Origin of the sequence: Paenibacillus sp. 598K (genome assembly GCF_003851045.1) — a bacterium.
GTDB lineage: Bacteria > Bacillota > Bacilli > Paenibacillales > Paenibacillaceae > Paenibacillus_D.
Window position 1 is genome coordinate 552 of sequence record NZ_BFBX01000067.1, and the last position, 53,186, is coordinate 53,737.

At 52.6% G+C, this 53,186-nt stretch carries 43 protein-coding genes; 9 read left to right on the top strand and 34 right to left on the bottom strand.

Annotation, left to right across the window (positions count from 1 at the left end; genetic code table 11):
- Window positions 1-112: 112 nt before the first annotated feature.
- The gene (locus PA598K_RS19355) at window positions 113-1,003 is read right to left on the bottom strand and encodes a LysR family transcriptional regulator (RefSeq protein WP_128658541.1); all 891 of its coding nucleotides are present in this window, start codon (window positions 1,001-1,003) and stop codon (window positions 113-115) included.
- Window positions 1,004-1,117: 114 nt separating this feature from the next.
- Here PA598K_RS19355 and PA598K_RS19360 point away from each other — a divergent pair, with 114 nt between their 5' ends.
- The 3 genes from PA598K_RS19360 to PA598K_RS19370 are packed head-to-tail and all read left to right on the top strand — an operon-like array spanning window position 1,118 to window position 4,426.
- Window positions 1,118-2,746, top strand: a complete 1,629-nt coding sequence (locus PA598K_RS19360) for a carboxylesterase family protein (RefSeq protein WP_185602103.1) — start codon at window positions 1,118-1,120, stop codon at window positions 2,744-2,746.
- A 30-nt stretch (window positions 2,747-2,776) separates the two neighbouring features.
- Window positions 2,777-3,577 (top strand): sulfite exporter TauE/SafE family protein, encoded by an 801-nt coding sequence (locus PA598K_RS19365; RefSeq protein ID WP_128658543.1) that lies wholly within the window; start codon window positions 2,777-2,779, stop codon window positions 3,575-3,577.
- 3 nt (window positions 3,578-3,580) lie between these two features.
- A complete protein-coding gene (locus PA598K_RS19370; RefSeq protein ID WP_128658544.1) occupies window positions 3,581-4,426 on the top strand; it encodes a helix-turn-helix transcriptional regulator in 846 nt (281 codons plus the stop codon).
- Here PA598K_RS19370 and PA598K_RS19375 read toward each other — a convergent pair.
- Window positions 4,390-4,593: a hypothetical protein gene (locus PA598K_RS19375; protein ID WP_128658545.1), complete on the bottom strand. Its 204-nt coding sequence runs from the start codon at window positions 4,591-4,593 to the stop codon at window positions 4,390-4,392. The genes PA598K_RS19370 and PA598K_RS19375 overlap by 37 nt on opposite strands.
- Window positions 4,590-5,756: a glycoside hydrolase family 27 protein gene (locus PA598K_RS19380; protein WP_128658546.1), complete on the bottom strand. Its 1,167-nt coding sequence runs from the start codon at window positions 5,754-5,756 to the stop codon at window positions 4,590-4,592. Before PA598K_RS19380 ends, PA598K_RS19375 begins: the two co-directional genes overlap by 4 nt.
- Window positions 5,757-6,116: 360 nt before the next feature.
- On the opposite strand from PA598K_RS19380, the gene PA598K_RS19385 reads away from it, so the two are divergent.
- Both PA598K_RS19385 and PA598K_RS19390 read left to right on the top strand, forming a co-directional pair.
- On the top strand, window positions 6,117-8,219 hold the full coding sequence (locus PA598K_RS19385) for a methyl-accepting chemotaxis protein (protein ID WP_185602104.1): 2,103 nt from the start codon (window positions 6,117-6,119) through the stop codon (window positions 8,217-8,219).
- Window positions 8,220-8,768: 549 nt separating this feature from the next.
- The gene (locus tag PA598K_RS19390; RefSeq protein WP_128658548.1) at window positions 8,769-9,842 is read left to right on the top strand and encodes an ankyrin repeat domain-containing protein; all 1,074 of its coding nucleotides are present in this window, start codon (window positions 8,769-8,771) and stop codon (window positions 9,840-9,842) included.
- Window positions 9,843-9,961: 119 nt separating this feature from the next.
- On the opposite strand, the gene PA598K_RS19395 is transcribed toward PA598K_RS19390, so the two are convergent.
- Window positions 9,962-10,384 (bottom strand): hypothetical protein, encoded by a 423-nt coding sequence (locus PA598K_RS19395; protein ID WP_128658549.1) that lies wholly within the window; start codon window positions 10,382-10,384, stop codon window positions 9,962-9,964.
- A 120-nt stretch (window positions 10,385-10,504) separates the two neighbouring features.
- Window positions 10,505-11,407 (bottom strand): helix-turn-helix transcriptional regulator, encoded by a 903-nt coding sequence (locus tag PA598K_RS19400; protein ID WP_128658550.1) that lies wholly within the window; start codon window positions 11,405-11,407, stop codon window positions 10,505-10,507.
- A 135-nt stretch (window positions 11,408-11,542) separates the two neighbouring features.
- Between PA598K_RS19400 and PA598K_RS19405 the strand changes: the two genes are divergently transcribed.
- A complete protein-coding gene (locus PA598K_RS19405; RefSeq protein WP_128658594.1) occupies window positions 11,543-12,892 on the top strand; it encodes a glycoside hydrolase family 30 protein in 1,350 nt (449 codons plus the stop codon).
- On the opposite strand, the gene PA598K_RS19410 is transcribed toward PA598K_RS19405, so the two are convergent.
- Together PA598K_RS19410 and PA598K_RS19415 are read right to left on the bottom strand one after the other, a co-directional pair.
- Window positions 12,876-13,055, bottom strand: a complete 180-nt coding sequence (locus PA598K_RS19410; protein WP_128658551.1) for a hypothetical protein — start codon at window positions 13,053-13,055, stop codon at window positions 12,876-12,878. The two genes, PA598K_RS19405 and PA598K_RS19410, sit on opposite strands and share 17 nt — an antisense overlap.
- A 29-nt stretch (window positions 13,056-13,084) precedes the next feature.
- A complete protein-coding gene (locus PA598K_RS19415; RefSeq protein ID WP_128658552.1) occupies window positions 13,085-14,068 on the bottom strand; it encodes a hypothetical protein in 984 nt (327 codons plus the stop codon).
- A 224-nt stretch (window positions 14,069-14,292) separates the two neighbouring features.
- Between PA598K_RS19415 and PA598K_RS19420 the strand changes: the two genes are divergently transcribed.
- On the top strand, window positions 14,293-14,943 hold the full coding sequence (locus PA598K_RS19420; RefSeq protein WP_128658553.1) for a hypothetical protein: 651 nt from the start codon (window positions 14,293-14,295) through the stop codon (window positions 14,941-14,943).
- A gap of 80 nt (window positions 14,944-15,023) precedes the next feature.
- Here the strand turns inward: PA598K_RS19420 and PA598K_RS19425 are convergent, their stop codons facing one another.
- The 3 genes from PA598K_RS19425 to PA598K_RS19435 form a co-directional block, all read right to left on the bottom strand.
- Entirely contained in the window at window positions 15,024-16,730 is a 1,707-nt protein-coding gene (locus PA598K_RS19425; RefSeq protein WP_128658554.1) for an ABC transporter ATP-binding protein, read from the bottom strand.
- Window positions 16,723-18,471: an ABC transporter ATP-binding protein gene (locus PA598K_RS19430; protein WP_128658555.1), complete on the bottom strand. Its 1,749-nt coding sequence runs from the start codon at window positions 18,469-18,471 to the stop codon at window positions 16,723-16,725. Before PA598K_RS19430 ends, PA598K_RS19425 begins: the two co-directional genes overlap by 8 nt.
- A 110-nt stretch (window positions 18,472-18,581) precedes the next feature.
- Window positions 18,582-19,484 (bottom strand): ArsR/SmtB family transcription factor, encoded by a 903-nt coding sequence (locus tag PA598K_RS19435; protein WP_128658556.1) that lies wholly within the window; start codon window positions 19,482-19,484, stop codon window positions 18,582-18,584.
- A 140-nt stretch (window positions 19,485-19,624) separates the two neighbouring features.
- On the opposite strand from PA598K_RS19435, the gene arfA reads away from it, so the two are divergent.
- Window positions 19,625-21,136 carry an arabinosylfuranosidase ArfA gene (gene arfA / locus PA598K_RS19440; protein ID WP_128658557.1) on the top strand — a complete coding sequence of 504 codons (1,512 nt, stop codon included), beginning with the start codon at window positions 19,625-19,627 and terminating at the stop codon, window positions 21,134-21,136.
- 119 nt (window positions 21,137-21,255) lie between these two features.
- Here arfA and PA598K_RS19445 read toward each other — a convergent pair whose 3' ends face one another.
- From PA598K_RS19445 to PA598K_RS19530, 18 genes are all read right to left on the bottom strand, one after another.
- On the bottom strand, window positions 21,256-22,293 hold the full coding sequence (locus PA598K_RS19445; protein ID WP_128658558.1) for a hypothetical protein: 1,038 nt from the start codon (window positions 22,291-22,293) through the stop codon (window positions 21,256-21,258).
- Window positions 22,294-22,419: 126 nt separating this feature from the next.
- Window positions 22,420-23,700 carry an ATP-grasp domain-containing protein gene (locus PA598K_RS19450; protein WP_128658559.1) on the bottom strand — a complete coding sequence of 427 codons (1,281 nt, stop codon included), beginning with the start codon at window positions 23,698-23,700 and terminating at the stop codon, window positions 22,420-22,422.
- Window positions 23,697-23,951, bottom strand: coding sequence for an acyl carrier protein (locus PA598K_RS19455; RefSeq protein WP_128658560.1), 255 nt, complete (start codon window positions 23,949-23,951; stop codon window positions 23,697-23,699). The genes PA598K_RS19450 and PA598K_RS19455 overlap by 4 nt, the downstream gene beginning before the upstream one ends.
- Before the next feature lie 18 nt (window positions 23,952-23,969).
- Window positions 23,970-24,758 carry a helix-turn-helix transcriptional regulator gene (locus tag PA598K_RS19460; protein ID WP_128658561.1) on the bottom strand — a complete coding sequence of 263 codons (789 nt, stop codon included), beginning with the start codon at window positions 24,756-24,758 and terminating at the stop codon, window positions 23,970-23,972.
- Window positions 24,759-24,903: 145 nt separating this feature from the next.
- Entirely contained in the window at window positions 24,904-25,803 is a 900-nt protein-coding gene (locus PA598K_RS19465; RefSeq protein ID WP_128658562.1) for a hypothetical protein, read from the bottom strand.
- 117 nt (window positions 25,804-25,920) lie between these two features.
- Window positions 25,921-27,102: a hypothetical protein gene (locus PA598K_RS19470; protein ID WP_128658563.1), complete on the bottom strand. Its 1,182-nt coding sequence runs from the start codon at window positions 27,100-27,102 to the stop codon at window positions 25,921-25,923.
- Window positions 27,099-27,968, bottom strand: a complete 870-nt coding sequence (locus PA598K_RS19475) for a protein kinase domain-containing protein (RefSeq protein ID WP_128658564.1) — start codon at window positions 27,966-27,968, stop codon at window positions 27,099-27,101. Before PA598K_RS19475 ends, PA598K_RS19470 begins: the two co-directional genes overlap by 4 nt.
- The gene (locus PA598K_RS19480) at window positions 27,946-29,316 is read right to left on the bottom strand and encodes a hypothetical protein (protein ID WP_128658565.1); all 1,371 of its coding nucleotides are present in this window, start codon (window positions 29,314-29,316) and stop codon (window positions 27,946-27,948) included. Before PA598K_RS19480 ends, PA598K_RS19475 begins: the two co-directional genes overlap by 23 nt.
- On the bottom strand, window positions 29,309-30,154 hold the full coding sequence (locus PA598K_RS19485; RefSeq protein WP_128658566.1) for an HAD hydrolase family protein: 846 nt from the start codon (window positions 30,152-30,154) through the stop codon (window positions 29,309-29,311). The genes PA598K_RS19480 and PA598K_RS19485 overlap by 8 nt, the downstream gene beginning before the upstream one ends.
- Window positions 30,151-30,960 (bottom strand): HAD-IIB family hydrolase, encoded by an 810-nt coding sequence (locus tag PA598K_RS19490; protein WP_128658567.1) that lies wholly within the window; start codon window positions 30,958-30,960, stop codon window positions 30,151-30,153. The genes PA598K_RS19485 and PA598K_RS19490 overlap by 4 nt, the downstream gene beginning before the upstream one ends.
- Window positions 30,957-32,189 carry an aminotransferase class III-fold pyridoxal phosphate-dependent enzyme gene (locus PA598K_RS19495; RefSeq protein ID WP_128658568.1) on the bottom strand — a complete coding sequence of 411 codons (1,233 nt, stop codon included), beginning with the start codon at window positions 32,187-32,189 and terminating at the stop codon, window positions 30,957-30,959. Before PA598K_RS19495 ends, PA598K_RS19490 begins: the two co-directional genes overlap by 4 nt.
- Window positions 32,190-32,203: 14 nt before the next feature.
- A complete protein-coding gene (locus tag PA598K_RS19500) occupies window positions 32,204-32,611 on the bottom strand; it encodes a VOC family protein (RefSeq protein ID WP_185602105.1) in 408 nt (135 codons plus the stop codon).
- 13 nt (window positions 32,612-32,624) lie between these two features.
- Window positions 32,625-33,503, bottom strand: coding sequence for a radical SAM protein (locus tag PA598K_RS19505; RefSeq protein ID WP_128658570.1), 879 nt, complete (start codon window positions 33,501-33,503; stop codon window positions 32,625-32,627).
- A gap of 23 nt (window positions 33,504-33,526) precedes the next feature.
- Window positions 33,527-34,681, bottom strand: a complete 1,155-nt coding sequence (locus PA598K_RS19510) for a nucleotidyltransferase family protein (protein WP_128658571.1) — start codon at window positions 34,679-34,681, stop codon at window positions 33,527-33,529.
- Between the two features lie 312 nt (window positions 34,682-34,993).
- A complete protein-coding gene (locus tag PA598K_RS19515) occupies window positions 34,994-35,614 on the bottom strand; it encodes an MSMEG_1061 family FMN-dependent PPOX-type flavoprotein (protein ID WP_128658572.1) in 621 nt (206 codons plus the stop codon).
- The gene (locus tag PA598K_RS19520) at window positions 35,614-36,813 is read right to left on the bottom strand and encodes an acyl-CoA dehydrogenase family protein (protein WP_128658573.1); all 1,200 of its coding nucleotides are present in this window, start codon (window positions 36,811-36,813) and stop codon (window positions 35,614-35,616) included. The genes PA598K_RS19515 and PA598K_RS19520 overlap by 1 nt, the downstream gene beginning before the upstream one ends.
- Before the next feature lie 131 nt (window positions 36,814-36,944).
- Window positions 36,945-38,567 (bottom strand): hypothetical protein, encoded by a 1,623-nt coding sequence (locus PA598K_RS19525; protein WP_128658574.1) that lies wholly within the window; start codon window positions 38,565-38,567, stop codon window positions 36,945-36,947.
- 408 nt (window positions 38,568-38,975) lie between these two features.
- Window positions 38,976-39,434 (bottom strand): NUDIX domain-containing protein, encoded by a 459-nt coding sequence (locus PA598K_RS19530; protein ID WP_128658575.1) that lies wholly within the window; start codon window positions 39,432-39,434, stop codon window positions 38,976-38,978.
- A 156-nt stretch (window positions 39,435-39,590) separates the two neighbouring features.
- On the opposite strand from PA598K_RS19530, the gene spoVB reads away from it, so the two are divergent.
- Window positions 39,591-41,144, top strand: coding sequence for a stage V sporulation protein B (spoVB, locus tag PA598K_RS19535; protein ID WP_128658576.1), 1,554 nt, complete (start codon window positions 39,591-39,593; stop codon window positions 41,142-41,144).
- A 21-nt stretch (window positions 41,145-41,165) separates the two neighbouring features.
- Here spoVB and PA598K_RS19540 read toward each other — a convergent pair whose 3' ends face one another.
- The 6 genes from PA598K_RS19540 to PA598K_RS19565 all read right to left on the bottom strand — a co-directional run.
- Window positions 41,166-41,801 carry an HAD family hydrolase gene (locus PA598K_RS19540; RefSeq protein ID WP_128658577.1) on the bottom strand — a complete coding sequence of 212 codons (636 nt, stop codon included), beginning with the start codon at window positions 41,799-41,801 and terminating at the stop codon, window positions 41,166-41,168.
- A 53-nt stretch (window positions 41,802-41,854) separates the two neighbouring features.
- Entirely contained in the window at window positions 41,855-43,069 is a 1,215-nt protein-coding gene (locus tag PA598K_RS19545; RefSeq protein WP_128658578.1) for a stalk domain-containing protein, read from the bottom strand.
- Window positions 43,070-43,231: 162 nt separating this feature from the next.
- Entirely contained in the window at window positions 43,232-46,609 is a 3,378-nt protein-coding gene (locus tag PA598K_RS19550; RefSeq protein WP_128658579.1) for a glycoside hydrolase family 2 TIM barrel-domain containing protein, read from the bottom strand.
- Entirely contained in the window at window positions 46,603-48,333 is a 1,731-nt protein-coding gene (locus PA598K_RS19555; protein WP_128658580.1) for a hypothetical protein, read from the bottom strand. The genes PA598K_RS19550 and PA598K_RS19555 overlap by 7 nt, the downstream gene beginning before the upstream one ends.
- A 117-nt stretch (window positions 48,334-48,450) precedes the next feature.
- Window positions 48,451-50,235 (bottom strand): sensor histidine kinase, encoded by a 1,785-nt coding sequence (locus PA598K_RS19560; RefSeq protein WP_128658581.1) that lies wholly within the window; start codon window positions 50,233-50,235, stop codon window positions 48,451-48,453.
- 476 nt (window positions 50,236-50,711) lie between these two features.
- A partial coding sequence (locus PA598K_RS19565) for a glycoside hydrolase family 95 protein (protein WP_148091969.1) occupies window positions 50,712-53,186 on the bottom strand: 2,475 nt, incomplete at its 5' end.

A 53,186-nucleotide genomic window follows, 5' to 3' on the forward strand; every position in this document is an offset into this window, starting at 1 on the left:
CGGAGCGGCGGTTCGGCCCGGCAAGGGAACAAAGGTGCACTACAGCAGCACCAGAGCCGTGCAATGCACGGGCTAGGAAGCAACTGCGCACGGCTGCCTCGGCCGCATCGCTTCACCTCGCGCCTGCGGCATCCGCAAGTTCGCCATAGTACGATTGCACATATGCCTTGAACGTCTCGGCGGCCTTGGTCATGTAGCGGTCAGGGTACCAGGAGATCTCCAGCGTGCGGGTGATCGCCGGGTCCTCCAGCGGCAGGAGCGCCACCGCCGCGCCCTGCGAGCCGCCCCAGGTCACTGCCGGGATGAAGGCGATGCCGAGTCCGGCGCGGATCAGGCTGCGCACCATCGATGGATCGTCGCATTCATAGCTGATCTGGGGCGTGAAGCCAGCCGCCTGGCAGAGCGCATCGGTCGCGTCGCGCAGCAGCTTGCCGCGCTTCAAGCTGATGAAGCCGTCCTCCGCCAGCTCGCTCAACCGGACGCTGGCCCGCCCGGCCAATCGGTGATCGCCTGGCACCGCTAGCCGCACCTCCTCCGTCAGCAGCGTACTCGCTGCCGTGCCCGGGATACGAAACGGCGCCGAGGCGATGCACAGGTCAAACGCCGGGGCGGACGGCAGATCCTCGCTATGCTGCACCACCTTGAACTGCGTGTCCGGGTAACGCTTGCGGAAGCCAGCGATGATGTCCGGCAGCAGATAGGAGCCGACATGATTGAGGATCGTCACCGTACCCGTCGGACGCTCGGCCAAGTCGAGCAGCTCCAGCCGGCCATCCTCCAGGCTGCGCAGCGCCTCATCCACTCTGGCGAGGAATCGCTCGCCATAGCCATTCAACCGGATGTACTTGCCCCGTCGGTCGAACAATCGCACCGTCAGCTCCTTCTCCAGATTACCGATCATCTTGCTGAGCGCCGGTTGGGAGATCTGGAGCCGCGCGGCCGCCTGAGTCATGCTCTCCAGCCGGGCCACCGTCTGAAAGTATCGAAGCGACAGCAAATCCACCGTATCCCCTCCTATATATAACCCTCAGGTTATGAATAATATAAACAATAATATATTTTTCATTATCTTAGCAGAGGTTTATACTGGAAGGAAGACATGGAAGGTGGCGTCGCGATGAATCCGCGTCAGACAACAACCGACACGGTCGTCCTCCCGCACGGAACAATCCGGGGAATAGCGCTAACAGAGGAAGGCGCGCTGGCATGGCTCGGCGTCCCCTACGCCCGCCCCCCTGTGGGCGAGCTGCGGTGGAAGGCGCCGCGCGAGCCCGAGCCATGGATCGGAGTCCGGGAGGCGGGAGATTACGGGCCGCCGAGCATCCAGGGCGGGCCAAACGGCATCATCGGCAGCGAGGACTGCCTCTACTTGAATATATGGCGGCCGGATCACGCAGCGACAGGACTGCCCGTCTTCGTCTATCTGCACGGCGGCGGCAATATCGGCGGGTCCGGGCGCGACTTCCCTGGCGGCGGTCTGGCCGTCGCGACCAATAGCATTATCGTCACGGTCAATTATCGGCTCGGAGCGATGGGCTTCCTCCGTCACCCTGCGCTGCGCACTGGCGATCCGCTCGACGACTCCGGCAACTACGGGCTGCTCGATGCGATCCAGGCGCTGCGCTGGGTGCAGGCGCAGATCGCCTGCTTTGGCGGCGATCCCGCCAAGGTGACGCTCGCAGGTCAGTCCGCTGGCGCCCGCAACGCCCTCGCCGCCTACCTGTCGCCGCTCGGACGGGGACTGTTCCAACAGCTGTTCGTGCTAAGCGGCGGCATGACGACCGCCCCGTGCGAGCTCGGCGAGCAGAGAGCGGGCGAGGTGCTGGCCGAGCTGCTCCAGGCCGAGGGTATCGCCGCAGATCGAGCGGCGGCGCGCGACTGGGCGGCGCGCCAGTCGACGGAGACGATCGCCGACTTCCTGCGCGGGCTGGAGGCAGCCCGGTTCGTCCCCTCATTCAGCGATACCGGGCTGCGGATGCGCGTCTTCCCTCATCTGTTCGAGGATGGCGTCGTCCTCCCGCTGGGCGGCTTCGCCGCGCTCGATGAGCGGACGCATCCGCCGCTGCCCGTCATCCTCGGCAGTACGGCCACCGAGTTCTCCGGCTTCGCCCTTGGCGATCCCGTCTTCCAGCCGTTGACGCAGCCAGACTCCGAGGCGGCCGACGAGGAGCTGCGGACCTCGTATGCACTCGCCAGCGCCTATGGCAGCGAGCTGTATGCCGCCTTCAACGTAGAGGCCGTCGCCGACCGACTCTCGCAGCTGCATCCCGAGATGCCGATCTACGGCTACCGCTTCCGCTGGGGGCTGCGAGAGGGCGTCATCCCGCCGGCGATCCGATGGCTGCTGGGGGCGCCGCATGGCGCGGACGTCCCGTTCTACACCGGCGACTATACGGATATGCTGCGCCATATGCCCAGAGGCGTAATCACGGAGCGCAACCTCCCCGGGCGGATAGCTCTCGCTTCACAGATGCGCGGCTACCTGCGCCGCTTCCTCCATACCGGCGATCCGAACGGCGACGATTGGACCGCGACGGCATGGCCGCGCTGGGGGAGCGATGCCTGCTCATCCGTCCTACAGTTGGACGGGACCGCGCACGAGGCCGTCATTGGACTTGAGCCACGATACGCGCATGAGGATACGCTGGCCCGACTGGCCGCAGACGAGCGTCTGACCCCGGTGCAGCGGCGCTGGTTGCAGGAGCGTCTGTTTGCCGGACGCTTCTTCTGGATAGACAGAGAATAATCGCAACGACGAGAAGAAAGGAACGGTACTGTGCTCACTTACTTGCTCTTGATCGGCATCGGCATGCTCGCGGGGCTATCCGGCTCCCTGGTCGGACTCGGCGGCGGCTTCATCGTCGTCCCTGCGCTCGCCTTCCTGTTCCCGGAGCTGTCGCCCGCGCAGCTGGCCGGCACCTCGATGACGATGCTGCTCTTCAACTCGATCTCCAGCACCTATGTCTACAGCCGCCAGAAGCGGATCGACTACTCCGCCGCCCTGCGGTTCGCCGCTGCCGCAATTCCCGGCTCGATCATCGGCGCGCTGCTCTCCACGATGGTGACGGGCCGCCTGTTCTTCATCAGCTTCGGCATCTTCCTTATCCTGGTCTCGCTGCTGCTCCTGTTTAAGCCGACCCGGCCCATCGCCTGGCCGCTCCGGCCGACGGCGCAGCGCAGCTTCATCGATCGGAGCGGCGTACAGTTCGACTACGCCTATCATATGCCGACCGGGATCGTCATCAGCTTCCTCGTCGGCTTCCTGGCGAGTCTGTTCGGCGTAGGCGGCGGCAGCCTGATGATCCCGACGATGACGCTGCTGCTCGCCTTCCCGCCGCATATCGCCGTCGCGACGTCGATGCTGCAGATCTTTCTGTCGGCGATCGTCAGCACCGGGACGCATGCCGTACTCGGCAATATCGACTGGATGATGGTGCTCTTCCTCGCGCCGGGCGCGCTGATCGGCGGGCAGCTCGGCGCGCGGCTGGCGCGGCGGCTGCCTGGCCCGCTCCTGCTGAAGATTCTGGCCGTCTTCCTGATCGTCGTCGCGGTGCGGCTGATGACGAATGGAGGTTGAGCCATGACACCCTACCAATCGGATCGGATCGTCTGCACGCTAGGCGGGCACAAAGAGCCCAATCTCCATCGCTGGGGACCGGGCATCCGGGATATCTATGCGCTCCATTACATCGTCAGCGGTCGGGGCACGCTCGTCACCCGGGGCGTCTCGCACCCCGTCGGACCGGGCGAAAGCTTCGTCATCTTCCCACATACCGAGGTGTACTATTACCCGGATCGCGACGATCCGTGGGCCTATGTATGGATCGAGTACAAGGGCGAGGAGGCGGAGCGGCTCATGGCCGCCACCTGCCTGACGCCCGATGCGCCCGTGACCGGTCCGGCGGACCGGGATCTGAGCCCGCTCTTCGACATTATGGAGAATGGCAATGTGCTGCCGCATGAGAAGCTGCGGTCGGTCGCCCGTCTGCAGCTCTTGCTCTCTTATTACATCGAGCAGTTCCCCAACGCCTCGCTGGCCCGACAGACAGACTACGTATGGGCGGCCAAGGAATATATCCATCACAACTATTGGCGGTCGGGGGTGAAAGTCGCCGATGTTGTTCGCTCCGTGGCGATCGAACGCAGCTATCTGTTCCGCCTGTTTCGCGAGGCGACCGGGATGTCGGTGTCCGCATATCTGACGTCCTACCGGATGAGCCGCGCCGCCAGCCTGCTGGCGGAGAGCGGGCTCGCCATCCAGGCCGTCGCTTACTCGGTCGGCTACCAGGACCCGCTCTACTTTTCCAGGGCATTCAAAAAAACAACCTCCCATACTCCAACGGAGTACAGAAGGTTGCATCGTACGAACGACCGTGCCAGCGCTGACCGTTATCTGAACAACACGCAGTTGCCCGACTCTCTGTAGTAGCGGATCAACTGCTCGATCGGCTCGCGGCCACACTTCAGCTTCTCCCCCAGACAGCCGATGCACTGGTACTCCCGGGCCGCCCGGGAGACGAGCTTCAGATAGATCGCCACGTCATCGGTCCGCAGCAACTCCCCGCAGGTGAAGCAGACGCGCCGATCGCTCATCGCCGGGCAAGCTTGGCGCGTACGACATGACTGCCGCGGCCCGGCACGGTCGGCGCGTAGCGCTCCGTGAACACGCCGAGCTCGCGCTGCTCCCAGCAGTCGTAGAGGGAGAGCGAGAAGCCGGAGGCATACGGCAAGCCGAGGTCCCAGAACTGGAGCGAGATCTCGCGCTGGTCGTCGCTCAGGTTGAAGAAGCCGATCGCCAGATCGCCGTCCGTCAGCACCTTGACCAGGATGAACACCTCGTCGGTATGGAACCATTGCGGCTCCGGCTTGATGCGGTAGGCGCCGCGTCCCTCGAGGTCCTGGTTGATGGCGATCAGCGCCGGATTGAGCAGGATGTCCCGGGTCGACGGCTCGGCCGTGCGGATGTCGCAGCCGATCATAAGCGGCGAGCCCATCAGACTCCAGAGGGCAAAGTGGGTGCGGTACTCCAGCTCGGTGCAGCCGCCGATCTTGCTGCCGATGAAGCCGTTGTTGCTGCCGCCGTACATGCCGACGACGAGCATGTCCAGATCGTTGTGACAGAACGAGCCGGTGTAGCATTCCTGACCGAGCTGCGACAGCGCCAGCCGCTTAATCGACTCCCAATGGTCCTGGATATCATGGGTCGAGCGATACATATGCGCGCCCGATTCGCGGATCCACTGGTAGACCCCGTCCTCGCCCCAGTTGCACGCCGAGAACAGGATGTCGCGGCCGCTGTTTTTGAGCGCCAGGCTCATCCGCTTGTAGAGCAGCTCGCCCGACATCTGACGCGGCTTGAAGCAATAGTCGTACTTGAGGAAGTCGACGCCCCACTCGGCAAGCTGCTGCGCATCCTGGAACTCATGCTCGAAGCTGCCGGGATACCCTCCGCACGTATGGGTGCCGACACAGGAGTACATCCCGAACTTCAGCCCCTTGCTGTGAATGTAGTCGGCCAGCGCCTTCATGCCGCTCGGGAACTTGGCCGGGTCCGGCACGAGCCTCCCCTCGGCATCGCGTTCCTTCAAGCTCCAGCAGTCGTCGATGACGATATACTCGTAGCCCGCCTCCTTGTAGCCATCGGCCACGAAGCGGTCGGCTACATCGCGGATCAACTGCTCGTTAATGTCCCATGTAAACGTGTTCCACGAATTCCAGCCCATTGCGGGTCTCAGTCCCAGCGGCAACGTACTCATCTTGTTTCATCATCCCTTCGCGTTAGTCTCTTCTCGTATTACATCACGAGCAAGACGGACAGGACTATGGCGAAAGGTTGCTTTTGCATGGACAAATGTTGTATTAGAGCCCGGTACGGTGACAAACTACCCTGCTTCTTGTTCCAGCAAATTTCCCTCTATAAAATAACTGTCCTCTTACCGATATATTACTATGGCGTAATAACCGTACGGAGCGCTGGCCGCCCATGCCGCCCCGTCGCTTTTCCTCCTCTCCCGCCGACCCTCTCTGCTTTTCCGTTACTGCAATCTGCATCGATTCATTCATTTATGTATGTACACCTGTTCATCATCGTAGACGACACAAAGGGGAATAACATCATGAGATGGTTTATGGACTTAAGTGTTAAAACCAAGCTGGCCGCCGTCATTTTCCTGTTGCTCCTGCTGCTCTTCGGACCCTTGCTCACGTACACGATCACCAAGCTTCAAAGCACCAGTCTGGAAAAGGGCGAGCTGCTCGCTGCCCAAAACGTCGAAAAAGCCGCCGATTCTCTGCAACTGAACATTAACCGTATCGAAGCCACTCTGCTCTCGCTGAGCGGCGTCTTCCTCGACGCGAGCAACAACGGCACTTTCACCCGCGAGGACGGCGTCCGGCTATTAGGCTCGGAGCTGCAAAAGCAGCCGGATCTGATTGCAATGTATACGTCGTGGGAGCCGCAAGCCTTCGACGGGCAGGACGAGCAGCATCGCAGCAAAACAAGCTACGACGATGAGAGCGGCCGCTACATTCCGTATGTAGTGCGAGCAGGCGATCAGCTCCGCACGGAGGCGCTGCAGGGCTACGAGACGCCCGGCACGGGCGACTATTACCTCGTCCCCAAGTCGACAAAGCGCGTATTCTGGTCCGAGCCGTACCTGTATCCCATCAATGGCACAGAGATACTCATCAGCAGCCTGGTCGTGCCGATACTCGACGCGAACGGCAACTTTGTCGGCATCGTCGGCGCAGACTTCAGTCTGGAGCAGCTGAAGACATTGACGGATGCGATTCAGGACTACAACGGATACGGAGCGATTATTTCCCAGCAAGGCACCTACGTGGCCAATAGTCGCTATCCGGACGAGACCAACCAGCCGTTCGCCAATCGGCCTGAGCTTCAGACCGTCTGGGATGGCGTGCAGAAGGGCGAGTACACGCATTACACAGACGATCGCGACGGCCAGACGGTACTGCGGATCTTCAAGCCGATCCAGCCGCAATCTTCATCGAACCATATGTTCCTCCAGGTTGTCGCCAATAAGGGCGCCGTCTTGGCGGAATATACGGCGATGATGCGCAACACGCTCGTGTTGGCGGCAAGTGTTGTCCTCGCCCTCTGCCTCCTGATGTATATGATCGTCCATCTGACGGTACGGGAGATCGCCAAGGTGAATGCGATGGCGCTCAAGCTGTCGGAGGGGGATTTTACGGAGCGGCTGGTCGTGAAGGGACAAGATGAATTCGGCCATCTGAACGAAAGACTCAATCATATGATGGATACGCTGCGTCATGCGATCCAGAGCGTCTCCAACCACTCGCACTCGATCGGCGCCACCTCGCAGGAGCTGACGGCAAGCGCAGAGCAGACCGGACGAGCCGCCGAGCTGATCACGGCCTCGATCCAGAGCGTCGCCGCCGGCTCCGAGACGCAGCGCACCGACGCACAGGAGATGTCCCGCAGCATGGACGAGCTCGCCGCCGGCATCTCGCGGATCGCCGACTCGGCCATGACGCTATCGGATGTATCCAGCCATATCGATACACAGACGCAGGAGGGCAACGGTCATATCCAGTCGGCCGTCGGCCAGATGGCCGTCGTCTCGCAGACCGTCGAGCAGAGCCGTCAGGTGATCGAGCAGCTGCAGCTGAAGTCGGAGGCGATCGCCCGCTTCGTCGGCACGATCACCGCGCTGAGCGGACAGACCAACATCCTCGCGCTCAATGCCGCGATCGAGGCCTCGCGCGCCGGCGAGCATGGCCGAGGCTTCGCCGTCGTCGCCCAAGAGGTGCGCAAGCTCGCCGAGCAGTCCCGCCATGCCGCCGAGCAGATCGCCGGGCTGACCGAGGAGATCCACTCGCAGGCGCAAGCGGCCGTCGCGTCGATGGCGCTCGGCGTCGCCGAGACCGGTCGCGGCACCGAGGCTGTGCAGCATAGCGGCCGAATCTTCTCCTCGATCATGCAGGAGATGCACGAGGTGAATACGCAGCTCGGCGAGCTGTCCGCCTCGGCCGAGCAGATGGCCGCCAGCGTCGAGGAGGTTACCGCCACCTCGGCGCAGATGCAGCACATCGCCGAGCAGTCGGCCTCCAACGCGCATCAGGTCGCCTCGGCCTCGCAGCAGCAGCTCGTCTCGATGAATGAAGTGACAGCCGCTGCCGAGCATCTCGCCCGCATGGTCGAGGAGCTCGTCGAGCTGATGGGCAAGTTCAAGACCTGATCCAGCTGACCCGCACATCTCCGCCTATAGTGGCAGGAGCGCGAGCCGCCTGCGCAGTTCGATCTCCAGCGCGACGCCCTCCGGGGCGTCCGCACGGAGCGCGAGCTGCCCAGCGGCTATTTGCCATGCGATGCGGACGATACCATGACGCGTCAATAGGACTGCCAGCCGTAGAGGCTGCAGCACGGGGCACGGTATAATATACAGTAAATGCAAAACTACATTTATTTGCAGCGAAACAGAGTGGGAACAGGTTAATAAATGCAAATGCGCACTTAAATGAGGCTGGATTCGCCTGAATGTGTGCCTTTGCGCAAAACAACTGCACTTTTGCATTAAAATCCCGATTGCACGCGCTTTGGAGCATAATTAGAGGTAATATTGCAGTTAAGCTAAGCGAGGAAGAAGCGAGACCGTACAACGCCCATAGGAACGCTATATGAGATCAGGGTCGTGCTACTAGCAGCTCGAACATATTCAACGCACGAAGTAACGCACGAAGAATGTTATCGCAAAAGAGAACGACTGCACACCGAATGGAGGGATCAGATGTACAAGATCGGAACGATGGGAACGTTCGCCACGCTGCCCGAGCTGGCCATGGCGATCTATGAAGGCGATACAGCGAAGGTCGAAGCCTTGCTCGGGCAGGAGCGTAATGTCGATGCGGAGCTGGAGCTGAGCAAGCACACGTCGCTGACGCCGCTCGATCTGGCGCTGATCCTCGGTCGACGGACCATCGTGGAGCTGCTCGTGGCACGCGGGGCCGAGCTGAATGCCAAGGACAACCCGGCGATGCTGTTGGCAGTCCGCTACGGCAACGCCGAGCTGGTGACGTACCTGCATAGTCAGGGAGCGCGGCTCGATGGCCGCAACCGCGTCAAGAGCAACGCCTATGACGAGGCGTACTACGGCAACAAAAAAAATATCCCGCTCCTGCACGAGCTGGGGCTGGATATCAAGTCGCATGCCGGCGGCGTGCTGCGCAAGGCGGTCGCTGCCCGCGACCGCAAGACTGTGGACGATCTCCTCGAGCAAGACGCCGATATTAACTATCACGCGGCAGATATGGTCTACCCCTATGAGCCGACGCCGCTAACGGTCGCCGCGCGCAACAATGACCTGGCGATGGTACGCTATCTGATCGAGCGCGGCGCCGATGTGACCGCGCAGGAAAAGGACGGCGAGCGCGCCTACACAATCGCCGTCAGCCAGCGCAATGAAGCGATGGCCGACTACCTGAAGGAGTTGGAGCCGGAGGACTTCCATAGCCTGAGCAACCGGCTCCACGCCCTGCGGCCGTACAAGCTGCCGCAGCCGCTGCTCGAGTATCTGAGCGAGGGCGCGCGCCGCATCGAGCTGCCGGCCAACGAACCGGGCGTCGGCTATGTCGAGCTGTTCCAGCTCACCGATACGGTCGAAATGAAGCTCGGACGCACCAAGCTGCTGCGGCTGTCCGCCGAGCTCGACGTCTATTCTCATCTGCTGCTCGTCTGGCATCCCGCCAAGCGACGGCTCGGACTAGCCGACATCGAGCATCGTGAATATATAGAGTTGGCGACCGCGGACGCCTTCCTCGCCGATCCCGGCGGCGTGCTTGCTCGCCATCTGGAGGCTATGTGAAACAGCGCATCGCGCTGCGATGCGCCGCGGCAGCGCCGCCTCCAGGCGGCCTGCAAGATTCATTATGCACGCCATCGAAATTGGTATATTCGCGCTGCATGTGTATAGGGGGCGGCAGTTCAGCCCTCTATCATAGCCAGGTAGCGAATCTGCTCCTCGCCGACGACAGCAATCAAGATATCGCTCTTCTCCTTAGGCTTGAACAGCTCCGTCCCTTCCGGCAGCCTGGTTGCGGTTAAGTCCGCGTACGGCAGCTCGCTGCTCTGACGCTTGATTTCCCCTACGCGCTCGCCAGCCTCCAACGCCTGCTCCTGTACCCAATCGATACCCTTTGCATTGACGTATACGATACCTTGGTATTGCAGAAGGTCCGTTTGCGGATTGCGCTCCAGCATCGCCTCGGCGGTCGGATTGCCAATCGTTGTTTGCACCGATTGTCCTGATGGCTGGCCCGACCTACCCGACTGTCCAGGCGGCTCCGTGCCACACCCTGCCAGCGCCAAGAGCACGGCCAGACCTGCCAATGTCATCTTCAGTCTCATCGCTCATCCCCCCCCCCCTTGCCATTACTGACGCAAGCGAGATCCATTATGTTACACCTCAGCCAACCGACCGGGAACGCGGCGCTGGCCTAGGGGGTGTTTGGGGTGTGCAGACACGCCCTAACGGTGACTCTGACGATAGTGCTGCGGGCTCAGCCCCGTCCATCGCTTGAACTGCCGGCTGAAGTGCGACAGCTCGGCATACCCCAGTCGTGCGGCGATCTCCTTGAGCCCCAGATGCGACTGCTGGAGCAGCGTTTTGGATTCGCGCATCTTCAGGTCGGATAGATACTGACGCGGCGACATGCCGTACAGCTTGCGGAACGCCTCGAGCGCATAGCCCGGCGAGATGCCGAGCGAGGCCGCGATCTGCTCGATCCGCAGCGCACGCTGACCGTCCAGCTCTACCCTCTCATGCGGGTCGAAATGACGCTTGATCGCCTCCGCGATCGCTCGCGCATAGCGGACATAGGACGCCGACGCGTCGTCCCCCGCAGCCTCATCCTCTGGCGGCGCAGCCAGCGTCGCCAGTCGGGCGAGCAGCTCGAACAACTGGATCTGGATGCGGAACCGCTCGCCAGTCGAGGGTGCCGGATCGTCGCGCAGCATCGTCAGCCACGGCTCGATCAGCGCGCGGATCGTCCGACTCTCCTCGCTCTCCGCTCGCAGCAGCCGCTGCTCGAGGTGCAGCATACGCTGTCTAAACTCCGGATCATCGACGTTGAAGTGGACGCAAAAGTAATGCATCCCCTCCGCCGACACGCAGCGATGGGCATGCCGGAAGCTAGGCGGGATCAATAGCATATCGCCCGCTCTCAGCAGATAGCGATTGCCCTCCATCACCGTCTCCTGCTCGCCTGCCAGGATCAGATTCAGCTCAAAGCCGACATGCGTCTCCATCGGCATCGTCCAATCGGCAGCAACCTGCCGCTCGTGCCCGCCGTAGAACTTCACATTCCAATCCAGCGACGGCAGCCATCTCACCTGATGACGCCACGTCTGGAAGGCCTCCTGCTCGCTCATCTGCGCCGCCTCCTTGGATTTGGGTAACTCTGACCCGGATCGGACCCTCTACAGCCCTCAGCTCCTCCCATTATACTAGAAGAGCAAGCTAGTATGGGAATCGACCACTAACTACCCACCAGGAGGAGATAGATGATGACACAGCAGGTAATACGATGGGTGACGAGTACGCCGGAGGCTGCATGGCAGGAGCAAGCGGCTGTGCAGGAGATCGCGAAGACCGGGCGGGCCGACCTAAGCTGGAATGGCGAGACGAAGCAGACCGTCGAAGGGTTCGGCGGCTGCTTTAATGAGCTGGGTTATGTCGCCCTGCAGAAGCTGTCTGAGGCAGATCGGGCAGCCGTCATGCACGACCTGTTCCACCCGGAGGGCGCGCAGCGCTTCGCGATCTGCCGTCTGCCGATCGGCGCCAGCGACTATGCGCTGGAATGGTACAGCCACAATGAGGTGGACGGCGACTACGAGATGGCGCATTTCTCCATCGCGCGCGACACGCAGTATCTCATCCCTTACATCAAGGAGGCGCTGCGCCTCAATCCCGATCTGAAGCTGTTTGCCACGCCGTGGAGTCCGCCTGCCTGGATGAAGTCGCCCAAGGCCTACAACTACGGCACGCTCCGCTGGGAGCCTGAGGTGCTGCAGGCGTACGCGCTCTACTTTGTCAAGTTCGTCCAGGCCTATGCCGCCGAGGGGATCACGATCCACCAGGTGCATGTCCAGAATGAGGTCGTCGCCGACCAGAAGTTCCCTTCCTGCGTCTGGACTGGCGCGCAGCTGCGCGACTTCATCCGCGACTACCTCGGCCCTGCCTTCGAGCAGCATGGGCTGACGACCGAGATCTGGCTCGGTACGATCAACGCCCCGGAGCCGTGGGACGAGTGGATGAAGAAGAAGGTGCAGGATCATAGCGCCTACACGCATACCGTGCTGAGCGATCCCGAGGCGTATAAGTACGTCAAGGGCGTCGGCTACCAGTGGGCTGGCAAATACGGCATCCAGCGCACGGTCATGAGCTACCCCGAGCTGCGCTACATGCAGACGGAAAATGAATGCGGCGATGGCGAGAATACGTGGTTCTATGCCAAGTACGTATTCACGCTGTACCAGCACTACTTCACCAATGGCGTCAACGCCTACATCTACTGGAACATGGCGCTTGAGCCCAAGGGCCGCAGCACCTGGGGCTGGGAGCAAAATGCGATGGTGACGGTCGATCCGGCGACGTCCCACGCCCAGTACAATCCCGAGTATTACGTCATGAAGCATTTCGCCCATGCCGTCATGCCCGGCTCGCGGCGGCTCGGTCTGCAGGGCCCTTGGACGGGCAATGCCGTCGCCTTCGAGACGGTGGATGGCGATCATGTCTTCGTCATCGGCAACCCGTTCTCCGAGCCGCGCACGATCACAGTGGCGCATGGCGAGCGCATGTATGCGCTGGAGCTGCCTGCCGACTCGTTCAACACCGTGATTATGCCTCGCGTATAGAGTAGCATCCGGTCTGCGCGGAGGTCTTCGGGAGGAGAAGGCCTCTGCGCTTAGCTTGGCGAGCAGCGTTCTTGTAGCTAGGATGCTGCTGGATAATCGCGATCAGATTGGCGTACTTGGGATAGGAAGTAATAATCGGCTTTGCGATCGGCAGCTTTTTCATCAAATACCCCCCCTCTCCAAAACTTCTCCTTATCTCCGGGACAACATACTTTCGTACACCTCCGCTTCCTTCTCCCTCAGCTCGCCTGTACGCCTGATAATCTTGGCGTAGAGACCCTGGTCCGGCGAGAAGAAGCTCCTCAGATGCAAGGCTCTCAGCTTGAAGGCGTCGCCCTCCAGCTCCTCGAGCCGATGCACCGTATCCGCTCCGGGATCGAGCAGCCCTGCCTCCTGCAGGAACTTTATCTTGTACCGCATACTCTGCTTGTGCTCCCACAACGAATGAAGCACGCGAATATCCGACTCTGCCCTTCCCTCTTGGAGCAGCCCGAAATACTCGATTACCTTGTCATAAATATCCAAACCGAACACATACATCTTGTTATCCCGATAACAGCTCCTCGACTTAACATAATCGCTCAAAAAGCCGTAAAATCTCGTCGAATCAAAGGTAATCGGGTTATGAAGCCGGGTATACACCTTGGAATGATTGACCCACACGGCCTGTCCATTCGTTCGCGCATAAGCCTCCTGCAGTGCCTCAAACAAGATTTGCGCTTCGGTAAACACACCGTCCTTGACGAACTTCCCATAGAATACCGATGCTTCCTGATCGTAGCCGTAAATAAATATATTATGGGTGAAATCATCCTTCATGTAGGTGGATGTGCCTGGAATATAGGACTCGTTGACCATCAATTCCGTATATCCGTCGGCCTCCAGCGTATCGATCAAAAAACGGATCACGCCGCCGTTGTAATGGGCAATGACATTTTTGTGAATGGTCTGAATGGTGAACTGATCGTCGTAAGCAGCATAAAACGTCTCGTGGTAAAAATCGAGGGTGCTGTGGCGATTGGAGGGCAAATCGTGGGGACAACGGAGCTGAATAAAATTACTGGCAAACCAATGGTTATCGCTCTCACTGCTCAGGTCGATGATCGAGAAAGCGATCGCATGATGGACATATCCGCGAAGGAACGGCTTCGCGACGGGCAAAATTCGGCTTGCCATGAATATACACCTCGACTATGGGAGATTCCGAGGAAGGATCAGGACGTCAAGTATGCAAGCGCCTCAGAACCATAATATACCATCCATATGGAAGCGTTGTAAATAATTCAAAGCAAGGTCTAAAGTTATTTCATTTTCTTTTATGACCTAGTATGGGAAAATGAGGTAGTGAGCTCAGATACTGTTGCAGCTTGATCATTTCTGCGGAGGGGGGCGCCAATATTTTGCTTAGCAAACCGATCGCAATTACCTTGTTGGCACTAATCGCTTGTTTATCTATTGGTATCGTCTACTTGTCAAGCCAAACAAAAGCGGACGACTATCTCTCCGCCCAAAAAATCGAAGCGTTGCGAGCGGACTATCCCATCTACGATAAAGACCCGGATTTCCTATCGACCGTACCACTATCCTTCCAAGACGTCTTTGAAGGCGTCGACTCGGTCGTCATCGGGTCCGTGGTTGAAGCGCTGCCCGAATACAGCATCACGCTGCCGCTGGAGAGCGAAGCGGACAAGGCAGTGGACGAGAAAAATAAAGAGCTGGGCTTTGACCCCAGGCGGGAATTTGTCCAGTACAAACTCAAGGTGGAGAAGCTGATCGCAGGCGAAGCCGTCGACGACGAGATCATCCTCTCCCATAACGCCATGTTTGTAGGCATTGAGCCGGAGTTAAAGCCTGGCATGGAGCTATTGCTCGGGTTATCCAAAGGGATGGATATGCACGAGGGCAAATACTTTTTTAGCCGCTATGGCACCTACTATATCGTGGAGGACGATTATGTCCTGCCCGCCTATGAAGATCAAGTATCCAAAACGTTAACCGGCGCGTCGCTAACACAATTGATCGATACAATCAAGTCGTATCGGAATGACTAACCAGGACTCCCCCTGCATGCATGCCATGCAAGGGGAGTTTTTTATAAAAGAAAAACGGTAAGAGCTGCAGTACGACAGCCTTAACTACCCGCGCTGTACACCAGCTCCCGATATACCTCCGCACCGTGCAGCAGCTCGCGGTGGCTGCCTTGCTCGACCACGCGGCCTTGCTGCATCACATAGATGCAATCGGCATCCTCCACCGTCGATAACCGATGGGCGATGACGATCGTCGTCCGGCCAGCGCGCAGGCGGTCGAGATTACGCTGGACGCGACGCTCCGTCTCCAGATCGAGCGCCGAGGTCGCCTCGTCGAGCAGCAGGATCTCCGGATCGCTGAGCAGCGCCCGCGCGATCGCCAGCCGCTGCCGCTGGCCGCCGGACAGCGTGATGCCCCGCTCGCCCAGCAACGTCTCGTACCCCTCCGGCAACGTCTCGATGTAGTCCGCGATCTCCGCCGCCTCGCAAGCGGCTCGCACCTCGTCATCCGTCGCCGGCTTGCCGAGCGTCAGGTTATGGCGGATCGTATCGGGGAACAGGTGCGGCTCCTGCGGCACCAGCACGATCCGGCTGCGCCAGTCGGCCAGCGACAGCTCCCGCAGCGGCACGCCATTGACGAGGATTTCCCCTGCCGTCGGCTCGTAGAACCCCTCCAGCAGCTGCGCGATCGTCGACTTGCCGCCGCCGCTCGCGCCGACGAAGGCGATCTTGCCGCCGATTGGCACGGACAGATCGAGCCGCTGGAGCACCTCTCCCCCTTGCTCGCTGTATCGGAACGACACCTCCCGGAAGACGAGGCTGCGGATCGGCCCTGTCAGCGTCCTGCCGTCCTCCGGCTCGCCCATCGTCATGAAGCCTTGCAGCCGCTCGACCGCGCCGAGCTTGGCAGACCATTGGAGCGCGGCGCCGAGGAGCTGCTGCATGCCCGAGAGCAGCTGGCTGGCGAACTGGTAGACGACGATGAACGTGCCGATCGTCAGACTGCCCTGGATCGTCAGATACGCCCCGAGCCCCAGCACCGCGAGGTTGATGCCCCAGCGGAACGGCTCGCTCCAGGCGAGCTGGCGGTTCGCCAGCTTGCCCTCTTGCATCACCTTGGCAAAGTAACGCTTGAACTTGTCCTGGTACCGCTCCAGCTCCCAGGCCTCGCGATGGAAGGCGATCACCTCTCGGGTCGAGGACAGCCCCTCCTCCAGTTGGACCGCCACCTCAGCCCGCGCGCCGTGGATCTCCTTACTCGTCGCGCGCTGCAATGGGCTGAACTTGCGGCCGATGACGATATAGATCGCGCCGAGCCCGACGATCAGCGCCAGCAGCCACGGGTTCGCCCAGCCGATAAACGCCGCCAGCACGACGACCCGGGCAACGCCGGTCAGCGTCTCCGGCACCATGTGGGAGACGAAGTGGCTCGTCTCGTTGACCTCGCCGTGGAACCGCTGGGCCAGTCCGCCGATCCGCTCATTGTGGTAGCGCGACGCCTTCATCCGATACATCACCTGCATCAGCCGAACGGCGAAGGTCCGCTGCAGCGCGTATTCGTTGCGCCGGTTCAGCATGAAGGAGACGAGGTGAACGGCATTGTAACCGATAATAAATGCGGCGAATAATAGCAAGTACCCGGTCAGCTTGTCGTATTGGCTGTGGACGAAGATGTCGTCGATGATCCACTTCTGCACGCCGGTAATCGCCAGCAGCGACAGCATATCGAGCAAGCATAGCAGCACCGCCAGCAGCAGGCTGCCCCGGATCGCTCTAGTGTAGCCGGCCAGCCATCTCCATTCAGACATGCGCGCCCGCCTCCTCTCCCGAGACTAGCCGGTATAGCGCCTCCCGGCGAGCCATCAACGCCTCATAGCTGCCTTGCTCGACGATGGCGCCGTCCGCCAGGACGACGATCCGATCATAATGCTGCACCGTCGACAGCCGGTGCGCGACCGCGATAGTCGTCCGGCCTTGCAAGAGACGGTCCAGCGCCTCTTGCACCTCGCGCTCGCTCTGGTTATCCAGCGCCGAGGTCGCCTCGTCGAGCAGGACGATTGCCGGGTCCCGCAGGATCATCCGGGCGATCGCGATCCGCTGGCGCTGCCCGCCCGACAGCTTGACGCCGCGCTCGCCGACGAGCGTATCGTAGCCGAGCGGCATCGCCTCGATAAACGCCGCCGCGTTGGCCGCGCTCGCAGCCGCCTCGACCTCCTCGTCGCTCGCCTCCGGCCTGCCGAATCGGATATTCTCCCGCACGCTGTCGCCGAACAGATACGTCTCTTGGAACACATACCCGAGCGCCCCCCGCAGGTCGCGCGTCGCCAGCCTCGGCAGCGGCACGCCGGCCAGCCGGATCAGTCCGGCGTCCGGGTCGTAGAAGCGGCCGAGCAGCTTCAGCAGCGTCGTCTTGCCGCCGCCGCTCTCGCCGACGAGCGCGACGCGCTCGCCTGCGGCGATGTGCAGCGTCACCTCCCGCAGGATCGGGCGGTCCGGCATCTGGCTGTAGGCGAAGCTTACCCGCTCCAGCGACAGGCTGCCCTGCACCGCTGGAAGCGGTTGCGGATCGTCCGGCTCTTGTACCGCCGGAGCCTTGCGCATCAGCTCGTACAGCTTCTCGCCCTGGACCAGCAGCATCCCCTGCTCCGTCGCCATGGTTACCACCTGGGTCAGGTTCTGCATGACGATGAAGTAGTACAGCAAGAAGGCGACGAACGCCCCGACGTCCATGCTACTGCCTCGCACGGCAATCGCCCCGCAGATGAACAACACCAGCGAGCCGAGGTTGACCGTCATCCGGCGCGCCGTCCCGCGCAACAGCGCATAGAGCAGCTCGCGTCGCCACCACTCCCGGTTGCGGTCGAATCGCTCCAGCAGACGGGACAGATCCCATGACTCAGCGCGGTGAATGCGCAGCTCGAGCAGCCCGGAGAGGCTGTCGTAGAGCTTCTGGTTGTACGCTGTCCGCGTGGCGACGCCTTCCCGGGCGTAGTAGCCTTGCTTGCGCTCGAAGTACGGACCGATCAGATAGTACGACAGGAAGAACGGCACGATTAACAGCGTTAACCACGCATTAAGCGAGAACAGCAGGCCGATCGAGAGGAGCAGCAGCACCGACTTCTCGATCAGGGTTGGCAAGTAATAGCGATAGATCCGCTGGATCGCCGGGATCTCGGCCTGGAACATCGACAGCAGCTCCCCTGTCGGATGCGTCTCATAGTGCGCGAAGCCGAGCTTGCGCAGATGCCGGAAGAGCGCGAGCTGCAGGTCGCTCGACGCCTTCTCCTGGACGATCCGCTGCATCAGATTGCGCAGCGCCATCGAGCCGAGCATGACGACCACCAGCGGCACCAGGACGAGCAGCATGACTCGTAGCTGCGCGGTATCCCGGGTCGGCACGATCACATCGATGACCTGCTGGATGAACTTCGGGATCGCAAGCAGCACGCCCGAGTTGACGAAGCCGGTCGCGATGAGCGCGACGAACGGCCATTTGTACTTGGCGACGTAGGAGATAATCCATCGGTAAATCTGCCACTTTTCGTTCATTGCGCCTCCTTGGTACACAGCTTCCTATTTGTTCGGAAAGCTTCTATATTTGCAACAATATACCATTCTCCAGCCCTCTCGTAAACCGGAGGGGTTATAGGAGTTATCGTCTATCGATAGTAGATTCGCACTCTCAGATCCTGATCGTAGTTGCCGAAGCCCTTGCCGTAGATCGTCAGCCCTCCGCGTCCTCGGCTGCGATCCTCCGCCGCGATGCGCAGCGTCCAGTTCATCCGGTTGGTCTCGATATCGCTTAGGCCGATGTCCGAGATTTTCTGCCCATCCGCATACGTGCCCGACGCCTTGATCCGCAGCACCTTGAGCAGTCCGTACTGATTGACATCCGATTGCCACCATTCCGGCGTGAACCGGCCGCGGCGCTTGCCGAAGTCGCCCGGGCTCGTCCAGCTGCCGAGCGGCTGATTATTGAGGGCGAAGCGGATATCGGACGGCCAGCGCTCATTGACCCGCGGCGCCTCCGAGCCGAGCTCCAGCGAGATCTCGATCTCGTGCAGCGATTCGTCGCGATGCAGGTAGTTGGGCAGCTTGTACTCCACCCATCCTCGGGCGAACCACAGGATGCCTGCCTCTCCACGCCCGGGGTCCATAAACGAAGCCGGGTTGTCGTAAGGTCCGATCATCGCCTTGGTTGAGGCAATGCCGCATGTCGGGTACGCTTCGATATCCGTGTACTGCCCGATCGGTATCGACAGCTCCTGCACGGACAGCGACTCCGGGCGCTCCGGCGACAGCTTGATCTGCATGAACTCTGTCTTGATGTAGCAGTACTTGTACGTCCCGCCGTCGATCCGCTTCATCTGACTGCCGATGATCCCCGCGTCCTCCAGCTTGCGAATATGGCTACTGACGACCGCATTGCTCAGATGGAGGCGGGCAGCCAGCTCCTTCACATGACATTCCTTCTCGTACAGGCAATCGATAATATTCAGCCGCACTTCGCTGGCCAACGCTTCATACACGCGCAGCGAGTCGGCGTTCGTATTCAGATGCACCACGCCACCCCTAGAATCATGTTTTTTACGAATCCTGAGAATAAAACTTCCCTGCCTTGTCCTATTATGATAAGAATAAAGTAGTTTCTCAACTCTTTTTGAATTTGCTAATCTACTAATCCTTACTGGGAGGTTATACGATGACGATTCGATCGACGATGCTGATCGACAAAAACTTCCGTGTCTCCGAGGTCGACCCTCGGATGTACGGATCCTTTATCGAGCATCTGGGGCGGGCAGTGTATGGGGGCATCTATGAGCCGGGGCATCCAACCGCAGATGCCAACGGCTTCCGCCAGGATGCGCTGGAGGCGATCCGCGCGCTGCAGGTGCCGATCATCCGGTATCCGGGCGGCAACTTCGTATCCGGGTACAACTGGGAGGACGGCGTAGGTCCGCTATCCGAGCGCAGACGGACGCTCGAGCTCGCCTGGTGGACGACCGAGACCAATGCGGTCGGCACCAACGAGTTCGCCCAGTGGGCCAAGCTCGCCGGCAGCGAGGTGATGATGGCGGTCAACCTGGGGACGCGGGGCGTCGATGCGGCGCGCAATCTCGTCGAGTACTGCAACCACCCATCCGGCTCGTACTACAGCGACCTACGGATCTCGCACGGCTATGAGGAGCCGCATCGCTTCAAGACATGGTGCCTCGGCAATGAGATGGACGGGCCATGGCAGATCGGTGCCAAGACCGCCGTCGAGTATGGACGTCTCGCCAACGAGACCGCCAAAGCGATGCGCTGGGTCGATCCGACCATCGAGCTGGTCGCCTGCGGCAGTTCGTCGAGCGGCATGGCCACCTTCGCCAATTGGGAGGCGACGATCCTCGATCTGACCTATGACCAGGTAGACTTCCTGTCGCTGCATACCTATTACAACAACAACGCCGGCGATACCGCCAACTTCCTGGCGACCTCGATGAATCTGGATCGCTTCATCCATAGCGTCGCCTCCATCTGCGACTATGTGCAGGCCAAGAAGCGCAGCAACAAAAAAATCATGCTCTCGCTCGATGAATGGAATGTATGGAATACGATCGGCACGAGCCGCAACCATGAGCGGTGGCAAATCGCGCCGCCGGAATTCGAGGATGTATACACCCATGCCGATGCACTGGCGGTCGGCTGCTATCTGATCACGATGCTCAAGCATGCGGACCGGGTGAAGATGGCTTGTCTGGCCCAGTTGATCAATACGATCGCGCCGATCATGACCGAGACAGGCGGCGGACTCTGGCTGCAGACGACCTACTATCCATTCCTCCATGCGTCCCATTACGGCAGAGGCACCGTCCTGCTGGCCAATGTGGAGTCGCCACGTTACGACGCTAAGGACTTCACCGACGTTCCTTACCTGGAGTCGGTCGCCGTGTTCAATGAAGAGCACGGCGAGGTAACGATCTTTGCCGTGAATCGGCATCTCGAGGAAGCGATGACGCTGGATATGGATGTCCGCAGCTTCGGTGCGCTCAGCCTGATCGAGCACATCGTCCTCGAGAGCGAGGACCTCATGCTGGCCAACACCAAGGAAGACCCTCGCCGCGTCGTCCCGCACAACCACGGCAGCGCCCAGGAGGACGGCGGCCGCGTCAGCGCAACCTTAAGCAAGGCCTCCTGGAACGTTATTCGTTTGCGGGTGGTTAAAGTTTGAGGCGGGAAGGGCCGGGAACAGGCAGGTTCGAGTCGGTTACGGGCGTGATGCCTCCCGTCGGAGTATAGAAGAGGGGGAAGCCCGGATTTTAGCATCCGGGCTTGCTGCTTTTTACCCCACTAAGTAATAAGACCGATTAGACCTCGAGACATCTGCTGATCTATAGAAAAGACATGCAATAATTTGCCTCTTAGAAAATCAAAATCAGAGTCTTTCAGGCTTTTCAAGCTGTCAGTATAGATATGCTTCATTACTTTTTTACGATATTTTTCGATGCTATTTTTAGATTCCTCGAACCCCACCCGTAGTTGTTGATAATCTGCATGCTGCAATACTCCTTTCTCCAAAAGGTTAGTCAACAAGAAGATGTTTCTTTCTTCCAATACCAAAGGCGCTTTGAAAGGGTAAGTGATGTTCCAATATTGTTCAAAAATTAACTTACTATGAATCTTGGGGAGCACTTCTTCCAATCGATTCGCAGCGGTTAAAATACTTTTGAGCCCGTATGTTAGCCTCCAATAATCTCCTTCGTCATATCCATTTATTGCAATATGCAAGCCATCGGCTATGTTTTTAACATACTCTTCACTAGTTAGAAGGTGATCGACACAAAGTCCAAAGCTTGAAATTTTCCTATTCTCGATCGCATAGTAAGCCTTCTCAAAGAAACTGAACGGAATTTCATGCTTTGATAAAATGCCCACCCTACTAAGATCATCCACAACATAATAAACCTTCGCATCCAAATTAAATCCATAGATACAGGTAGGGTGTTTTTTGGGCCTTACATCATGTGGAAAGTAAGAAGTATCAACAGATACAAAGATATAATTGCCGTCTTTTATACGTTGTTGTATGACCTCATGTAAATCTATATTATTTCCCTCAATAACCTCTCTGGAAAACAGTTTTCGCAATCTGCTTATATTTGCCCGAGCACATAATAAGCCTCCGCCGCTCTCATAGTATGTATGCACTTCATTATCCGGTACAACTGCATCAGGAGTTGAACAGAAAAAGTCCATATCCATTAAAACTAAAGCATCGGATTCGTTGAAACCTTGTGCCCGCAATATCCCCAGCAAGTTATTTCCGTAACAATTAATCCATAACTCATTGTAGGCTTCCATCTTCAAAACAACTGTATTTGTTTTCACACATCTCTCCCCTTACGGTAACTTACATTCTTTATACTCGAATCTTTATGAAATGGGTTTCATAAAGATTAAAAAAATTTGTTGTTAAGGCGATCCTGAGGTGGAGCCTGTTAAGCAATTACTGGCTCACACCTCTTGTTCTGTTTTTATATCTGTCTTGAACTCGCCATTCAAGCCATTAAACCGTACAATCATCGCCTCCACTGCACTTCTGTCATCTCCATAGAACAGGACAAAGACACGATAAAGCACACAATCAAACTCTATGCTGTTATGACGAGCAAATGTATAGATCAAAAATCGGTTTTCTTGACTGGGGACGACGGCTTTTTCAACTATGTTGTAAACCGTGTTAAAATTCAACGAGCTTGATGAATTGAATCTAATAAATCTGCTTTCCACAACTTGATATTGCTGCTTCAACTTCATAACCTGAGATATAAGATAGGAGACCTGTGTCAACCTCGCATTGATTTCTATAATCGGAAACAAGCTTCCTTCCTGGTCTATAATGGAATCTACTCCACATATGCCACGGTAACCTTGCCCCTGCAGTAGCCGGCCCAGACGCAACATTTCTAGTTTGTACCTCTCTACGAGAGCAGCTTCATAATACGGGGTGAAATTAGTCCCCATGTATACACCATTGTTGTCAATCTGCTGTTCCGTCACAGCCAATATCTGTACTTCTTCAGTACTGATAAATAACTGGCAATTTATATTTTGTCGAACAGTATACCAGCCCTCAAGCAATAAATAAAATTGCTTATTGCGTCGCGTAATAAACTTAAGCAATAAATTGAAGGACCTATCATTGTCAATCAATTTTAGTCCTTTGCCTGAAGATCCGTACGCAATTTTCAAGACACAACGTTCAAAACCTTCCTGCTTTAACTTGTTATATGCCAGCCTTAGCTCGTCTTCATTGGTGCAAAAGAAGCCTTTAGTCGTTTGGAACAGATTATTCTCCGCAAATCGTCTCGTTTCAAATTTATTATTTAACCGCTTTACAAGATCATGCTTGGCGCCATAGAGATTAATCGACTCATCTAAACCAAACTCTTCATAGAGATCAGAAGTGACTATGTAGGGTACGGTTAGTACGGCTTTATCAGACAACGCTTCTAAATTATCAAATCGACCTGAATAGGGATCGGCAATTTGCATTTTCGGGAGCACAATGCCCTCATTTTTTAAATAGGTCAGAAACTCATCATCAGGCTTGTAGCGAAACAAAACAGTGTCTGTTGAATCTGCCGCAAACAACATTTGTTGTTCCTGCTGCTTCACCAACTCCAACTGTTGTGCATCTTGTATGGATGGAAATTCGGAAACCACATTCCACTTTTGCTCTTGATTTACATTGTAGACCCAGTACTTTTTTTGTTTGATCGTGTTAAGGATCATACACTGCTCACTAACTTTTCATTTACCATAGTAGTGATTTTCTGAATCGTCGAGAAGTTCTCAAACATTAGCTCTTCATCATCAAACGAAATATTAAAGAGCTCTTCTAGCTCAACGATCAATTGGACCGATTTCATTGAGTCTAGACCAATCGCCCCTAAATTTTCTTTCAAATTGATCTCTCTTTCTTCTACAACCAATACTTCCTTCACTTTACTTAAGATCTCTATCTCAGTTGATAAAATACTCATGCATGATTCCTCTTCTCTTTAAATATTGTATTTAGATAAACAGAGTTCATTTCTATATTCTGTTGGCGTTACATGATAATATCTTTTAAACAGCTCCGTAAATTGAGATCTGGAAATATAGCCGAGGCGATTTGCAATTTCTTTAATGGACAAATCCGTACTGCTTATTAGTTGCTTTGCATGCTCCATTCGGATATTTTGCAAATAGCGTATGGGGGAAATTTTGAATACTTTAGAATACGTATTGCTTAAATAAATAGGATTGCATTGTATAAGATCGGCTAACATTTGCAAGGTAATTGGTTGTTCATAATTTTCTCTAATATATCGATTGATCATAATTAATCTTCGATCTATCTTTCCTGTCCCTCCCAATCCTATTGAACACACTTGTAAGGAAGGCTCTTTTATCGACAATAAGAGTGAATGAAGAAGTTTATTTAATTCAAGGTTTAATTCGGAAGGAGAAGTAATGAAACTGAATAAGCTTTTTAAAGATGTGTGGCCCTCTACAGTAAAGACAGCTTTCTTCACCACTATAGGCCAGCTAGCTTGCGGTAATGAATCAGCTTGGAACACGATCCCTCTCAGAGTCGCCAGTTGCTTAGTATCATTAAAAATCTTAAATTTTGTTCCAATGACAATATCCCCGCATTGCAGCTTCTCTTCCTTCCTATTCCATCTTAACTGGAAATCACTAAGCACTTCAAAAAGGACGTAATTGGGCTCTTTATGCTCAACATTCAAGTATTGATTAGGCATAACAATAGCTTTTGTATTAATAGATGAAACAGATATATTCTCCACCTCCCATATATCAGAACGACCATTTGACCTATTCGCGTAAGGCTCATCAGGGAGCCCTAATAGGGGAAGTTTGTATCAGTTGGCCACTACTATCCTAGATCGACGATATTCGCATACGCTAATGCTATTTACTGAAGTTTTTAATTTAGCCGAAGAAATCAGGAAACTCTTCCTTGAGATTATAAGGGTCCATTTTTTTAAATGAGTCAACACGTTTCTTCTCCAAAGAAGTTAATTTTGTTTGATGAGCTCCAGATATAAAATCATTTAAATAATGTCTTGTCCATTGTATTGGCGACTCATAAAAAAGGTTGATTTCATTTAATGCGAAATCATTTATAAGGCCAATATTACTTGCCTCCATAAATAGCTCCCTGTCGACTCTTAATGGTGAAATAACATTTATGTTGCTTTGATTTAACACCTCAACACCTTTTTGATTACGAACTGCGACAGATAGAGTTTCTTTGAAATCTGCTCCTAAGTTACGAAGAATAGGCGTCCATTTACTTGAATAGCTGCTCGCTTGGTTGATTATGTCTGCTATATGTAAAACTTTTTGTTTTTCTATATTCCAATCAAGCAAATCCCCCACTTGGTTAGTAACCAGATGCTCCCCTGATTTGAAAAGGTACACATGTGGTAAATTGAGTTTTTGAGCAATAGGAATGGAGAAAAACCAATCTCTTCTTTCACCACCTGAAACTACAGCAGGGTTATACGTAGAATTAGAACGATAATATTCTATCAATTTATTTATGGAGTGGTTATATGCATGGTCAGACTCTAATACTTGATTAATTAAGCTCATTACCTTTTTCATTTGTTGGGTGCGCGAAGTATTCTCTCCTAATATCATCGTAATTTTTTCCAGAAGTAATTCAGCATTTTGCTTACCCACAATATTTTCCGTATTAATATAAAAAGGGCCCGGTTTATTTGTGGTATACCAAAACGCCTTATCTTCCTTCCCCTTCCTGAAAGAAAGACCTTTTGTTGCAATTAATTGTTCTAACAAAGAATTGGCGACTTCATTGAAATTCATTTTCCACTACCACCTTATTTTGTAATCTTAATATAATATAATACTACAAAAGAAAAAAAGTGGACGACATCCTTAAAAGGGGCGGTTATCAATAAGCTTATATGCAAACTACATAAATCAGATCGATAATCTATCGTTTAATAAAGGAACTATATCTTCAAAATTACAATATTTAATTTCAAGACAGATACAAGTGCGACTAATAGTCTGCGCAAGTTCAAGTACTCTATTTTGCACATCAGTCTTGCTTTGATTAACAATGTCAAACCTATCTGGATAGCTATCTTCTTTAAATGTAAAACATTCCCTTAGAAATACTGTCTTTATATACTGATAATCAACGTCACGAATAATGGGTTCCTTATACTCCTGTGAAATGATTGGAAAAATTAATACTCCTAATTTAGCAATTGGTACGACCTTTGAATCTAATGAACAAGCAATCTCACTTGGTAATAACTCTATATATTCTTTAATTGACCACATCTCCACCTCCTCTAGAGACTTGACAGCATTTATATGTGATTGAATCTTCTTCGTCTCTTTTTTCAGAGGAATCAATGTACCTTTCTTCAATAGTGACTGGATTTTTTCATATTGAAAAGCTGTTCCTAGTCTGATAGCTGCTGCAAATGGGACACCTTTTATTTTTGTCAATCTATTGTTTTCTACTGCCAACATAATTCGATCATTTGAAATATAATTATAGTCAGAATAGTAAATAAACCCTAAAACAGTGGTAGTTTTTCCAGAACCCTTTTCGCCACATATCATTACACCCAATCCATTTTTCTCCACAGCCCCTGCATGGATCATTAATTCATTGTTTTTCTCCAGTTTCCTAACCATGATCTCCCTTATTACTCTACTAGGCTCTTGGAGCAATTGAGCATCTGAGGGATGCATAATTAAAACAAACCAGCTCCTTTCACTATTAAATATAATATAAGACTCCCTTTCACTTGTTTTTTGAATTTTCAATTCATTGGAAATCTTATATTCTTTAATATTCTCTCCCCTGTAGCTTCCTACAAATTTAACGTCAGATCCAAGTACAGCTTCTCTAATTAAATCTATTAAGGAAGAGTCCATTGTGAAAAACAAAGAACTTTCCACTCTTTCAGTTTCGTCTTCACAAATCATATAGTATGGGCTTAAATATTCCCTAAGCCAGGATATCTGTTCTGCCAAATTTGTAGAAAATGCAACCGAGTACAAGTCAGTTCCAACTAGAACTTTGTACTCGAAATCCGATTGAATCATTTTTTTTATTCGATTTCTAAGAAGATCAACTTTCATAAATTTATATCCTCCAACATTTCTACGAATTTATTGGTATCAATAGATCGTCTCTTTGCGTCAGCTAAAAGAAAGTCAACAATTCTATTACTAAACAAATCAATAATCCAACTATCAATTGACTTTTGATTTTTTACATTTCTTTGTCTATTAATTAGAATGCTAGAGGAATCAGTAAGTTCTCCGAAAGGCCACCTTCCACTAATAAGATGGATAGCTAGAACACTTAATGAATACATATCATTTTTTAAACCCGGTGTGTCGTAAAATGCTTCAGCTTGTTCAGGCGCTGCATAGCCCGGCCTCCCATGGCGTCTATAAACCTCGGTTAATCTAACATTTTTTAGAGGAAACCTTACTAGAGAACTCTCAATGTCCGGAATATGTAAGTTACTCTTTGAATTAACAAAAGCCGCAAGTCCCCAATCTATTAAGAAGGGTTGCCCTTCATCATTCAGCACAACATTTGAAGGTGTTATGTCTCGATGAACGATTCCATTTTTAAAAGATATGACTATAATATCTAAGACCTTTCGAATTATCGAACAGGCTTCTTTGATTTGCTCACGCTTAAGGGGATATGAATGAGCATCAATCCAATCTTGAAGGGTTCTTGAACCAACATATTCATACAATGCCCATTTCTTTGGTAAATCACCTGACTCATAAACCTTAGGCACTTGGGTTTTAAAAGAAAGCAATTTACAGATAGATACTTCTTGGTCCCATCGTTGCGCAAACCTCTCGAGTCCAGCTAATCTATTAGTTATACGTTTCAAAACTACTCGGCCATATTGTGGATGCTCCCCGACCACTACTTCACTCATATTGCCTTGTGTACAATCAATTAAGTTTGATAATTTCATCTAAATGACCTCCATGATATAGAGGATGCCCGACTTCTAGGAAGCAATCCTTCTTATCAACTTCTAACTGGGATAATATTAGCCCTAGAGGACGGAACTTAAAACCTTTTTTTAAGTTAACGTAATCCATAATTTCATGTCTAGTGTTATCGTTTTCAATGAAATGTTGTGTCTGTGTGTGCAAGTGGTGATAATAAATTCGAGATGTATGTCTGAGCTTCGTTCTTATCAATGCATCTTCAATCTCTATGAGACTGTTTAAATCCATTCGTAGAACTTCGATATCGTTTGGAAGATGAGGTTTTTCAGTATGTTTAATTTGATTAGTTATCCAGAAATCTGATCTACTACTTCCAATCGATCTATGTAACATTCTAAAGTAATCCATTGGATAACATATCTTGAAGAAATCAAGCCTTTCACGTCCACTTCTGGAGTATAACCCCATAAGAACAAGGACATCAGATGGACTAATGGACTCTAGAAACTTAAAGTATCCAAAGTTATCATAGTTGCGTATCTCTTTCCACATAATCATTATCTTTTTATAAGTTGAAATGAGCTTTTTTACTTTAAAATCTGGCAAGGTCTCCTTTCTAGTCTCTTTTAAATTACGGGGATTCATTATTTCTATGTCCTCCATGAGCCTCCCCTTACTTCTTCTCCAATAATCAGGACGAACACCTAAAAAAGAGTCAAGTTTATACCATTTTTCAAGAGGAGCGGAGTCAACATAGAAACATACATTTGTTTGTAAGATCCTTTTAATTATTGATATGGCATATCCTATTCTGCCAAAACTAATGCTATCATCAATGAATACAATTTTCACTTGTTTGATTTGATTATATTTATTTTTATTAGTATTTATTTTAGGCATGGTCCAACTAAAATGACTAAGAAAATGCCCATACATTTCATAGCGCATTTCATCTGTATAAATACTTACATTGTTCATTACAAGTTTATCAATAGACGATTTCACGTCGTACATTATTTTTTGAGATTTCCATTCTATTTTATGGATGATATCCATGTAATACCCAATATTAAAATCATGATTGCAATGACATTTCAAAAAACTTGCTAATTCATATACAAAATTTGCTATTTGGTTTGAATCTGTTTTTGAATTAAACCCAAAATCACGAGAAACATTTAGTGAAGGCCCAATAGTAAAATCTATATTTAAACATTTAGCAAGTAAGGCTCCAGCATATGTTAAACGCCTCCCCCCCTCTGCAACAGGACAAAACAAAGTAAATTCTGTAGATTGCTTTGCAAGTCTTACAATTGGTAGAGCAGCAGAAAATAAATAAGAAGGGTGAAATTCGTATTTATTATTCATAGTCTGTCGTTAAGAGAAACTCTCTTAATATCTCCTCTGATTTTTGTGGTCCACCTTCCGGGAAATGGAGAAACTCACCATACTTTTTTATATTTTTTGCACCTTGATCTCCTAAATCAGAACCAACTGAAATATATAATGCTTTTGAATTAAAAGTGCACATAGCCGTATCCATTCCTTCATTAGAAAAATCATCGCCCATAATAACGCTATGTTCTAGTTTTAAGTTCTCATGATTAAGTAGGTAATTGATTCCCGTCGCTTTAGTTACATTACGGGATATTATATGTGCCGATGAAGCTTTATTAGTGTTAAAGTGCATCGAGAGAGTGTTTTGAGAATCTTCTTCTATTAAATTTTTTAGTTTTTTATAAAAATCTAGTCTGTGGTTGTATTCTAATAATTTACTCACACCCAAACTTATGGACTCACCTCGGAACCTTTTCAGCAAATAGCCGCTTTTAAAGTATTCTGTCATTTCCAATTTTGAATTAATTGTTTTCATTATTTTATAGCAGTTTGATTGATATTTTAATTCAACAAAAGCTTCCATGTTAATAAAAACAATTTTATATCCCACGGAACCACCACAACAAAAAACATATAAACTAGAATGGAATTCGCTCTGGCTTTTATTAATTGCTTCTTTTAGAGGTAATATTACATTTCCATAAACCTCTTTAAAGCACTGCATTGTAATAATGGCGAAGGTTTTATTTTTTTTAAGCCAGCATAATATACATTTACTTATTCCTTTAGTAATCGGCTTACAGCTTTCAGAAAGTGTATCATCCAAGTCAGTTATTAAGTGGTTGATTTTTTTTCCCTTAATTTTCATAAAGAACCTCTTAGATAAACCAAGAACTCAAAGAGTCCCCCTTCATCAGGTGGTGATAAAATAATATTCGCTTGGCTTTTGACTTCTTGCTGAGATGACTTGAAAGAAAAGCTTATTTTAGATTCTTTAAACATCGGGATATCGGGATAGCCATCCCCAATTGAAATTAAATCATAAGCATTTCTGTGTATTTTATTAAGTAATGTCTTTATTGCTGATCCTTTATCAACATTTTGTGAGCATAGCTCAAGAATTTTAGGTTTGTTCTCCACTATTGAAAACCCATAAGAAAGGCAAATATCACTTATAAAAAACCGTTCATCTCCCCATTCCCAAAAACTCACCTTGACTGCATCGTCAATCTTTTCAACATCTTCAAAGAGTAAATATTCATTCGGTTTGTAATACTCTAAGTGGTCGTTAGGCCATTCTGTTTTTTTTCCAATATGAAGAATCCCCCGAGAAATGGAATGAACTCGTATTGACGATGTTATTTTACCGTGGAGTTTATTTAAAATTCCCACGAGTTGTATGGGTTCGATCCTCGATGCAATTATGATTTGGCGATTATCTAGCATTATCGCAGCTCCATTATAAGTAATTATTCCAAGCGGCTGAGAATCTATTACTTTGTTAATCCAATTCAGAGCTTGAAAAGGTCTAGCTGTAACAAACAAGAATTCAATCTCTTTTTTCTTAAGCTCAGAGAATATCTCTTGTGCCCCCCTATAAAAAGACTCTCTCTGATCAACTATTGTTCCATCAATATCAAGAGCAACAATGGTTTCAAAAAACCCCCTTTTCATATGTATTGTCCAGCGAATTTACTAGCTATTTTTAGCAAGATGTCTTCCAATTGATTGAGATGCGCCTCGGTATGACAATAATTCAACAAAAACAAGCCATTACTTAGTACTCTTTCTTTTGCCATTTCCTGAGCAAATTTTTTTGATAGATTCTGATTTATATATATAGGTGAAAGACGCAGGGCTAAAGGTTGGCCTACCATTTCAAATTGATTCATATTAGCCTGGTTTAATTTTTGATTAACTCTATTTTTAAACTTTAATCCTCGTTGCCGAATCACATTCAGAATATCTTTTTCTTCATCCAGCAGAAGACGAAGTGTTTCCAAAGCTGCAACAATTGCTATTCTATCTGTTGCATAGGTAGAGCTCATAAGTAGTTTTTTTGAACACTCCAGGTAGAAATTCTTCCCGATAAGAGCCGAAATTGGATATCCATTTGCTATGGATTTAGACAAAATCACCAAATCAGGTTCCACACCGAAAAATCCGAATCCTCCCTTTATGTCTAAACGGATTCCACAAAAAACTTCATCAAAAATTAATGCCGCCTCTAACTGAGTGGAGATTTTTCTGCATTCTTTAATAAATGCATGGTCTGGGCTGTAATCCCAATCGAGAGGTACAGTAATAATCGCGGCCAAATCTGGCATATCGCTTGCTGCTTTTTTTAAAGCCACTACGTCACCGTATTCGACTTCAATAATATAGGATGAGAGAATTGAGGGGACTCCCATGGAAGGAATTGCGCCTTTTTTAAATGAAACATTTCCTGTAGACCATTGATCATGCCAACCATGATACCCACAACTAATTATCCCTGTTTTGCATGTTGCCGCTCTTGCTAATTTAATAGCCGCGGAGCATCCATCTGCTCCCGTCTTAAAAAATCTTACTTGGTCTAAGTTGGGATATAGCTTATCAAGGAGTAACTCTGCCAGTTCTACTTCTTCAGCACACGTTAAGCTATGAAGCGGGCCATCAAAGAAAACATTTCTTAATCTCGTTGATAATTTTTCTAAATATCCATATCCCAAAAGTGTCGTACCTAATGCCCCTCGCATATCTAAATAATCCACACCGTCTGTTGCTTTCAGAATGCACCCTTTAGCAGCCATCATATGTGTCGGTACGCCATCTATAAATGTTCTCCCACGCGTTGATGTACCTGACGGTATTACCTTTGAAGCGCGAGTACGGATATTCAAATGATTATCTGTTAGATACATATATCAGGTACCTCCTATAGCACCTCTAATAATTCATGAACAACATTATTGGCATCCGTAAAGAATACTATTTTCACCTTGTTTCTGACGATCTGAGGGGGACTGAGGAATTCAATACCTTTCAAAACCAATTCCTGATATGCTGAACTTAGATCATCGACTTTGTAACAAATATGTGGATACGGAGCGTGGGTTAACTCCGCGCTAATTTTATGAAAATCCACATGCTCGATTAACTCGATTCTTAAGTTTGTTCCTTTAAGCATAGCCAAATGAACAAGCAGGTTTGGATTTCTCCAAGCAATTTTCAGCTCATCGTCACTCCGGTTATACGTGACAAATTCAAGCGAATAATTAAAATGAGCTATATAATACTTGATGGCTTCATCAATATTTTGAACAATGTAACATACATGATTCATTTTATAATCGATTCTAACCATTAGATCGAGCCCAAATTCCTTGGTAAAATGTTGAATTTTCCAAGTCTTTTCGATGCCACCAATTCTCGACTACTTTCATTGGTTCAGTAAAAATAGAACCTAAGTCCTCCAAAACAAATTGATTATTTTCAAATTTAGTCGTTGTACAATTACCGTTGGGATGAATAATCATAATATCTCCTGATTTTGAGGTCGCTAAAGAACCATCAACATCAAGCTCAGGGGAATATTTGTGCTTCAAATCATTAACAGCTGAAGTAAAGGAACTATTACTAACGCCAAGCTCTTTCTCGTATTCTTTACCTGATCGTAAAGCAACCATCTGCTTAAGCCTCCACCATGTCGGACGATTTTCAGGCTCAAAAAGTAATTTCCCAAGGGGCATTAGTTTGTTTATGTTAATTTTAGTAACTACAGTTACTACCCGTACATTAATGTGCGGTGCAATTTCTTTTGAATATTTAAGTGCTTGGAACGCTTTCTCAAAATGCCCTTCTCTTCTTCCCATCTTCATATTCAGGTCAGGGTCTCCTCCATCTATAGATAACGTTAACCAACGAAGGTATGGAGCCAATTTTTTCAATTTCTCTGCGGTAAGCAAGGAACCACTTGTAAATAAATTGACTTTAAAACCAGAGTGATAGGCATGCTCTACGATTTCATAAACTTGAGGATGCATTAGTGCCTCTCCACCAGTCAAGCTAATACGAGTTGCGCCTAAAGAAGCAAAAAAATCAATAATATTTTTCGCTTGATCCAATGAAAGTCTTCCAGTATCTTTGGATGCATAACAAAATTTGCACTTCATATCACATTGAGATAATAGATACATGGTGACAACATCATCATAAATCTTAGTTTTTAATTCCACATTAATTCCTCCAAACTGAATTTTTATTTCTCCGAAGCGATGACTTCAAAGAATCTCTTTGATTCCACAAGTTTACTAGGGTCAATATTTTTTATCTCTTCATAACGTGACATATCAAAAATTCGTTGTACAAAGGGCTTTTTCCAAATATATTGTTCTGCTTCCTCTAGTCCATACTGATCCGTAATGCTACTTTCGCTTGGTTTAATCTGTTCTAGGAACTGAATTGGAACAAAACCCCCAAATAATTGTTCTGAATTATACAAACAGAAGTATAGGATTTCATTAATTTTACTTCCTTTAATCTCAAGGCTTAGCAGATCCCAATCAATAGTTTCTTCGTTCATTTTCACAAATTCATAAATATCAACAAAATCTCTAACCTTATGATCTTTAAAATGCTGTATATTCTGTAGCATCGTATTATCTTGAAAAACATGAGAACATAGCTGAATTAGATTATATTCGGGATTTAAAATGTAGCATTTGGATTTCGCACCAAACATCTCGAATGGTTTAGCCGTTTTAAAGAGTCTCTCTATAGGGAATGAAACTCTCATATTTTTAGCTCTACTAAAAATATCAAACTGAATATCAATCTCCACAAAATCAACCAAGGTATGGTTTGTTTTTTTCACAAAAGGTACTAGCTCATGAGTCCACATTTTATGAAATGCTTTTATTTTCCTGGAGGCAGGGTTTATGATTCCATTTTTAGGTTTTGATTTTGATTGAACAAACCCGAAGGAAATTAGGATTTTTGTAATTTGATTGCTATCTTTTTCTTCAATAAGCAAATCAAAATCACTACTATGTCGCAAACCATAATCTTTGTATACAGTATGGTTTAATATGCCACCTTTTAACGGTATTACTTTAATTCCTTCTTCATAAATTGCATTTAATATAGGAGTTACCACTGCGTATACTTCCTGGTTTCTTAATTTGTTTGCATGGAAATACATCTTAAAAACCCTATTCCAACCGTTTTTTAATTTTATGTCGCTATCTATAGTGTTTTTATAGATGACAGCTGTGTTATTGTGATGAATGGAGTAAATAAATATCTGTTCCCAATGTATATCTTCATCGACTGTACATTCCTGTATCAACTTACGCTCTTGATCTGATAATGTCAGTTTAGATAACAAGAGAAATATCTTTTGCTCTTTATTCATTTTCTGTTTCTCCTCTCCTTCGGTTTAATCTACACAGCATTCCCCGGATATGCCAGTTCCCGGTATACCTCCGCATCGCGCAGAAGCTCGCGCTAATTCCCCCGCTCGACCACGCGCCCTGCTTGCATTACATAGATGCAGTCGGCCTCCTCACCGTTGATACCCGATGGGCAAAGTTGATCGTCGTCCCGCCGTTTCGCAGTTGATCGAGTTTGTGCTGGACGGGCCGCTCCGTTTCCATATATCCAGCGTCGAGGTCACCTCGTCAACGATCCATCGATAAATCTGCCACTTTTCGTTCATTGCGCCTTCTTAATAAAGACGTTTGGTATAACTTTCGTTGAGCAGGGAGACCATATCTTCTTTCGAGGAATTTGTATGCTTTGCAAGAATTGCTGCCGAGTCAAGAGAATTTGATGGTCTGTTCCAAGTGTCTGGACTCCACAAACTGGATCTTAAAAATGCTTTTCCGCAATGCAGATAGCACTCCTCTACCTCGACATAAATCCCTACTAATGGAGGCTTACCCTTTACCGCCATTTTTTCTAGCAAGCTCGGATCTTTTGTTATTGTTGCTATACCATTAACTCTTAATGTCTCTATGACGCCCGGGACAATAAAGATTAATCCAACGTGTGGATTTTCGATAATATTGCTCAACGTATCTAGTCTTCGATTTCCTGGTCTTTCAGGAATCATCAGGTGGCGACTACTTTCAACACTCACAAACCCGGGTTGGTCGCCTCGCGGCGACACGTCGCAACTACCGCTTTGACTGGCTGACCCAATGACCAGGAATGGAGATTGTTGAATGAATGCCACACTACTCTCATCCAGTTGCGTTTTCACTTTACGAATGGATAAGCTCGTCGGTTCGCCCAGAAAAACTCTCAGCTCTCGTTCAGAACCAATCGTCGTTTCATCCGCCCTCATCAAGCCCACCGATTCTTAGGTGCAATAAGCCCTAATGTGCGTTTGGCAAGCATTTCTTTTCCTAACATCTCATCCGGTTGGTGGAACGTAGCAGCTCGAATATCCTTGTACAGACGCTCAAGGAGTCCTCCTTCCGCCATAGAGGTCATCCCTTCTACTTGCATCGCTTCCCACACAATCTCGTTCACTGTTCTGCATACAAAGATTTTGGTCATCAGGCTTTTTTGAACCAGTTCTTCATTATGCAGTCCTGCATTTATTTGATCGCTTGCTTGTTGAGCATATAAAAGCAACTGGCTTCGCGCAGCTTCAAATTTAATTCTCATATCCGCTAATGCAAATTGAGGGCCTGGCATAAAAGCAATCAACTTGTTTGACAATCGATCACGCTTTTGTTTCATAATGCCAACTACGTGATCAAGAGCTGCCTTGGCTACCCCTAGGTAAACCGACGTAATCGCAAGTCTTGACCAAAAAATCAGGTGTGGCGTGTCCTCCACCCCAAACCCCTCTCTGCCAATCAGCCAACGATCGGTAATGTAAACGTTATCGAATATTACATCATGACTTTGTGTAGATTTCATAGCTGTCATATTCCATGAACTTTCTATACTTACCCCTGTATCACTTACACTGGCCATTAACGCTGTAATACCAAATCTGCTTTTTTCAACTCCTGCTTGATTTCCGTAAATCGGCAAATACTTAAAACGCTCAATCCCTGAAACGCACCGTTTTTTTCCGTTTACGATGTAGCCTCCTCTACACTTGGATATTTTTAATCCCGTACTACTACTAAAATCCTGGCCGGCTTGAATAATTGAAACATTCGGTAAATTAAATGAAGAAAAAAACTGATGATTCACGGACACCTCATGAAATAGTTCTTCTTGCTGTTGTGCATTCAAAACACTTGTTAGACCAGCGATTGTATAATAGTGCATAGCCAAGCATAATGCTGTGGATGGGCAGCCTTGCGCCAGTTGAATCAACACTTCACTTACCTTTTCGAAATTATATTCATATCCCCCGTATGCTGCAGGTAAAGTTAACTTATGCAGATCCAGTTCAATAACTTTATCAAAATTTTGATGGGGAAATGCGTGCCCCTCGTTAATGGCGGCGCTTTCCCGAATGGCATTTGAGAGCTCGCTTAATCGCTCTGCGATACTTTCTTTCTTTTCGGTAACGATATTCAACGAAACCTTACCCCCTGTCTTATGAAACTTTCCTCTTATCCATCATAATACTTTCTCTGTTTTTACGATATAAATTATGTTAAATTGGGTAAAATATTTAAATCCATGCTCATTTTGATTTCTAGGTCGATTCATTTCTCGTTGCCTAAAGCGCCTAATAAAACAGGCATCAAGTCTCTCTCTCCATTTTTAATTTCTTCTATTCTTTTGAGAATCTTGTCTATATTTTTCGTTTTTTTGCTCGTTCGATTAATCAATTGCGCATTTCTGCACATAATAGACAGCTTCTCTAATTCTTTAAATCCTTCATTTAGCAGTTGAAATGCGCTATCGTTTATAGCACCTTCGCAATGCAAGTGTGTTAAACGTATCTGCATAAGCTTCTTATGCTCATAGACGACATGAAGAGGACGAATATCTCTCTGATGCAAGGGATAGTTCTCGATTAGGCAATCATAAGCAGCTAATCCGTATGAAATATTAGGCTCGTAATTGCGACTGATCGAAGCATGGGCTAGAATATCTGTTGAGTTAAGATGGTCCGCAAGCTGTCGTTTTATCATCTTCGTATTTAACCCGTAATTGTAATAAGGATGAATCTTGAGCAACAAGATGTTATTATCGTGACTTCTCATAAGAGCGCTTCTTAATTGAGCAAAGGTCAATTTGCTTGTGCGAAACAAGTTTCCACTTGCATAACCAACCAAATCAAAAACTTTTTTTTCACGATCATAGCCATAGATTAAATTTGTATGAGGGCGTTCATATTTCTGGTAAGCCCTCCGATCCGGAACATAGAATTCATTTAGATCAACATCCACATAATTTCCATCCTCCAAAAAACTGATGATTAAATCAATGATATCGTTACCATTATTCTCCAGCCTTTCTATTAGAGGGAGCCAAATCATTTGCGTTCTTAGATAGGGACAAAAGGTAAAGAAGTTTCGATCGACATGCATACCCACATTAAAGTCAAAAGGCATTTGATGCATGCTGAAGTCTTTGTAGCCATACAATTGGATATAGTTAGAGCTGTACCAGTTAAGAAAAGCGTTATTTTCAGGAGAACACAAAGCCAAGCCGATATAGGTCTCAGAGCTGAAACAGAAAGGCACTGCCTTTACAAGACTCCTTTTCTCTTTCTGTTCCCCGCAATACAGCCTGATCTCGCCTTCGGAACGTTCAATCCTCAATGAAAGCGGAGCATTTAGATGACTCGCATTTTCATAATGAGTTCCCTGTCCCTGAGATTCTCTATACTGAATGACAACCCCGTTGACCGAAGGCGTAGCAAAAATATAAACATAACGGGCATCAGGCTCCAAGCTTTCTCTTATCATTAGACCGCTTTTTGCCCAAACAGATGTGTTCTTCATGCGGATGATATCTACTTCTAGTCCTTTATGGTCAGATGCTTTTGTGCAAATGAATGTAAAGCAATCTTTATCCCCGCTAATGTCCCCTGGGCGACAAGAAGCCGTATCTATCCCCTGCATGGAGCTGCTTTTAAATGTCCGGCTATCTTGTTCGCTATTTGAATCTGCTATTGCCGTTTGCGTCCATTCAACATCCCGATTACCCGCTAGAACATTTAAGTTTGAGAACCAGACATTGGGTTCCTCGGCGTCTATATCATGCAACAGAATAGAAGAGATGTAAGCGTGATAGGAATAAGAATTAATAGCGTTCTCCAAATTTAGCGGCAAGCTCTTTTTCATTTGAAGTTCCCCTTGTCCAATGATAGTCATCACAACGCCTTACTCTTGAACCACAATATACCATTAATGGTTAGTGACGTGAACCGTTCAAATTATAGTTTTTGAACGATTGCTGATCGACAAAAACCTCCATGTCTGCGATGTCAACCCTCGGATGTACGGTTCCTTTATCGAGCATCTGGGGCGGGCGGTGTATTCGTGGAACGTCCTCGTCTGTGGGTAGGGCGAGGTTAAGATTGCTGCGCGAGGATGGGTGGACGTCCCAGGCAATGGCTGGTCGTGGGCATTGGCGCCTCCCGTCCGAATATAGAAAAGCAGCAAGCCCGGATCTTAGCATCCGGGCTTGCTGCTTTTTATCCCACTAAGTAATAAGACCGATTAGACCTCGAGACATCTGCCGATCTTAAGAAAAGACATGCAATAACTTGCTTCATTAATTTTTTATTCAATCCAAGCCAGCTTTCTATCAAGATAATATTTAGGGGTAAAATTATTTATATATTCAAGAAGAGGACTGGCCACTTGTTTATTAGCTATGAATTGATTTATCTTTTCGAAATCAACCCAACAAATATCTATAATTTCGTTATCCGGATCATTCGATATGTTAAACTTGAGACTACTTGCATGAACTCTGAACGCAGTTACAAGTGAATGGGCATTAAATTGCGGTATGTAGCTTTCATGTATATAAGCTAGCTCCAAATCAACAGCATCCATACCCGTTTCCTCCAATACCTCTCTAATCACAGCTTCTTCTAGCGACTCCTCTCCTTCAACTTGACCCCCAGGCAGTCCCCACACAGCCTTCTCATTATCTCCACTTTTAACTAGCAGGACGGAATGGTTATTGATTATTATTGCAGAGACAATTCGATACAATTTATAGTTGTTACTCATCTTTCACATTCCTCACTTCCACAATTTTTCTGAAGTTCTCCTTGTTCAATGACAGTCGGCACAACCCCTGATCGGACTTGGAGAATTGGCTTGTTCGCATGCTTTGCGTGTTCCTGAATACATATAAGTATTCCGCAAACAGGAGGACAACGCTACATGTCACAACACGGGCAATCGTTCATGAGAGGGACGCTGGTCTTGTCTGCCGCCGCCTTCATCAATCGGATCCTCGGCTTCATCAGCGGCATGTATATCTCTCGCGTGCTGGGCGCGGAGGGCATCGGCATCCTGATGATGGCCCATCCGCTCGTCCCGCTCGTCATCACGATCACCGAGCTGGGACTGCCGGTCGCCATCTCCAAGCTCGTCGCTGAGGCCAATGCTCGCGGCGAACGGGCCAAGGTGCGGCGCATCCTGCATGTGTCGTTGGCGGTGACGGGTGTGCTGAGCGTCACGCTCACCACCTTGTCGCTGCTCGGCTCGGAGTGGATCGCCTCGATCCTGCTTAGCGATCAGCGCGCCTACTATGCGATGCTGGCGATCACGCCGATCGCGCCGATTATCGCCGTCTCGGCTGTGCTCAAGGGCTACTTCCGCGGCATGCAGCGGATGAGTACGATCGCCGCCTCCGATGTGCTGGAGCATACGGTACAGATCGCTTGCGTGCTCGCGCTCGTCCACCTTCTACTGCCGTACGGGATCGCCTATGCGGCTGCCGGAGCGATGGCCGCCTCGGTCGTCAGCGAAGCGATCAGCCTCTCCTTCCTGCTCATCAGCTACAAGCTTAAGGGCGAGGTCAAGCTCCCCGGCGAGACGTGGTCGAGCCATCTGAGACATGGGCGCAGGACGCTTGGCGAGCTGCTGCAGATCGGACTGCCGACGACCGGCCAGGGCGTCGCACACTCCTTGTACAGCGCCTTTCAGCCGCTGTTGATCACGAGCAGCCTGGCGCTCGCTGGCATCGGTACAGAGATGGCTACCATGCAATTTGGCCTGCTAGCCGGATATGTTTTCCCGCTGCTGTTCATGCCGAGCTTCATCACCCATTCGCTGTCTACTGCGCTAATCCCGGCGATCGGCGAGGCTGCGGCCAACCGAAATAGCCTGCTCATCCATGAGCGGATGAGTCAGGCGGTCAAGCTAGGGCTATTGATCGGCGCACCGGCGACGATCATCTTGTACGAGTGGGCGACGCCGTTAACGTCATTAATTTATAACGCCCCGGAGGCAGGCGTGCTGCTGGCGATCCTGGCGCCGATCTTCTTCCTGCATTATCTCGACGCGCCGCTGCATGCGATCCTGCTCGGTCTCGGCCAGGCCAACGCCATGCTGTGGAACTATGTGGTCGCCACCGTGACCCGGGCCGTCTCGATTTTCGTGCTGGGCAGCCATCTCGGCATTACCGGCGTCGCTTACGGCATCGGGATCGGCATCGCCGTGCAGACGCTGCTCAACTTCCTGTCGATCTCCGGCTCGATCGGCTTCTACTGGAGCGTCCGCCCGCTCCTCAAGGTCGGCATATGCACGATGCTGATGGGGATCGGCGGCGACGAGGCGTATCGCTACCTGCTGGCCAGCCACAGTCTGCCGCCAGCCTGGAGCGTTGCCGTCTCCATCACCTGCGCCTTGCTGCTCTACCTGCTCGCTCTGCTCATCACAGGGATGCTCCCCGGCAAGAAGCGGCGCTGGCGGTTTGCGATTCCTTGGTGAGGGGCAGTGGGCTCTATCAAATTACATTTGAATAATGTCCTTTAGTTCACCCAGAGTTTTGATTCGATAGCTGGCCCGTGAGAAGTCATGTGTTTTTGTGAATTCGTTATGAACAATAGCGCAGTCGATACCAGCAGCTACAGCCGAGCTCAAACCTCTGTTTGAATCTTCCACAACCAGGGTCTCTTCTTTGGTAGCTCCGAAGCGCGCAAGACCAGTCAAGTAAGGCTCTGGGTGCGGCTTGGCATGTTTATAGTCCTCGCGAACAAGTACAAACTCCATGAATTGAGTAATATGACGTTTTTCATGAATCAATTGAAAATCTACCCGTTTTGCAGTCGTCACGATGGCCATACGGACATACGTTGACAGTTCCTCTAGAGTTTCAACTACGCCTTCGATTTCTATGGCTTCTTTTCTTAGATATTCCTGATAATAGACGTCTCGAACCTCGCGCTGCTTGCTGATGGTCTGTTCATCAATACCTGCCGCCCTGGCTTGAGACCAAGTACCCAAGGGCTGGGTCATATCACGAAGGTATTGTTCTTTATCCAAGGTAAATCCAATGTCTTGCAGAGCGCATTCTCCCGCTTTGTAGTACCAAAATTCTGTATCCACTAGAACACCATCATGATCAAAGAGTATAAACTTTTTCATTGTTCGTCCTCCTTCTTCAGTCACGTGTTCCACTGTGCGAGACAAGATGGACATCAGCCTGAGGCACTCCCTTCAAGCATGTCGGTTGTCACATTGACTCCCCGGATATCCGGATCCCAATGCACAGGCAGATCAAACGCAGCCGTGACAGCCCGGATCGGCACATAGGCTCTGCCGTTGTGGAGCACCGGCTGTAGCTCAGAAGCTGCCACTTGACCATCGATCCATAGCTGAGGACTGCCGTTATCCGAGGGCTTCGCCACACTCTGCTTGGTACGAATCAATACGCTTCGAGTTGCAGAGTCCCATGTCACTGGAGTGTCGACTAAGGAAGCTATCGCGCGCACAGGTACATATGCCCGGTCGTCCACCATAAGGACAGCGAAGGAAGGATCGGCCATCGGCACGCCGTTAAGGGATAGAAACGCTGTTTTTGAAGGCAAAAGCTCGACATTAGGCGTCCAGCTCCATCCTACTGAACTTACTGTAATATCGCCTTTGCCGGGGAGTACCCGTTTTGTCGTTCCATCGAACCCTTCGCCATAGCCAGGCAAGACAATATCAAAATCATAGCGACCAAACGTTGAAGTCCCTTTATAGATTAAAACGGAGTCCTTGGACGGATATAATACGCCTTCGGAGGATAGTTGCGCGCTGCGGTTGTTGATCGTCCTCGTCCAGAATACGTAAATGACACCCGACTCGTTCACATCATTATCTCCCTCGATTCGCAGCTTCTCCCCAAAGTGTACGGAGGTTGGCTCCATCGAGGATACAGTCGGAGCGACTGCCAAGTTCCAGAAGTTTTCATAGGCGTCTGCATCCTGAAGCACGATACGTTGCGCCTCCAGCGTCACAGCCAGCCGATCCTGCCCCGCAGTGGAAAGCACGACGGTAGAGCCATCTGTTAGATTCACGCTCATCTGTAGGTTTAACCGGAAATCGTCTTCCCCTGGCAAAGCTTTGAGCTCGCCTTTCTCTGATACGCTTTTCATGAGGCCGCAGACGGTGGCGATGCCTTGCCGATCCTCCTGTCGCTTGCCAAACAGCGGTATGTAGCTTTCAAAGCTGTAGCTCATCAGTACCTGATCGACCGTCTCCGGTCGGCAGTCTGCCGCCTTGGCGCGAACCCCCTCCAAGGTAGGGACGAACGCAGCGCCATCGACCGGAGCAGCGATTGACCACAACAGTAGTGATACAACAAAAAGAAGCGCAGCTTTCCGTCCACTCGCGAGACCATTTTCTAGCGTAGTAAATGCAGCCTTCATTTGTATTCCTCCCTTTCATCTATATCATTTCAACATCATTCCATTCACTTCCTTTTCTAAGATTGGATATTATTGTACAATCTCTCTCTGTGGAACCACCAACCCTATTTCAATTACAAAACACCGCAGCCCGTGCTCCCCCAAGCTGCGGTATTTTGTTTGTCACTTTACCTCTACTCCTACGGGCTTCGGCAGCGGCACTAAATGCACCGTGAATTCCATCGCTTCCGGAGCGATCAGGTAGGCGGGCAAGGTGGGCGCATAGCCGCAGCTATGATTGCCCAGCCCCGACTGACGCCAGTCGGCGTGGACCTCAACCTCGCCCTGCGGGAGCAGCTCCTCATGGTGCGTCGCCGCGCTCAGTGCCCGAGTGCCGTACCGATTGACGCCGACCTGGCCGAGCGGAGCGCCCGCGCCCGCTCCGGTGATCCGAAGCCCTGCGCCATCGAAGTCCGAGAGCGTCGCCCACCGCACCTCGGCCTTGCTGCCGCTCTCCTGCGGCTTGATGTACGGCACGAACGCCTCATCGATGCCGCTCTCGTATACGCCGAGCTTGCCACTGGACCTGCGGTCGGCGTAGCACTCATGAGGCCCAAGGCCGAACCAGGCGAACTGCTCGAAGCGCTCTGGCATCGTCCAACGGATACCGAATCGCGGCAGCGGCGGCAGCCCTTCCTTCAGCGGCTCCAGCCGACTCTCCAGCAGGATATCGCCCTGGCTTCCGATCGTATAACGCTGCATCGCAAGGAATATCGGCCGCGAGCCGCGCGAGCCGAGTACAGAGCGCGTCTCGATCCGGACAGCAGCCTGCTCCTGCAGCCGATGCCACTCAACGCTGCGAACATTGCTCTCCAGCTCGTGGTAGCCCGCTTCGCGCCACTGCTTCGCCAGATGGACGTCATTGTCCACCGGTGCCCGCCACAGCTCGATGCGCGGGCCCTGTCCGAACAACGTGACGCCTTGATGCTCCCAAGAGGATAGTTCGCCGAGCTGCTTATCGAAGGTCAGCGAGAAGCCGTCGCCGCTGACGACGATGCGGCGCGCTTCCTCTGTAGCAGACACGCCATTGTCGCCGCCAACGAGGATGGCTGAGCTTGCGATCTCATACGTCCCTGCCACGTTTTCTGTTGTCCCGGCTTCTGTTGTCGCTCCCCCGGTTGCACCCGCTCTCTGTCCTGTCGCCGGCTGCGACAGATGCGGCAGCGGTACATCGGCCCAGGCGACCTCATGACCCGCCTCCGCCCAGACAGTGCTCTCTCGCAGGACGAAGCTGACATGCAGCCAGGTCTCGCCGACCGCCTCCGCGCATATGCTGTAAGGGATGACGACCCGCTCCTCTCCCCCGGCCGGGGTATGCAGTGGCGGCAGCTCACCCTCTTGCAGCAGGAGACCCTCGCGGTACACGCGCCAGCGCAGGGAGAGATGAGCGAGCGAGAGCGTATCGTACCGGTTGGCGATCCGCAGGACACCGCGCTCCGGCTGCTCCGGCCGCACATGTACCGGCTCGATGGCCTTCTTGAACTCGAGCAAGGCGGGCTTCGGACGGCGACCCGGGAACAGCAGACCGTCGATGCAGAAATGGCCGCTATGCGGCACATCGCCGAAGTCGCCGCCATATGCGTAACAGACGCTGCCGTCGTCCATCTGGCGGCGGATCGCGAGATCGGTCCATTCCCAGATCAGGCCGCCGCACAGGCGCGGATAGCGGTAGACCGTGTCCCAATACTCCTGCTGGTTGCCGAGCGCATTGCCCATCGCATGACCGAACTCCACCATCAGATAAGGCCGCGCATCGTCCTTCTCCCCCTCGGCGATCAGCATGTCGACCGACGGGTACATCGAGCTGACGATATCGACGATCGGCGCCGCTCCGGCCCGCTCGTAGTGGATCGGGCGCGTCGGGTCGGCCGCTCTCGTCCATGCCGCCATCGCATCGTGGTTTGGCCCGTAGCCCGATTCATTGCCGAGCGACCAGACGATGATGGACGGGTGATTTTTGTCCCGCTCGACCAGTCGAGCCATCCGGTCCAGGAACGCCTCTCGCCACTCGGGGTCCTCGGCCAGCCGACTCTCGTAAGCCGTCTTCTCGTCAGGATTGTTGATCCAGCGGCTGATCTCGCCGAGGAAGACACAGCCATGCGTCTCCAGATCGGCCTCATCGATGACGTACAGCCCATACTCGTCGCACAGCTCCAGCCAGCGCTCGTCGTTCGGGTAGTGCGAGCAGCGCACCGTGTTGATGTTGTGCTGCTTCATCAGGGTAATGTCGCGGACCATCGCCTCCATCGTCGTCACAAGCCCAAGATCAGGGTCCCACTCGTTGCGATTAACGCCGCGCATGATGATCGGCGATCCATTGATGAGCAAGCGACCCGCCTCCACGCTTACCTCCCGGAAGCCGACGCGATAACGTTGCGCCTCCAGCACCGCGCCCTCCTCGTCGACAAGCGTCAGCAGCAGCGTATAAAGGACAGGCCGCTCGGCCGACCACAGCTCGGGAGCATCGACCGGCAACTCGGCGCAGACAACCGTCGTCTCTCCCAGAGCAGGTGCTACTGCGTCCAGCAGCACGCTTGCCAGCAGCCCATTCGCTGCCGCATCCCCAGTGCTCCTCTCGCCAGCAGATACCTTGCCAACCTGCGCGTAACTCTTCAGTCTCTCGCTCGCCAACACCTCGCTAACCCGGTCCTCGTCAGCCAACACCTCCCCGCTCGGACCGAACAGCTCGGCCCGGATCGTGCAGCCCGTCCCGGGACGGGCCATCCGGTTGCTGAGCGTCGCCGACAGCTCCAGCGTCCCTCGCCGATACGGCGCCCCCAGCCGCGTGCGGAGACGGACGTCGAACAGGTGGACAGGCGGCACCGACAGCAGATAGACATCGCGGAAGATGCCGCTGAGCCGCCACTTGTCCTGATCCTCCAGATAACTGCCGGTCGTCCATTGATAGACGCGGACCGCCAGCTTGTTCGGACCCGGCCGGAGATGGGCAGTCACGTCGAACTCCATCCGGTTATGGCTGCCCTGACCGAAGCCGACAAGCGCGCCATTGACCCACACATGGAAGGCCGCATCGACGCCGTCGAACGCCAGCAGCACCGCCCGTTCCGACCAATCCTCCGGCACCTCGAACATCCGCGCATAGCTGCCGGTCGGGTTCATCCTCGGGATGAAGGGCGGGTCGACCGGGAATGGATATTTGCTGCTGCTGTACAAGGGAGTTCCGTAGCCATGGAGCTGCCAGTTGGACGGCACCGGCAGCGTCGCCCACGCCTCGCAGTCGTACGACAGCTCGTAAAATCGCTCCGGCGCTTCCTGCGGGCACTCGGCGTAATCGAAGCGCCAGTCGCCGCTCAGACTGCGATAATAAGGCGAAGCCGCCGCCTCGCCAGCCAAGGCCTCCTGTGCGATCGCGTAGGGCAATGCCGCGGCTCGCGGACGCTCGGCGTTGCGCTGCAGCACCCGCAGATTCTCGTAATCCGGCACGCCATGTTCGTGAGCAGGCGGCAACCCCGCCCGCTCCGATCCTGACCAGCTTACCATACGAACTCTCGATCCAAGCGGCGGTAGTCGCCCTCGCGCATCGGCGCTTCATCGAATACCTGACGACCGGTATACAGCGGCTTGTTGGTACCCTGCGGGGTGATGCCGACAACATCGTCGCCGCGCCACTGCGTCTCGAAGGTCTGACCGACCGCATGCTCCTGCGTCGTCCGAATGCTGAGCGGGAAGGTTACCGTGATGCGTTCCCCGGCTTTTGCACGACCGAGCGCGAGGAAATGACGGTTCACCCAACTGCTCGCTTCGCCGCCCTTACCTTCCACGACAGCGCCGTCCGACTCGCGGACGTAGCGAATCTTCGTGAAGCCCGCCCACTCCGGGATGCGGATCAGCAGACGATCGATATCCTCATGGACATCCAGCACAACCTTGCCTTCATGGGGCAGATGACTGCTGACGTCAAGTAGCCGGGAGCCGCGATTGAGCAGGAAGTTAACGCTGACGGTGCCATCCTTCTCGGTGATCGTGTTGCTCCAGCCCATGAACAGACCGCGCGTGCCCGAGCCGAGGCAGCAGAGCTGCAGATCGCTTGTATGGCCCCGGCCCTCGATGACGTCGCAGACGAAGTCGTTGGGCGCAGAGTAGCCGGCAAAGGAGCCGCGCGTCCGCTCCGCGACCTTGTAGTACGACTTGTTGGCCGGGATATCGCGCGACTTGTCGTCCGTCTGCTCCACCCAGTCGAGATCGAGCAGTTGAGACTCAGCCAGATGATTGCGCAGGAAGCGCTCGACGACGCCCCAGTACTCGACATAGCCGCTCTTGGCGAGCGTGATGCCGCAGGCGATCAGATCGACCAGTGAGCAGGTCTCATGCTCGTACGCCTGCTCATGCAGGTCGCCCGGTGTCCAGCCGAACGCGGTACACTTGGTGAGCGCCCAGTCGTAGCTCTTCTTCACCCAGGCGATCGTCGCCGCGTTGCCCGTGTACATGCCGAAGCGAGCGATCGCATCCAGCGTGCCGAGACGGGTGTGGAAATGGCCGCTGCGGTACGCAAGCGAGTCGTTGAAGCTGCCGTCCTCGCGGAAGACGCCGCTGCGCTCCATGATAAGCGCCGTGAAAAACTGGCACAGCTCGTAGGCGTCCTCATTGCCAGTCAGCTCATGATACTTGAGCAGCGGCATCACCAGTCTGCCGCAGAAGGCAGCCGGGTCCGGCGCCAGCCGCAGCTGCACGCCGTTGGCCGACGGCCAGCCCGTCTCCTTGTACTCGGAGGCCGGATAATACCAGACGTCCCGCTCCTTGATAGCGATCCGCTTCAACGCCGCTACGTGACGGTCCGCCGCCTCCTTCACCTTCGGATCGCCCGTCTCCAGATACCAGCTTGTCAGCGACAGGATGACGGCGCGCTGGTCGATCAGGTTGGCATTGGGCTCCCAGTCGCGGGTCGGATTGATCTGCCGGTAGCTCATGCCGTCCTCCTTGAAGAAGGACAGCAGATTGGCCCGATATCGCGCCTCGACCTCTTGCCCCCGCATATCGCCCGACATATGACGTGCCAGCACGAGACCGTCGATCATCCGCCCATGCGAGGAGCCGTAATCCCAGTCCCCATGTTGCACGTAGGCGGGCTTGTGCTTCAGATTGGCGCTAAAAAACGGGATACCTCCATGGTCGTCGTCGGCCATACCGATCATCGCATTAATTGCATGGGCTGCGCGCTCCTCCAGCATCAGCGTATCGGGGATGTACTTTTTGCTTTGTTCCATAATATTCCGCTCCTTTGAACCAAGTTGCGTCCGAATCGACGCTTGAACGTTACGTTTGTTGTTGCTGCCTTCGGCCCGTCGTCGCATCTGCCATGGCTCGGCTGAAGCCGTCCCCCGTCACCGCTCCCCTGGCGCGTCCGCGCGCCCCTCTGGCATCATGAGCTTCAGCGTAAATGTCGTGCCCACTCCCTCTCGGCTATCAATGAGGAGCTGTGTTCCGCCCCCATAAAAGGCACGGATGCGCTCGCTGACGTTATAGAGGCCATAGCCTGAATTTTCGCTTTGCAGCTCCTGGCGGTCCCGCTCGTTGCCTAACACCTCGCGGATCAGGCGAAGCCGCTCCGGCGAGATGCCAGGGCCGTTGTCGGCGATGACGATGGTCAGCTCCTCATCCTGCCGCGTGACGGTCAGCTCGATCACGCCGGTCTTGCGACTGCGGCCGATGCCATGCTGGATGCAATTCTCCACAAGCGGCTGTAGGATGAACTTCGGACAGCGGATATCTTCGACTCGCGTCTCGATGTGAATTGCGAATTGCAGCCGATCCAGCATCCGCAGCTTGTGCATCTCCAGATAGTGGCGGACGTTGTCGATTTCGTTTTGCAGCATCATCTCGTTGTCCCCGGAGTTCAACGTGTATCGGAGCAGTCGGCCGAAGGTGTACGTCGCATCGACGACCTCCTGATCGTTGTTGATCTCGGCCAGCATGCGGATCGACTCCAGCGTATTGTAGAGGAAATGAGGCTTGATCTGCGCCTGCAGCACCAGATAATCCGCCTCTTTCTTCATCAGCTCGGTCCGATGCACCGTATTCAGCAGCTCGTCGATCCGGCCGACCATCGAGTTGTAGGAGCGCGTCAGGAAATCGATCTCGTCGTTGTGCGTGCCGGTCTCATAGTAAGTCAGCTTGTGCTCGTCTGCCGACCGCATATGCCGGGCCAGCCCGAGAATCCGGCGCACGAGCGAGGTCGCCGTCGCATAATAGATGCCCGTCAGAACGATCAGGCCGATGAGCAGCGCTAGCGCCAGCACGATCGTCTTGGTCCGGATATCGACGAACACCTCGTCCATCTCGCCAAAAAAATAAAACGTCATCGACAGCTCTGGAATCGACAGCGAATTGACGAGCGAGCGCTGGCTGCTGGAATAGGCATAGCCTTGCTGACTGTCGTCCGTCATCGCAAGTAACGCCGCCTTCTGCGCATCCTCCAGCTCCAGCCCCTCGCTCCGGTAGACCTGTGCGCCGTCTTGCAGGATCAGCACCTGCATGCTCTGGTTGACGTCGACCGCCTGGAGGAAATTGCGCAGCAGCGCATCGTTGACGACAATCTCCAGCACCGCCAACGGCTTCGTATAACTGTCATTGTAGATACGCTGATAGTAGCTGAGGCTCGGCAACGCAGTCGCCCCGTCGCCGTCGCGGCGCAGCCAGACGCCCTCATCGACATTAACCTTGGCCAATCTGGCCAGCGGGCGTTCATCCGTCTGCTCCAGTTCCTCCAGCTCCTCCAGTTCGCCCGCGACCGCGTGGACCTGGGGCAACACTTTGTACAGCTTGATCGTCGAGATCTCGCGGTTGCGTGACTGGGCGTAGAGAAACTGAGGACGGATATCCTTCAGGTAGTTGTACACATGCTGCAGCTCCGAGCCATAGGCCCCATTCAGATAGTCGATCAGCGGCTGATTGTTCTGGAACAGGGCGTGGATCGACGATACCTGATTGAGACTGGAGCGGAATCCCTCTCCGGCCTGCACGACCAGCCGCTGCTTGCTCTCCGAGTACTCCGACATGACGTCCATGTGGAACTGGTTGTATAAGTAACCGCCGAATACGATGATCGGCAGCAACACGAGCAGCAGGTACCCGAGCGCCATCTTTTGCACGATCCGCAAGTTTTTCATAGCCACGGCCTTCCTTTACATCTGGACGCTTCTTCATATGAAGCGTTTCCATCATAGTTGCACCTATTATATAGGCCGCCTGTGGCAACAGACAACTTGCTATATCTGGCGCTCGCCCAGGTGAAACGGTTGGAGTTTCGGGATGCCGTGGTATCAGAGTGCCGTGGTGCTCCAGTGCACCTTTCTTTCCTTGCTCGTACGGATGTCCGTTGCTCGGCCGCTCGGGGCACCACTGCAACTCTAGTTTCTAGAGCTATTCAGCTCGCCGACTGCCCTGCGCACCGTTTTAACTCTAGTTTGTAGAGTTACCCAGCCGTCTGACCGCCCAGCGCTCCGCTACAACTCTAGTTTCTAGAGTTACCCAGCCGTCCGACTGCCCTGCGCTCCGCTGCAACTCTAGTTTGTAGAGTTACCCAGCCGTCCGACTGCCCTGCGCACCATTGCAACTCTAGTTTGTAGAGTTACTCCACTCGCGACTACGCCCGGCGGATCGTGTAGACGCCGCCCGCCTCCACTGAGAAGCTGAACAAACCTGGCTCTGCCTGCTCCCCGGATGCCATCCCTTCGCTGCTCTCGGAAGAGGACGATACAGCATCGCGTACCAGCGACACGGCCCCACTATCGGCCGCGCCATCAACCAGCGACCCAGCACAGCCGCCGACCAATGGCTCAGTCCCGTCCACAGCCAGAGGCACAGCCGCGCGCACTACGCAGCGCCCGGGCTGCGAGGCGCGGAGGACGGCGCGCTCCAAGCGCCCCTCCGACCACTCGAGAGCCAGCAGCTCGTAGCCGCCGCGAGCTCGCAAGCCGCTCACACGCCCGGACGGCCAAGCCTGCGGGAGCGCGGGCAGCAGATGCAGCTCGCCGTCATGGCTCTGCAGCAGCAGCTCCGCGATCCCCGCCGTCGCGGCGAAGTTGGCCTCGATGGTGAGTGGATAGAAGGTGATCTTCGGATGGCGATGAGCGTTGAACAGATTCGGGAACGGGTTGCCCAGCAGCTTGGTCAGGTAATGATGCGCCATCTCCGCATCCTCCAGCCGGGCGTATAGGCTAATATTCCACGCATAACACCAGCCGATCGTGTCCTCGCCCTCGTGCGCGCGACGGCGGTCAAGACTGATGCGCGCCGCGCGAGCCAGCTCCGGCGTGCCGCGCACGGTAATCTGACGGCCGGGATGCAGCGGGTACAAATGAGCGGTATGGCGATGGCCCGGCTCCGCCTCCTCAAAGTCGCGATACCACTCCTGGAGCTGGCCATGACGACCGATCTGCAGCGACGGCAGCCGCTCCAGCGCAGCGCGAAGCGTCTCCCCGAGCTCAGCGTCCAGCCCCAATAGCTGCGTCGCCTCGAGACAGTGGCCGAACAGCTCGCGCATGAGTGCGATGTCCATCGTCGCGCTCATGCTGACCGCCGCCCGCTGGCCGTCCTCGGTGAGGAAGCTGTTCTCCGGCGAGGTTGACGGCACCGAGACAAGATAGCCCTCGTCGTCCTCTACCAGGTAGTCCAGGCAGAACTGCGCCGCCTCCTTCATGATCGGATAGGCCCGATTCGCCAGGAAGTCGCGATCGCGGCTATAGTCGTAATGCTCCCACAGATGCTGGCACAGCCAGACGCCGCCCATCGGCCAGTACGCCCAGCTCGCCGAGCCGGGAGAAGGCGTCGTGTTGCGCCACAGATCGACGTTGTGATGCGCCGCCCAGCCCCGACAGCCGTAATAGGCCTCCGCCATGTGCGCCCCGGCGATTCGCAAGTCGTCCAGCAGGTCGAACAGCGGCTCGTGGAACTCCGGCAGATGACACACCTCGGCCGGCCAGTAGTTCATCTGTGTGTTGATGTTGATCGTATAGTTGCAGGACCAGGGCGGCTTCGTCCTGTCATTCCAGATGCCCTGCAACGTCGTCGCCTGCGTGCCGGGTCGCGAGGCACTAATCATCAGATAGCGGCCGAAGTCAAAAAACAACGTCGCCAGCCGCTCATCCGCCTGGCCCTCCCGTACGGCGGCGATCCGCTCGTCGGTCGGCAGATCGGCCCTCCCCGGCGCGTCCAGCTCCAGCTCAACGCGGTCAAAGTAAAATGAGAAGTCCGCAACGTGGCGCTCCCGCAGCTCGGCATAGCTGAGCGACGACGCCTGCCGCAGCGCGGCCTCGCAGCGCGGTCTCGGGTCTCGCCCCTCCCGTACAGGATCGCGGTCGAAGCCGTTGTAGCTGGTCGCCGCTGTCAACAGCAGCGTCACTGCGTTCGCCCCTTGCACGACCAGACGCCCGCCATGCGTCTCCACCGTGCCGCTCTCGGCGACTGCTTGCAGATGGATCTCGAAGCGCAGACTCGCTGTCTTGTCATAGATGACCGTATCGTCCGAGTGCTGCCGCTCCTGGTCGAGCAGGCTAGGCGCTGTACCGCTGAGTATTAGCCGGTCAGTACCGCATTTTTCCACGGCGTAGTTCAGCCTGCTGGTGAGCGCGACCTCGAGACTGATCGCTCCCGGACGGTCGGCCTGCAGCCGCACCGCCAGAACATCGTCGACCGCTGACGCCAGCACCTCCCGTTCCATCCGGATGCCGCCCGTCGCATAGCTGACACGGCACAGACCGCTGCGCAGATCGAGCTCTCTCCGATAGTCCTCCACCGCCGACGGGTGACTCATCTCCCATGTCAGATCGCCCATCGCCTGGAACGCATGCCCGGCAGGCCCCAGCATATGCTGCTCAATGATCTCCTGCGCCTCGCTATAGCGTCCCTCGAAGATCAGCCTGCGGCTCTCCTCCAGATAGCGGATTGGCTCTTCGCGCTCGGGGCCTCGCTTCGTGCCTGACCACAGCGTATCCTCGTTGAGCGCGATCCGCTCGCGCTTGCTGCCCCCGTACACCATGCCGCCGAGCCGACCATTGCCAACCGGCAACGCCTCGACCCATTCGTCCGCCGGCTGGCGGTACCACAGCTTCTTGTCGTC

What these genes read in the sequence shown, in the direction of transcription:
- PA598K_RS19555 (WP_128658580.1), bottom strand. Translation starts at nt 48,333, where the DNA reads ATGGAACAAAGCAAAAAGTACATCCCCGATACGCTGATGCTGGAGGAG.
- PA598K_RS19390 (WP_128658548.1), top strand. Translation starts at nt 8,769, where the DNA reads ATGTACAAGATCGGAACGATGGGAACGTTCGCCACGCTGCCCGAGCTG.
- PA598K_RS19465 (WP_128658562.1), bottom strand. Translation starts at nt 25,803, where the DNA reads ATGAATTTCAATGAAGTCGCCAATTCTTTGTTAGAACAATTAATTGCA.
- spoVB (WP_128658576.1), top strand. Translation starts at nt 39,591, where the DNA reads ATGTCACAACACGGGCAATCGTTCATGAGAGGGACGCTGGTCTTGTCT.
- arfA (WP_128658557.1), top strand. Translation starts at nt 19,625, where the DNA reads ATGACGATTCGATCGACGATGCTGATCGACAAAAACTTCCGTGTCTCC.
- PA598K_RS19360 (WP_185602103.1), top strand. Translation starts at nt 1,118, where the DNA reads ATGAATCCGCGTCAGACAACAACCGACACGGTCGTCCTCCCGCACGGA.
- PA598K_RS19425 (WP_128658554.1), bottom strand. Translation starts at nt 16,730, where the DNA reads ATGTCTGAATGGAGATGGCTGGCCGGCTACACTAGAGCGATCCGGGGC.
- PA598K_RS19405 (WP_128658594.1), top strand. Translation starts at nt 11,543, where the DNA reads ATGACACAGCAGGTAATACGATGGGTGACGAGTACGCCGGAGGCTGCA.
- PA598K_RS19495 (WP_128658568.1), bottom strand. Translation starts at nt 32,189, where the DNA reads ATGTATCTAACAGATAATCATTTGAATATCCGTACTCGCGCTTCAAAG.
- PA598K_RS19410 (WP_128658551.1), bottom strand. Translation starts at nt 13,055, where the DNA reads ATGAAAAAGCTGCCGATCGCAAAGCCGATTATTACTTCCTATCCCAAG.
- PA598K_RS19475 (WP_128658564.1), bottom strand. Translation starts at nt 27,968, where the DNA reads ATGAAATTATCAAACTTAATTGATTGTACACAAGGCAATATGAGTGAA.
- PA598K_RS19545 (WP_128658578.1), bottom strand. Translation starts at nt 43,069, where the DNA reads ATGAAGGCTGCATTTACTACGCTAGAAAATGGTCTCGCGAGTGGACGG.
- PA598K_RS19500 (WP_185602105.1), bottom strand. Translation starts at nt 32,611, where the DNA reads ATGAATCATGTATGTTACATTGTTCAAAATATTGATGAAGCCATCAAG.
- PA598K_RS19550 (WP_128658579.1), bottom strand. Translation starts at nt 46,609, where the DNA reads ATGGTAAGCTGGTCAGGATCGGAGCGGGCGGGGTTGCCGCCTGCTCAC.
- PA598K_RS19430 (WP_128658555.1), bottom strand. Translation starts at nt 18,471, where the DNA reads ATGAACGAAAAGTGGCAGATTTACCGATGGATTATCTCCTACGTCGCC.
- PA598K_RS19395 (WP_128658549.1), bottom strand. Translation starts at nt 10,384, where the DNA reads ATGAGACTGAAGATGACATTGGCAGGTCTGGCCGTGCTCTTGGCGCTG.
- PA598K_RS19400 (WP_128658550.1), bottom strand. Translation starts at nt 11,407, where the DNA reads ATGAGCGAGCAGGAGGCCTTCCAGACGTGGCGTCATCAGGTGAGATGG.
- PA598K_RS19530 (WP_128658575.1), bottom strand. Translation starts at nt 39,434, where the DNA reads ATGAGTAACAACTATAAATTGTATCGAATTGTCTCTGCAATAATAATC.
- PA598K_RS19380 (WP_128658546.1), bottom strand. Translation starts at nt 5,756, where the DNA reads ATGAGTACGTTGCCGCTGGGACTGAGACCCGCAATGGGCTGGAATTCG.
- PA598K_RS19450 (WP_128658559.1), bottom strand. Translation starts at nt 23,700, where the DNA reads ATGATCCTTAACACGATCAAACAAAAAAAGTACTGGGTCTACAATGTA.
- PA598K_RS19490 (WP_128658567.1), bottom strand. Translation starts at nt 30,960, where the DNA reads ATGAAAAGGGGGTTTTTTGAAACCATTGTTGCTCTTGATATTGATGGA.
- PA598K_RS19370 (WP_128658544.1), top strand. Translation starts at nt 3,581, where the DNA reads ATGACACCCTACCAATCGGATCGGATCGTCTGCACGCTAGGCGGGCAC.
- PA598K_RS19455 (WP_128658560.1), bottom strand. Translation starts at nt 23,951, where the DNA reads ATGAGTATTTTATCAACTGAGATAGAGATCTTAAGTAAAGTGAAGGAA.
- PA598K_RS19415 (WP_128658552.1), bottom strand. Translation starts at nt 14,068, where the DNA reads ATGGCAAGCCGAATTTTGCCCGTCGCGAAGCCGTTCCTTCGCGGATAT.
- PA598K_RS19485 (WP_128658566.1), bottom strand. Translation starts at nt 30,154, where the DNA reads ATGAAAATTAAGGGAAAAAAAATCAACCACTTAATAACTGACTTGGAT.
- PA598K_RS19540 (WP_128658577.1), bottom strand. Translation starts at nt 41,801, where the DNA reads ATGAAAAAGTTTATACTCTTTGATCATGATGGTGTTCTAGTGGATACA.
- PA598K_RS19480 (WP_128658565.1), bottom strand. Translation starts at nt 29,316, where the DNA reads ATGAATAATAAATACGAATTTCACCCTTCTTATTTATTTTCTGCTGCT.
- PA598K_RS19515 (WP_128658572.1), bottom strand. Translation starts at nt 35,614, where the DNA reads ATGAGGGCGGATGAAACGACGATTGGTTCTGAACGAGAGCTGAGAGTT.
- PA598K_RS19510 (WP_128658571.1), bottom strand. Translation starts at nt 34,681, where the DNA reads ATGAATAAAGAGCAAAAGATATTTCTCTTGTTATCTAAACTGACATTA.
- PA598K_RS19560 (WP_128658581.1), bottom strand. Translation starts at nt 50,235, where the DNA reads ATGAAAAACTTGCGGATCGTGCAAAAGATGGCGCTCGGGTACCTGCTG.
- PA598K_RS19375 (WP_128658545.1), bottom strand. Translation starts at nt 4,593, where the DNA reads ATGAGCGATCGGCGCGTCTGCTTCACCTGCGGGGAGTTGCTGCGGACC.
- PA598K_RS19470 (WP_128658563.1), bottom strand. Translation starts at nt 27,102, where the DNA reads ATGAAAGTTGATCTTCTTAGAAATCGAATAAAAAAAATGATTCAATCG.
- PA598K_RS19385 (WP_185602104.1), top strand. Translation starts at nt 6,117, where the DNA reads ATGAGATGGTTTATGGACTTAAGTGTTAAAACCAAGCTGGCCGCCGTC.